The organism is Nostoc sp., from assembly GCF_036916735.1.
Lineage (GTDB): Bacteria > Cyanobacteriota > Cyanobacteriia > Cyanobacteriales > Nostocaceae > Nostoc.
The window spans coordinates 1-57,671 of record NZ_JBALFV010000108.1; the positions used below are offsets into that span (position 1 = coordinate 1).

The 57,671-nt window shown below is 40.4% G+C and carries 47 protein-coding genes, 1 tRNA gene and 4 pseudogenes; 24 read left to right on the plus strand and 28 right to left on the minus strand.

The annotated features are described in order from the left end of the window. Positions 1–84: 84 nt before the first annotated feature. The 5 genes from glyQ (at position 85) to V7L20_RS26325 (ending at position 6,982) form a co-directional block, all read left to right on the plus strand. Entirely contained in the window at positions 85–954 is an 870-nt protein-coding gene (gene glyQ / locus V7L20_RS26305; protein WP_334746904.1) for a glycine--tRNA ligase subunit alpha, read from the plus strand. Positions 955–2,101: 1,147 nt separating this feature from the next. Continuing rightward, entirely contained in the window at positions 2,102–2,206 is a 105-nt protein-coding gene (locus V7L20_RS26310; RefSeq protein ID WP_334747115.1) for an HNH endonuclease, read from the plus strand. Positions 2,207–2,555: 349 nt separating this feature from the next. Continuing rightward, positions 2,556–4,910 (plus strand): ComEC/Rec2 family competence protein, encoded by a 2,355-nt coding sequence (locus V7L20_RS26315; protein ID WP_334746905.1) that lies wholly within the window; start codon positions 2,556–2,558, stop codon positions 4,908–4,910. 695 nt (positions 4,911–5,605) lie between these two features. After that, positions 5,606–5,830, plus strand: a complete 225-nt coding sequence (locus V7L20_RS26320; RefSeq protein WP_334746906.1) for a hypothetical protein — start codon at positions 5,606–5,608, stop codon at positions 5,828–5,830. Positions 5,831–6,034: 204 nt separating this feature from the next. After that, on the plus strand, positions 6,035–6,982 hold the full coding sequence (locus tag V7L20_RS26325) for an aldo/keto reductase (protein ID WP_334746907.1): 948 nt from the start codon (positions 6,035–6,037) through the stop codon (positions 6,980–6,982). A gap of 29 nt (positions 6,983–7,011) precedes the next feature. On the opposite strand, the pseudogene V7L20_RS26330 reads toward V7L20_RS26325, so the two are convergent. From V7L20_RS26330 to rimO, 3 genes and pseudogenes are all read right to left on the minus strand, one after another. Then, positions 7,012–7,374 (minus strand): annotated as a pseudogene (locus V7L20_RS26330) (Uma2 family endonuclease); the annotation flags it as partial. A 254-nt stretch (positions 7,375–7,628) separates the two neighbouring features. Then, positions 7,629–9,155, minus strand: coding sequence for a DEAD/DEAH box helicase (locus V7L20_RS26335; protein WP_334746908.1), 1,527 nt, complete (start codon positions 9,153–9,155; stop codon positions 7,629–7,631). Between the two features lie 227 nt (positions 9,156–9,382). Further along, the gene (gene rimO, locus V7L20_RS26340) at positions 9,383–10,702 is read right to left on the minus strand and encodes a 30S ribosomal protein S12 methylthiotransferase RimO (protein WP_334746909.1); all 1,320 of its coding nucleotides are present in this window, start codon (positions 10,700–10,702) and stop codon (positions 9,383–9,385) included. Positions 10,703–11,375: 673 nt separating this feature from the next. Between rimO and btpA the strand changes: the two genes are divergently transcribed. The 4 genes from btpA (at position 11,376) to V7L20_RS26360 (ending at position 16,940) form a co-directional block, all read left to right on the plus strand. Further along, positions 11,376–12,224: a photosystem I biogenesis protein BtpA gene (gene btpA / locus V7L20_RS26345; protein ID WP_334746910.1), complete on the plus strand. Its 849-nt coding sequence runs from the start codon at positions 11,376–11,378 to the stop codon at positions 12,222–12,224. 162 nt (positions 12,225–12,386) lie between these two features. Beyond that, entirely contained in the window at positions 12,387–13,370 is a 984-nt protein-coding gene (locus V7L20_RS26350; protein ID WP_334746911.1) for a vitamin K epoxide reductase family protein, read from the plus strand. A 507-nt stretch (positions 13,371–13,877) separates the two neighbouring features. Continuing rightward, entirely contained in the window at positions 13,878–16,082 is a 2,205-nt protein-coding gene (locus V7L20_RS26355) for a CHASE2 domain-containing protein (RefSeq protein WP_442943644.1), read from the plus strand. Positions 16,083–16,790: 708 nt separating this feature from the next. After that, entirely contained in the window at positions 16,791–16,940 is a 150-nt protein-coding gene (locus V7L20_RS26360; RefSeq protein WP_334746912.1) for a hypothetical protein, read from the plus strand. A gap of 205 nt (positions 16,941–17,145) precedes the next feature. Here the strand turns inward: V7L20_RS26360 and nadB are convergent, their stop codons facing one another. The 3 genes from nadB to V7L20_RS26375 all read right to left on the minus strand — a co-directional run bounded on the left by nadB (position 17,146) and on the right by V7L20_RS26375 (position 20,711). After that, positions 17,146–18,822: an L-aspartate oxidase gene (gene nadB, locus V7L20_RS26365; RefSeq protein WP_334746913.1), complete on the minus strand. Its 1,677-nt coding sequence runs from the start codon at positions 18,820–18,822 to the stop codon at positions 17,146–17,148. 156 nt (positions 18,823–18,978) lie between these two features. After that, entirely contained in the window at positions 18,979–19,407 is a 429-nt protein-coding gene (psbU, locus tag V7L20_RS26370) for a photosystem II complex extrinsic protein PsbU (protein WP_334746914.1), read from the minus strand. Between the two features lie 524 nt (positions 19,408–19,931). After that, positions 19,932–20,711 carry a DUF3120 domain-containing protein gene (locus tag V7L20_RS26375; protein ID WP_334746915.1) on the minus strand — a complete coding sequence of 260 codons (780 nt, stop codon included), beginning with the start codon at positions 20,709–20,711 and terminating at the stop codon, positions 19,932–19,934. Between the two features lie 404 nt (positions 20,712–21,115). On the opposite strand from V7L20_RS26375, the gene V7L20_RS26380 reads away from it, so the two are divergent. From V7L20_RS26380 to V7L20_RS26410, 7 genes are all read left to right on the plus strand, one after another. After that, on the plus strand, positions 21,116–21,940 hold the full coding sequence (locus V7L20_RS26380) for an undecaprenyl-diphosphate phosphatase (protein ID WP_334746916.1): 825 nt from the start codon (positions 21,116–21,118) through the stop codon (positions 21,938–21,940). A gap of 161 nt (positions 21,941–22,101) precedes the next feature. After that, the gene (locus tag V7L20_RS26385) at positions 22,102–23,436 is read left to right on the plus strand and encodes a TIGR03279 family radical SAM protein (RefSeq protein WP_334747117.1); all 1,335 of its coding nucleotides are present in this window, start codon (positions 22,102–22,104) and stop codon (positions 23,434–23,436) included. Between the two features lie 103 nt (positions 23,437–23,539). Beyond that, complete coding sequence (locus V7L20_RS26390; RefSeq protein WP_334746917.1) at positions 23,540–26,347, plus strand: family 10 glycosylhydrolase; 2,808 nt, start codon at positions 23,540–23,542, stop codon at positions 26,345–26,347. A gap of 947 nt (positions 26,348–27,294) precedes the next feature. Then, entirely contained in the window at positions 27,295–27,783 is a 489-nt protein-coding gene (locus V7L20_RS26395) for a hypothetical protein (protein WP_334746918.1), read from the plus strand. Positions 27,784–27,865: 82 nt separating this feature from the next. Beyond that, positions 27,866–29,062, plus strand: a complete 1,197-nt coding sequence (locus V7L20_RS26400) for an EAL domain-containing response regulator (RefSeq protein WP_334746919.1) — start codon at positions 27,866–27,868, stop codon at positions 29,060–29,062. A 288-nt stretch (positions 29,063–29,350) separates the two neighbouring features. Continuing rightward, on the plus strand, positions 29,351–30,694 hold the full coding sequence (locus V7L20_RS26405) for a PQQ-dependent sugar dehydrogenase (RefSeq protein ID WP_334746920.1): 1,344 nt from the start codon (positions 29,351–29,353) through the stop codon (positions 30,692–30,694). Between the two features lie 174 nt (positions 30,695–30,868). Further along, positions 30,869–31,276 carry a phosphomannose isomerase type II C-terminal cupin domain gene (locus V7L20_RS26410; protein ID WP_334746921.1) on the plus strand — a complete coding sequence of 136 codons (408 nt, stop codon included), beginning with the start codon at positions 30,869–30,871 and terminating at the stop codon, positions 31,274–31,276. A 302-nt stretch (positions 31,277–31,578) separates the two neighbouring features. Here the strand turns inward: V7L20_RS26410 and V7L20_RS26415 are convergent, their stop codons facing one another. The 7 genes from V7L20_RS26415 to dndE form a co-directional block, all read right to left on the minus strand. After that, complete coding sequence (locus V7L20_RS26415) at positions 31,579–32,337, minus strand: HEAT repeat domain-containing protein (protein WP_334746922.1); 759 nt, start codon at positions 32,335–32,337, stop codon at positions 31,579–31,581. A 174-nt stretch (positions 32,338–32,511) separates the two neighbouring features. Beyond that, entirely contained in the window at positions 32,512–33,060 is a 549-nt protein-coding gene (locus V7L20_RS26420) for a GNAT family N-acetyltransferase (RefSeq protein WP_334746923.1), read from the minus strand. Positions 33,061–33,062: 2 nt separating this feature from the next. Continuing rightward, the gene (locus V7L20_RS26425; RefSeq protein WP_334746924.1) at positions 33,063–33,269 is read right to left on the minus strand and encodes a hypothetical protein; all 207 of its coding nucleotides are present in this window, start codon (positions 33,267–33,269) and stop codon (positions 33,063–33,065) included. 358 nt (positions 33,270–33,627) lie between these two features. After that, the gene (locus V7L20_RS26430; protein WP_334746925.1) at positions 33,628–34,035 is read right to left on the minus strand and encodes an ABC transporter permease; all 408 of its coding nucleotides are present in this window, start codon (positions 34,033–34,035) and stop codon (positions 33,628–33,630) included. Positions 34,036–34,046: 11 nt separating this feature from the next. Beyond that, positions 34,047–35,321 carry an AmpG family muropeptide MFS transporter gene (locus V7L20_RS26435; protein WP_334746926.1) on the minus strand — a complete coding sequence of 425 codons (1,275 nt, stop codon included), beginning with the start codon at positions 35,319–35,321 and terminating at the stop codon, positions 34,047–34,049. Positions 35,322–35,463: 142 nt separating this feature from the next. Beyond that, complete coding sequence (locus tag V7L20_RS26440) at positions 35,464–36,921, minus strand: DNA phosphorothioation-associated putative methyltransferase (protein WP_334746927.1); 1,458 nt, start codon at positions 36,919–36,921, stop codon at positions 35,464–35,466. A gap of 51 nt (positions 36,922–36,972) precedes the next feature. Then, entirely contained in the window at positions 36,973–37,359 is a 387-nt protein-coding gene (gene dndE / locus V7L20_RS26445) for a DNA sulfur modification protein DndE (RefSeq protein WP_334746928.1), read from the minus strand. A 74-nt stretch (positions 37,360–37,433) separates the two neighbouring features. Here dndE and V7L20_RS26450 point away from each other — a divergent pair, with 74 nt between their 5' ends. Then, positions 37,434–37,940 carry a pentapeptide repeat-containing protein gene (locus V7L20_RS26450; RefSeq protein ID WP_334746929.1) on the plus strand — a complete coding sequence of 169 codons (507 nt, stop codon included), beginning with the start codon at positions 37,434–37,436 and terminating at the stop codon, positions 37,938–37,940. 23 nt (positions 37,941–37,963) lie between these two features. Here the strand turns inward: V7L20_RS26450 and V7L20_RS26455 are convergent. The 3 genes and pseudogenes from V7L20_RS26455 to V7L20_RS26465 all read right to left on the minus strand — a co-directional run. Then, positions 37,964–38,053: pseudogene (locus tag V7L20_RS26455) on the minus strand (type II toxin-antitoxin system PemK/MazF family toxin); the annotation flags it as partial. 313 nt (positions 38,054–38,366) lie between these two features. After that, positions 38,367–40,355, minus strand: coding sequence for a DNA sulfur modification protein DndD (gene dndD / locus V7L20_RS26460; protein ID WP_334746930.1), 1,989 nt, complete (start codon positions 40,353–40,355; stop codon positions 38,367–38,369). A 112-nt stretch (positions 40,356–40,467) separates the two neighbouring features. Next, entirely contained in the window at positions 40,468–40,722 is a 255-nt protein-coding gene (locus V7L20_RS26465) for a hypothetical protein (protein ID WP_334746931.1), read from the minus strand. Positions 40,723–40,843: 121 nt separating this feature from the next. Here V7L20_RS26465 and V7L20_RS26470 point away from each other — a divergent pair, with 121 nt between their 5' ends. Then, positions 40,844–41,089, plus strand: coding sequence for a helix-turn-helix domain-containing protein (locus V7L20_RS26470; protein ID WP_334746932.1), 246 nt, complete (start codon positions 40,844–40,846; stop codon positions 41,087–41,089). Here V7L20_RS26470 and dndC read toward each other — a convergent pair. Beyond that, entirely contained in the window at positions 41,086–42,720 is a 1,635-nt protein-coding gene (gene dndC, locus V7L20_RS26475; protein WP_334746933.1) for a DNA phosphorothioation system sulfurtransferase DndC, read from the minus strand. The genes V7L20_RS26470 and dndC overlap by 4 nt on opposite strands. A 294-nt stretch (positions 42,721–43,014) precedes the next feature. Between dndC and V7L20_RS26480 the strand changes: the two genes are divergently transcribed. Continuing rightward, a complete protein-coding gene (locus V7L20_RS26480; protein WP_334746934.1) occupies positions 43,015–44,610 on the plus strand; it encodes a DGQHR domain-containing protein in 1,596 nt (531 codons plus the stop codon). A gap of 105 nt (positions 44,611–44,715) precedes the next feature. Continuing rightward, a complete protein-coding gene (locus V7L20_RS26485; protein ID WP_334746935.1) occupies positions 44,716–45,906 on the plus strand; it encodes a DNA sulfur modification protein DndB in 1,191 nt (396 codons plus the stop codon). Positions 45,907–45,934: 28 nt separating this feature from the next. Here the strand turns inward: V7L20_RS26485 and V7L20_RS26490 are convergent, their stop codons facing one another. The 7 genes and pseudogenes from V7L20_RS26490 to argF all read right to left on the minus strand — a co-directional run bounded on the left by V7L20_RS26490 (position 45,935) and on the right by argF (position 53,325). Then, positions 45,935–46,408 carry a DNA phosphorothioation-associated protein 4 gene (locus V7L20_RS26490; protein WP_334746936.1) on the minus strand — a complete coding sequence of 158 codons (474 nt, stop codon included), beginning with the start codon at positions 46,406–46,408 and terminating at the stop codon, positions 45,935–45,937. A gap of 96 nt (positions 46,409–46,504) precedes the next feature. Beyond that, positions 46,505–47,075: pseudogene (locus V7L20_RS26495) on the minus strand (Uma2 family endonuclease). Between the two features lie 322 nt (positions 47,076–47,397). Then, complete coding sequence (locus tag V7L20_RS26500) at positions 47,398–49,470, minus strand: AAA family ATPase (protein ID WP_334746937.1); 2,073 nt, start codon at positions 49,468–49,470, stop codon at positions 47,398–47,400. Next, positions 49,467–49,640 carry a hypothetical protein gene (locus V7L20_RS26505; protein ID WP_334746938.1) on the minus strand — a complete coding sequence of 58 codons (174 nt, stop codon included), beginning with the start codon at positions 49,638–49,640 and terminating at the stop codon, positions 49,467–49,469. The genes V7L20_RS26500 and V7L20_RS26505 overlap by 4 nt, the downstream gene beginning before the upstream one ends. A 326-nt stretch (positions 49,641–49,966) precedes the next feature. Then, positions 49,967–51,445 carry a DNA phosphorothioation system restriction enzyme gene (locus V7L20_RS26510; protein WP_334746939.1) on the minus strand — a complete coding sequence of 493 codons (1,479 nt, stop codon included), beginning with the start codon at positions 51,443–51,445 and terminating at the stop codon, positions 49,967–49,969. 118 nt (positions 51,446–51,563) lie between these two features. Continuing rightward, the gene (lexA, locus tag V7L20_RS26515) at positions 51,564–52,169 is read right to left on the minus strand and encodes a transcriptional repressor LexA (RefSeq protein ID WP_334746940.1); all 606 of its coding nucleotides are present in this window, start codon (positions 52,167–52,169) and stop codon (positions 51,564–51,566) included. 235 nt (positions 52,170–52,404) lie between these two features. Next, positions 52,405–53,325: an ornithine carbamoyltransferase gene (gene argF, locus V7L20_RS26520; protein ID WP_334746941.1), complete on the minus strand. Its 921-nt coding sequence runs from the start codon at positions 53,323–53,325 to the stop codon at positions 52,405–52,407. 417 nt (positions 53,326–53,742) lie between these two features. Between argF and V7L20_RS26525 the strand changes: the two genes are divergently transcribed. Further along, a tRNA-Thr gene (locus V7L20_RS26525) sits at positions 53,743–53,814 on the plus strand. Positions 53,815–54,298: 484 nt separating this feature from the next. Here the strand turns inward: V7L20_RS26525 and V7L20_RS26530 are convergent. Then, a complete protein-coding gene (locus V7L20_RS26530) occupies positions 54,299–54,487 on the minus strand; it encodes a hypothetical protein (protein ID WP_334746942.1) in 189 nt (62 codons plus the stop codon). A gap of 177 nt (positions 54,488–54,664) precedes the next feature. On the opposite strand from V7L20_RS26530, the gene V7L20_RS26535 reads away from it, so the two are divergent. The 3 genes from V7L20_RS26535 to V7L20_RS26545 all read left to right on the plus strand — a co-directional run bounded on the left by V7L20_RS26535 (position 54,665) and on the right by V7L20_RS26545 (position 55,560). After that, complete coding sequence (locus tag V7L20_RS26535) at positions 54,665–55,033, plus strand: hypothetical protein (protein ID WP_334746943.1); 369 nt, start codon at positions 54,665–54,667, stop codon at positions 55,031–55,033. A 144-nt stretch (positions 55,034–55,177) separates the two neighbouring features. Next, positions 55,178–55,351, plus strand: a complete 174-nt coding sequence (locus V7L20_RS26540; RefSeq protein WP_323231084.1) for a DUF6888 family protein — start codon at positions 55,178–55,180, stop codon at positions 55,349–55,351. Beyond that, positions 55,348–55,560, plus strand: a complete 213-nt coding sequence (locus tag V7L20_RS26545) for a DUF6887 family protein (RefSeq protein WP_334746944.1) — start codon at positions 55,348–55,350, stop codon at positions 55,558–55,560. Before V7L20_RS26540 ends, V7L20_RS26545 begins: the two co-directional genes overlap by 4 nt. Positions 55,561–55,625: 65 nt before the next feature. Here the strand turns inward: V7L20_RS26545 and V7L20_RS26550 are convergent, their stop codons facing one another. The 3 genes and pseudogenes from V7L20_RS26550 to V7L20_RS26560 form a co-directional block, all read right to left on the minus strand. Beyond that, positions 55,626–55,751 (minus strand): hypothetical protein, encoded by a 126-nt coding sequence (locus V7L20_RS26550; RefSeq protein WP_334746945.1) that lies wholly within the window; start codon positions 55,749–55,751, stop codon positions 55,626–55,628. After that, positions 55,748–56,572: pseudogene (locus V7L20_RS26555) on the minus strand (formylglycine-generating enzyme family protein); the annotation flags it as partial. The pseudogene V7L20_RS26555 and the gene V7L20_RS26550, both read right to left, overlap by 4 nt. A 403-nt stretch (positions 56,573–56,975) precedes the next feature. Continuing rightward, positions 56,976–57,371: a Pepco domain-containing protein gene (locus V7L20_RS26560; protein ID WP_334746946.1), complete on the minus strand. Its 396-nt coding sequence runs from the start codon at positions 57,369–57,371 to the stop codon at positions 56,976–56,978. Positions 57,372–57,671: the final 300 nt, after the last annotated feature.

The window sequence follows — 57,671 nt, forward strand, 5'->3', positions numbered from 1 at the left end:
TTTATGTCCTCATGAAACTCCCCACAGTGCCTGGTTCTAAGCAACAATGGTTTATGCACTGTGCCTACTAAGGATAGAAAAAGAGTGATTTTTCAATCTGTAATAGCTTTATTGCATCAGTTTTGGGGCGATCGCGGTTGTCTCATAGCCCAGCCTTACGATATTGAGAAGGGTGCTGGTACTAAAAATCCGCAGACATTTTTAAGAGCATTGGGACCGGAACCGTGGGCTGTTGCTTACGTTGAACCTTGTCGTCGCCCTACAGATGGGCGGTACGGCAAAAACCCTAACCGTTTCCAACAGTATTATCAGTACCAAGTTCTGATTAAGCCGTCGCCAGATAATATTCAGGAAATTTATCTTGATTCGTTAAGGGCTTTAGGTATTCGTCCTGAAGACCACGATATTCGGTTTGTGGAGGATAACTGGGAAGATGCAACGGTGGGAGCTTGGGGGACTGGGTGGGAAGTATGGTTAGATGGAATGGAAATTACTCAATTTACCTACTTCCAACAGTGTGGGGGTATTGATTGCCGTCCGGTGTCGATTGAGATTACATACGGGTTAGAGCGGCTGACAATGTATCTCCAGCAAGTAGAGGCAATTACTAAGATTCATTGGACGGACAACATTACTTATGGTGATGTTTATCTCCAAGGAGAGATTGAGCAGTGTACCTACAACTTTGAAGCGTCAAATCCTGAATTGCTACTGACACTATTTAATTTGTATGAGCAAGAAGCAACGCAATTGACGGAGCGAGGATTGGTCTTACCTAGCTTAGATTATGTAATGAAGTGTTCGCACACATTCAATCTGCTGGATGCTAGAGGTGTGATTTCGGTGACGGAGAGAACTCGCTATATTGCCAGGATTCGGCATTTGGCTAGGAAAATAGCTCATTTATATGTTGAGCAAAGGGAGAAGTTGGGTTTTCCGTTGCTCAAAAATTAAAAACTAGTCATACAGCCACCTGTTTTACAGCCAGTCTTAGTACAAGCTGTTTTAGAGTATACAGTTAAATCTCGTTATCAATATATTATTGATTGGCTGTTTTTAATTCCAATTATCTCTTATGTTCTTTGGGTAATACTTTCATTGTTTTGGTAGAAAAGTTTATGTATCAAACAATATAGACCATGTAAGTACTTGTTACCTAGTAAAATGATGTTTAAAAAGTATAATTTCTGACTAATTTGGGCGACTAGAAGTCGCGGCTACACAAACAAAACCTGCCTTCGCAGGTTAGCAAACTCTTGATTTTGCATTTTCTAAGCTAGGTATATCTTGATCATGTGGCTATTGCTAAAGATCGGAAATACCATTAAATCTTGAGCCTTGAACATTAAATTTACAAGGATAAGGCCCGCCTGTGCGGGCTTTGTTTGTATAAACTAGATGGTCAACACGTGCGATTCGTTGGGTAGAAACTAGCCTTGAAATAGGCAGAGGATTACCCGCAAGGTAACTGAACCTTGACAACTCAATCATCATGGTGGTGAGAAATTACGTTTTCAAGTCCACCCCTTCAGGTGCATGAAGTGACTGCACACAGAATACCTGACAAACAGGTATCCCCTACATGGGCGATTGGGAATCGGTTGTGTAAAGCGGGGGTGAAAGCCCAAGGGCAAGCGAGTCTATATGGATAGCGAAAGCGAAGTATGCGATAACCCGTCGTAACGTCGTTAGAGGTTAAATTCCTCAAGGAGAAGGAAACAAGGATAGGTGTTGATTCTTGTTATGCACTTCCAACTCTCCCGGCGGTTAGCAACATCCTAAACTAGACAAACAAATGATGATTGGGAACGAAGTAACCAACCTTTTTGCCTCCTATTGATTGGTCGAATTAATAGGTATGCTCCCAGCAAAATAGCAAATTGGTTGTAAGGATTGAGTCAAAAGCTAATGCCTGGAATAATCCCCAGGATATGCAGACGGACTCACGGTGATGTGTAATGTAGTAATTGATTAGCAATGTAAATGTCTAAAACACGGAATCGTCCGATGGTGGAATGGAAGAACGTCAACTGGAAATGGAAAGTGCGCTCGATGCGGCAGCAACCTAAAAGTTGGAGATTTAATTGAAACCGACCATAAAATCCCCCGTTCACAAGGGGGAAGAAACAAAAAGGATAATCTTCAACTATTACATAGGCATTGTCATGACAATAAAACAGCAGAAGATAAAAATGTCTTCAATTGAAGACAAAGAAATCATTATGCTGGAGTATCCATAACAAGGAACGCATTACTGAGGAGCGGAATGATGGGAAACCATCACGTTCCGTTCTGAAAGAGAGGTAGGGAAAGCTAACTTTCCCTATCGACTCTAACTTCTCCACAACTAAGCATCAAAATTTTTCAGTGTTGCTGATTATAGAAATGAAAAACTCACGCAGAGGCGCTCTAAGCGCAGATAATAAGAGTTTGGGATATTTTCTTTTTGAATTTCATAGCCAAATTCAGCAATGCCGATTTTGCTCTATTGCTGCCCTAGCTATTTTTAAGTCAGCTGCAAATTCGGGTTGTCAGGTGCTTTTACAAAAAGTCTTATGATTCAAACCAGTGGTGTAATTATTTGTCTTGGCTACATTTTTGGGTTGCTGTTTACAGCAGTTCCTTGGGGTGGTGTGTGGATTTTGGTTCTGGGGATAGTGGGAGCAATTTTTTTTAAAAGACGCACCACTTCACGGCAATTTGCTCAGAAACCAGAAAATACTGGAAGCAAAAATAAGGCACTGCCTAGCATTTGGCAAACTACTCCCCATCCTCGAATATGGCTAGCTGCTGGCTTGGTGGGATTATTAGCAACTCTATATTTTCAATGGCGAGTGCCGCAACCGGGTGCAAAAGATATTAGTCAGTTCGTCCCGCCTGGAAATAGCAGTAATCAAGAACAACTTGTAATTGTTCGTGGCGAAGTGGCGAGTAATCCGCGCTTAACTCGCAGTCAGCGAGGACAATTTTGGCTGAAAGCAACTCAGATAGATGAAGTCAAAAATGAAAAGGGTTCAGCAGGTGTGCCAAAAGGGGTTACGGGTAAATTGTATGTGACGGTGCCTATACTTCAAGCTACTGGGTTATACCCTAGTCAACAAATTGCTGTGACTGGGATTTTGTACAAACCAAAGGCGGCTTCCAATCCTGGTGGTTTCGATTTTCAGAAGTTTCTCAAGCAGGAAGGAACCTTTGCTGGTTTGATTGGAAGACAAATAAATGTTTTAGAGCAGCAACGTAAATGGGGATGGTGGCAAATTCGGGAGCGGATTGTGCGATCCCAAGTTCGTTGGTTGGGTATTCCTGAAGGACCTCTTGTCAGTGCAATGGTGTTGGGAAGCAAAGCTGTTGATTTACCCTACGATATCCGGGACTTATTTGTACAAGCTGGATTAGCTCATGCTTTAGCAGCTTCCGGGTTCCAAACTTCTTTGATTTTAAGTGTGATCTTACAGTTAACGAGGCGGGCAAGAAAAGGAACGCAATTTACCCTTGGCTTTTTGGCTTTAATCATTTTTCTGAGTTTAACAGGTTTTCAACCTGCGGTTCTCAGAGCCGTAATTATGGGTTTTGCGGCATTAGTTGGTTTGCTATTAAAAAGAAAAGTAAAACAGTTCGGCTCATTGCTATTAGCAGCAACTCTGTTATTAGTGTTTAATCCTCTATGGATTTGGGATTTAGGTTTTCAATTGAGTTTTTTAGCAACATTGGGATTAATCGTAACAGTACCTGCATTAGTCAATCGACTAGGATGGCTACCGCCTGCGATCGCTTCTTTAATTGCCGTTCCCTTAGCTGCCACTATTTGGACCTTACCTGTGCAACTTTTTGTCTTTGGAGTTGTACCATCTTATAGTCTGTTGTTGAATGTAGTTAGTACTCCTTTCATTTCGATTATTAGTATAGGTGGAATTATCAGTGCCTTAGTAGGTTTAATTTGGATTCAAGCTGGAAGTTTTTTAGCTGCGGTGTTGCATTACCCGACTGATTGGCTAATTAAATTAGTGGAATTTTTTAGCAAGCTGCCAGGAAATTCTGTTGCTGTAGGTAGTATATCTACTTTGCAAATTCTAGCGATTTATGCACTTATTATGTTGGTTTGGTTAGTGCCTTGGTGGCAAAAGCGGTGGTGGTTTGCTAATGTGATTGCCATTGGTTTAGTATTCATTCCTTTTTGGCATTCTACAAATACATTATTTAAGATAACTATATTAGAATCTGATACAGAACCAATTGTAGTTGTTCAAGATAGAGGTACTGTAACTGTAATTAATAGTGGCGATGAAGGGACAGGACGTTTCACAATTTTACCATTTTTACAACAACAGGGTATAAATCAAATTAATTGGGCAATCGCAACTGATTTCCAAGGCAATGAGAGTAATGCTTGGTTGGAATTACTGCAACGTTTACCTATCAAAAATTTTTATGAATATTCTCCCAAGCCAGAAAATTCCATTGCTACTCAGGCAATTCAACAAGAACTACAAAAGTACCAAGGATCTTACCAAGCATTAGCAGTTGGTCAAGCTGTGAAAACAAGTTCAATAGTGGCACAATTAATCAACGATCAATTACCCATCTTACAATTGCAAATTTTAGATCGTAATTGGTTATTAGTAGGGAATATTAAGTCTAAAGAGGTACAGCAATTAGTTAAGAGTGGGAGTTTACCTCGTCCCCAAGTGTTATGGTGTGCCCCTCAGTCATTAAAAGATTTAGTTATTGCTCTGCAACCACAAGTAGCGATCGCTTCTTCTGCTAACTTTGATACAAAAGCTTTATCTGAACTAAATCAAAACCAAACGAAACTATTTTTGACAGGACGAGATGGGGCTATTCAATGGACGCCTAACGGTGAGTTTGAGGCATTTATTGAAGCTACAGAAAATAAGTCTTCTGTCTTATAACAACTCCAAAAAAAAGTAAATTAAAAAGCACAATATGGTTATTCAGCTATTATAGAGCATTTATAGTAAAATACAAGTTTATTAAACTGCATAATTTAAAACTGCTAACATTACAAAATCTCTATCCAAGCCTTTTAATTAACTTGAGTTGATTACAAAAATTTTCAAGACTGGTAAAATTTTCTATTTTTAATCATATTAACTCCAAAAATATTAAACTTTGACTTATGAATATTCTCAAAAATGACGTAAGAAATCCTTAATACCTAATGCCCTATTTGCAATTTTGTCCATGACAACACACTATAAATAATCTTAATCAAAAACTAGCTAATAATAGTGAGCACACTTTAATAATTATAATTAAAGTATAAGTATTATTATAGGTCAGTTTGTACAGTTTGTTTATAGTAAAATCACTTATTAATGTTGGATTAGTAGTAAAAATGTAGGATTTAAATATAACTTGATACAAGCAGAAACAGCATTAAAAAAGCTTTTAAAGTAAATCTAATAGTAATATTATATTAGAATTATGCTCTTGTAACTTATTCGGACGCAATCAAGCCACATAAACATATCAATATTAAAATGTGGTTTTAACTACGTTATTTCATTGAGTTAGTAAGATAAACTTGCTGTATGTATGTCATCAAACTACTTAGCTACATCTAGTAATCAAACAGGCATAAGCAATGAGTAAAGAATCAACGAAAGTAATATTATGGGAAGAAAATCAAAAAGATTTTCTAAAAAAGTTCTACGATCTCCAATTTACTCCCAGAGTCGGAGAGGAAGTATACCTAAAAAAGGAGAAATGGAAAGTAACCAGAGTTGAGCATGATGTAGAAATTAGTGAGATTAATGTCTACATGGAATTAATCAAAAAAGCCAAGCAGGATAAATCATCTAATTTTTAAATACAAGTAAATACACTCAACTATTATCAAAGGGAGGTTATTAGCCTCCCTTAATTCTGAGAATGAATAGATTCTCAGGTGTAATTTGTTAATATTTATGCAAGCCATAATTGCACAACAACAGTTGCAGCCAAATGGTAGCGATCGCTATGTAACGATACACTATAAAAGTAAAGAAATGTAAATAAATTAAATTTTGCAACCGTGGAAAACATTACATTGGGGCAAAATGGCCCAGTTGTTACACCCTTGTGCATAGGCACTTGGGCTTGGGGTGATAAACTATTTTGGAATTATGGCAGTGCCTACGGTCCAGAACAGTTACAAGAAGCCTTTACCGCAGCCTTAGAAGCTGGTATTACCTTCTTTGATACTGCCGAAGTTTACGGAATGGGAAAGAGCGAGAAATTTTTGGGACAATTTCTGCAACATACACAACAACCTGTACAAATAGCCACAAAATTTGGTCCCCTACCGTGGCGATTTACAGCCCAATCCGTCTCTGATGCTTTAACAGCCAGCCTCAAACGGCTACAACTTGAGCGAATCGCCCTGTATCAAGTGCATTGGCCTTTTGCTTTCTTTTTAAGCCAAGAAACTTTGATGAATGCCCTAGCGGATGAAGTGAAGGAGGGTAGGATTGCCGCAGTCGGTGTTAGTAATTACTCAGCAGAGCAAATGCGAGATGTACATCAAATATTGGCGGCTCGTGGAGTGCCTTTGGCTGTGAACCAAGTACGCTATTCTTTACTAAGTCGTCAAGTTGAAAGCAAAGGTATTACAGCAACTGCCCGTGAGTTGGGTGTGACTATTTTGGCTTATAGTCCTCTAGCACAGGGATTACTTACAGGCAAGTACAGTATTGATAGTACTCAAACCCCCACTGGTGCGAGGAAAGTAGACCCGCGATTTAACAAAGAAGGACTGCAAAAAATTGCCCCAGTTATATCTTTGCTACACAACTTCGGGGAAAAATACGATCGCACTCCTGCTCAAGTTGCTCTTAACTGGTTAATTGCTCAGGAAAATGTTATTCCTATTGCTGGGGTGAAGACAGCTGAACAGGTACGGCAGAATGCTGGTGCTTTGGGCTGGAGATTGAGTGACGATGAAATTGGAGAGTTAGAACTAGTTAGTCGTCCTTGGCTGTAGTATTTTTGAATTACTAAATACAGTAGACAAATTTCTGACACTACTAGCTTCCAACCTGGTAATAAGTCTGGTAGTGTCAGTTTATTATTATCCTACAAAAATATTGGTTCTTGGTTAAGTTGAGAAACTGTCAGCGTCAATTTGTCAGAATCAATCAAGATACCAACTGTACATCCAAGTTGTAGGAATAACTGAATTTTTTCTACCATTGGTTTGATGCGGTCTGACTTAGATTTTATCTCTACCATCAAATCAGACACCAGTTGCACAAAGTCGCGCTTGCTTGTTTTTAATCTATCAGCACGAACAAAAGATACATTAGGAGCGCGAAAATTTCGTTTTTCGTTATCAGCTTCTTTCCTGTTTTCAATGTCTAATGTAGGCAAAATAAATTACCCAAAAAGCTAAAAAGTCAAGAGCCAAAGTCAAAATATTGACTCCTAACTCTCAACTCTGCCAATTTTAGATTTTGGTCGCACCTTTAGTGCGCTTCCAGCACAATTTAGATTTTGGTGAAGCAGCGCGGTCTTGGGGGTTCCCCCCATGAGCGACTGCTGTTAGCGCAGCGTTAGCGACGCAGGAGCGTCACCCGAAGGGATTGAAGAAAAAATCTAAAATCCAAAATTGATTAACTTCTAACTTTTGACTAAGAAGCTGATTCTCTCGTTGTAGGTGAACCTAGCTTTTTAGGAGATGCAGAGGACTCACGACTTGTCCGCAGTTTGGGCTTGGGAGAAGAATGTTTTTCTTCTTCACCATTGCTGCTATCTGATTTCCACGCAGAACGGGGGCGATCGCTAGAAGATTCACGACGCTTACTGAGTCTTGGTTTGGGAGTGGAGGATTCCTCTTGGGGAATTTCCACGTCTGAACTCAACCAAGCGGGACGAGTTTGATCGTAAGCAATTTGCAGTGCAGCTGCGGCGATCGCTTGAGCATCGTATTCTTCAATTAGTTCGCTAACAATCGGTAAGAATGAAGCCAAACGCTCACCTGTCAAAGCTTCCCGCACCTGTTCCTGTAATTTCAGAATGTGTCGTGCTTCAATCTGGGCGCGTGTAGGAATTGACAGCAATTGCCAACTTTGGCGGTTATGACGTTCAAATGTTTGCTGCTTGCGCCGCTCAAATGGTTGTACTAAAGAAATTGCTGTTCCTTCCTTACCAGCACGACCAGTACGACCAATGCGATGGACGTAAGTTTCTACACTATCGGGTAAGTCGTAGTTGATTACATGAGAGAGTTGATCGACATCTAAGCCTCGTGCTGCAATATCAGTTGCTACCACCCAGCGAACTTGACGGTTACGGAATCTGCTTAATAACCGTTCCCGCGCTTGTTGCGACAAGTCACCGTGGTATTCATCAACACTGTGACCAGCCCCTTGTAACTGACTGGTGAGTTCTGCGGCTGTGCGTCTAGTGCGGACAAAGATTAAAGCTGTTTCTGGATCTTCCATTTCCAGAATTGGTTGTAAAGCTTTAGCTTTTGTCCAGTGGCGGGGGATCAAGTAAGCTACTTGATTAATCTTGTTGGGAGCAGCTTTTGGCTGTTCAACGGTGACAGTTGCAGGCGATCGCAAGAACTTGTTCACCAACATCCGAATCGATGGTGGCATTGTTGCCGAGAATAAAGCTGTTTGGCGTTCTACGGGCGCTTGCGAGAGGATTTTTATCACATCGTCAATAAAGCCCATGCTCAACATTTCATCAGCTTCATCTAACACAAACCACTTGACTTGATCGAGCTTTAAACAGCCGCGATCGAGCAAATCGATTACCCGTCCAGGAGTGCCCACAACCATGTGCACGCCACGTTTGAGTTGTAACATTTGGCGGTCAATTGATTGACCACCATAGATTGCTAACACCCGCAATCCTTCATTGCCAATGAATTGCCCGATCGCATCGTGAACTTGCATCGCTAATTCACGAGTTGGTGTTAAAACTATGGCTTGCACGGCTTTTTGATTAACATCTAAGCGCTCTAAAATTGGCAGTGAAAATGCTGCCGTTTTTCCTGTTCCAGTTTGAGATTGACCTACTACATCACGACCGGCTAGTAATTGGGGAATTGCTTGCACTTGAATGTTAGTGGGTTCGGTAAAACCGATTTTTTCTAGTTGTTCAACACGTTCTTGAGAAATACCTAATTCTTGAAATGAAAGAGTCATTAATTCGTCCTAAATTTTACGTAAGGATATTGGATTAGTCATTAGTCATTAGTTATTGGCTATTAGTCAGCCAAGGACAGTAGCTAAGCCTCAACTCTTAGAGAGGCTACGCCAATAAATCCGCCAGCGTTTTAGGTAAACCCTCATGAAAACTGCCATTAATGCAGCATTGACCTTAGTATAAGGATGAATCTGTAAGGGTCATTTAACAAAAGACAAATGACAATTTAGTTATTAACTACTTGACCATAGAGGTCGTATGTATCAGCGTGGTGAATCGCTATTGGGACGATGGTTCCTAACTTTGCTTGGCCTTTGACATACACCAGACCATCAACCTCTGGGGAAAATCTACCTGAACGACCGATTAATTCACCACTTTCAGGATTTTCTTGCTCAATCAGAACATCGACGATTTTGCCTACTTCCTGTTGATTTTTATTTTGAGAAATCGGTTGCTGGATTTCCATAATTTGGTATCGGCGCTCGTCCATTACCAATTGGGGCAACTGATTTGGCAACTTGTAAGCTGGGGTTCCTTCCTCAGAGGAAAAGGTGAAGACACCAACATGGTCAAATTCATGCCGTTGAACAAACTCTAGTAGATGCTCAAAATGCTCGCTTGTTTCTCCTGGAAAACCAACAATAAATGTTGTCCGCAGTACGGCTGTTGGTAGCGCCGTTTTGATGCGATCTATAATCCCATCATTTACCCGTCCTTGCCAAGGGCGGTTCATGGCCCGGAGAATATCTGGATGAGAATGTTGCAAGGGCAAATCCAGATAAGGCAATACGTTGGGTGTTTCTTGGATCGCCGCTATCACATCTGGGGTCAGTCCCGTGGGATAAGCGTAGTGCATTCTAATCCACGGTATATCTACTTTCCCTAAAGCGCGAAGTAATTCGGCTAATTTTGGCTTACCGTAAATATCTAAACCGTAATTAGTGGTGATTTGGGAAATTAGAATAATTTCCTTTACCCCTTGACTAACTAACTGCTCGGCTTCGGCGACTATAGATTCAATAGTACGCGATCGCTGGTTGCCTCGAAGATGAGGAATGATACAAAATGCACAACGATAATCACATCCTTCTGCAACCCGCAGGTAAGCTACGCCCTCAGTTGTAGTGCGATAGCGCGGTGTAGTTTCATCAGCGATGTAGGTTGGTTCGATACTAACCTGTTTAACCCGTTCGCCTTGTTCTACACGCTCAATTACATTTACAATTTTGTGATAATCACCTGTACCAACCACCGCTACTGCTTCCGGCAACTCTTCCAAAAGTTGTTCTTGGAAATGTTGCGCCATACAGCCAGTGATTACGATTTTTTTGTTTGCCTCTGCCAGTTCTACCAAAGTTCTGACAGATTCTTGCCGGGCTGCTTCAATAAAACTACAAGTATTAACAATAACGTAATCTGCTAACTCTTCATTTGTATCTACACCGTAGCCTGCTTCTACGAGCATTCCCAGCATGTGTTCTGTATCAATTCGGTTTTTCTCGCAGCCCAGGTGAGAAATAGCAATTGTTGGCTTGTCACCCATATTTTGAAAAAATCTTCATTCTTTTCTTCTTGTAATCAAACATTCTGGCGCAAAATTCAGCTTTTTTGCTATTAGCATTCTCATGAAAATAGCGTAGTAGCAAATATCCACTGTCAGTAACTGTCCGTGGATTCATAACCCTATCAATAAAATAAAAATAGAGGTCATGTTATGATATTTCTATCAATCTGTTCCCCAGGGTAAATTGAAGTGTCTTTGGGTACATTTGACACTCATAATCTTTTTTAACAATTCGCTTATTGGTATTTTACATTACCACAGCGTGTGCGTTGTTAATTTACCCATCGGGAAGCCGCCCAAGGGGCTTGTTGTGAGAAGTCGCTACCCTCCGGGAAATCGACGAAAGCGACTACGCTTATAAAGCAGTAATGCTAGCCTTGCGATTGGCAAGTCCTACGACTGGGCGCGGACAATACGCTTAAACCACGGAAAGCTGCTTCGCGTCTAGTGAGTGGCAAACTCCTCTTGTAGCCAAGTTTTATCTTAACATATCTTATGAGAGGTTGGAGGCCATTTTCCATCTAAGGAAGGAGGTAATAAACCGACTATCATAAAACACATTTGACTAGTTAATCAAAAGTCAAAAGTCAAGGGTCATGTAGTCAATAGTCAAAAATTCTGGACTCTGGACTTTGCGAGGCGGATTAAAGACGTGGACTTATATCAATTATTTAAAACTCGCTCACCGATTATTGGCGTGGTTCACCTGCTACCACTGCCGACCTCACCTCGTTGGGGAGGTAGTTTAAAAGCGGTGATTGACCGCGCCGAACAAGAAGCTGCCGCCCTAGCAAGTGGAGGGATTGACGGGCTGATTGTGGAGAATTTTTTTGACGCGCCGTTTACCAAAAACCAAGTTGATCCTGTGGTTGTGAGTGCCATGACCATTGTGGTGCAACGGATACAAAATTTGGTGACTTTGCCTGTAGGCTTAAATGTTTTGCGAAACGACGCTAAAAGTGCAATAGCGATCGCTAGCTGTGTGCAGGCGCAATTCATCCGCGTCAACGTTCTCACAGGAGTGATGGCAACCGATCAAGGATTAATTGAGGGAGAAGCCCATCAATTACTCCGCTATCGACGGGAGTTAGGCTGTGATGTTAAAATCCTGGCCGATGTGTTGGTGAAACACGCCCGTCCTTTGAGTTCTCCAAATCTCACAGTTGCCGTAAAAGACACCATTGAAAGGGGTTTAGCAGACGGAGTGATTTTATCTGGTTGGGCTACTGGTAGTCCACCTAACTTAGAAGATTTGGAACTAGCTTGTGGTGCAGCAAGTGGCACACCAGTGTTCATCGGTAGTGGGGCGAATTGGGAAAATATTGATACATTAATGCAAGCAGCAGATGGTGTGATAGTTTCCAGTTCACTGAAACGTCACGGACGTATAGAGCAACCAATTGACCCAATTCGCGTCAGTCAATTTGTTGAAGCTGCGCGTCGCAATTGGAACTCCACAGGTGAAAACAAGCCCGCAGAACAAGTAAAGTTACATTCTTAGAAAGTAGGGAAAGAGAGTTAGGAGTAGAGACGCGATTAATCGCGTCTGTACAGGAGTTATAAGTTTTAAATTAATTGTTCCTAATTTCTGATTCTTAACTCATCACTCCTGACTCCTTACTCTTAACTCCTAACTTTTAACATTCCCCATCCCCCAATATTTATGATTCGCCGTCGTTCTACTCCTTGGATTCATAAATGGTCACGTCCATTGATTGCCGCGATCGCTGGATGTGGTGCGCTGATAACAGGTTATCTCGCCATAGAAAAGTTAACAGGAGGCAGTGCAGCTTGTATGGCACAAGCTGGTGTCAAGGGCTGTAATGATGTACTTTCTAGCCCTTGGGCAACGGTTTTTGGTCAGCCATTAGCTTTGTTTGGGTTTTTGGCATACATCAGTATGGTGATATTTGCTTTGGCTCCCTTGGCATTCAACTCAGGGGAAAAGAATAGTCGCAAGCAAGTGGAAAATTGGACGTGGTTGCTGCTGCTGGCAGGTGCGATCGCAATGTCTGTCTTTAGCGGCTACTTAATGTACGTGCTAGCATCTCAAATCAAAGCTATTTGTCCTTACTGTATCGGTTCAGCTTTGTTCTCCCTAAGTCTTTTGGTACTGACGATTATCGGTAGGACTTGGGAAGATATTGGACAAATCTTCTTTACCGCGATTATTGTAGGGATGGTGACGCTGATCGGCACTTTAGGCGTTTATGCTGGCGTGAATAAATCAGATGTTACACCTGGAACTCCAGGACAACCCACAAAAATTATCTTTAATTCCAAAGGAGACCCTAACCCAGCCTTCGGTTGGGAAGTTACTACTACTTCTGGTGAGGCAGAAAGAGCCTTAGCACGCCATCTGTCAAAGGTAGGTGCGAAGGAATATACGGCTTACTGGTGTCCTCACTGCCATGAACAAAAGCTGCTTTTTGGTAAAGAAGCCGAGGAAATAATCAATAAAAATATTAAGGTAGAGTGCGCTGCCGACGGACTCAACGCTCAAACAGAACTGTGTAAAGCCGCAAAAATTGAAGGCTTCCCTACTTGGATCATCAATGGTAAAAGCTATAGCGGAGTCCAAAACTTAAAAGAACTAGCGAAAGTTTCTGGTTACACTGGTCCTGATGACTTCAAGTATTTCAAGTAATCCACCTAGCGGTAAGGTTTAGTTCACACCCAGTCAACTGGATAAATACAGCAAAGTCTGTTTCCAGTTGGCTTTTTTGTTTTTGGTAATAGATAATAGGTGTTGTCCAATATCCATTAATGTCAACTTAAGCTAGAAATAGCTTAGGGACTTCAAATAAAAAAATATCCAACTATTTATTGTGGCGTGAGCGTCTCGCCCGCCCGGTAAGGAAAGGCGGGCAAGACTCCGGCGTGAGCGGTCAGTCGAACGCTGCCTACACCACAAATGAACTCACTTTCAACAATATTTATACTTAATTTGTGCTAATAGCCACAAAAGTCCCAGTTACTGTTTGACCAAATAATTGGCCTCAATATATGGTAATACATCACAAGTACCACAATATCTTGAACAACCTGATTGAATTGAAAACTCTTAGAAACTCTATTTAGCTCTTCCTTGAACTATGTTAATCCGATAGTTAATAGCTATAGAAAATAGAGAATATTTCTCCCCAGTAGTGTAATGGGAATAAATCAGCAGTTAAACACGCGTTTTGTGAAGTTAATCTTTAAACTGAAACAATCGCTTGGTCAAAGACACAGAGAATTGATTACTGCCGCCAGCGTTGCAGTATGCGTCCTGCTTTTATACTCCATTGGATTATTACAATTTTTGGAGTTGGCAGGTTTGGATCAATTTTTTTGCTTACGTCCAAATGAACCGCCAGAACAGCGCATTACTATCGTAGTGATTGATGAAGCCGATTTAAAGGAAGTAGGTTCGTGGCCGATTTCAGATGCGAAGATTGCCGAGTTGTTACAAAAATTGAACGTCCACAAACCCCGTGCTATTGGCTTAGATATCTACCGAAATTTGCCAGTAGAGCCTGGTCATCAAGAACTTCTTAATGCTTATAAGTTAATGCCCTATTTGATTGGTATTGAGCTACTGGCAAATGTCAAAAACCTTAATGTTTCACCTCCATTAGGGCTAAATCAGGATCAAGTGGGCTTTAATAACGTGCTGTACGATCTTGATGGTAAAGTGCGTCGCAGTTTGCTATATTGGCACGTTAATAATCAGGTACACGAAAGTTTTGCTCTGAAGTTGGCTTTATTGTATTTAAAGTCAGAAAATATTACTCCCATCAAAGCAAAAAGCAACCCTGAGTATTTGCAATTGGGTAAGGCAGTATTTACTCGTTTTGAGGCTAATGATGGTGCTTATGTCGGAGCTGATGCTAGAGGCTACCAAATTTTAAGCAATTTTCCCAAACCCAAATGTCAAAGTTCGTCTGGAGAACTTTGTAATTTTCGCCACGTATCGATGAGAGATGTACTGGCAGATAAAGTCGAAGCAAACTTAATCAAAGATCGGATTATACTTATTGGCTCCACTGCACCCAGTCTCCAAGATTTTATATTTATTCCCTACTCCAGCAGTGTAATGGGTCTAGCAAAGCCTGTACCTGGTATTCAATTGCAGGCTTATTTTATTAGTGAATTAATCTCTGCTGCTGTTGATGGAAGACCATTATTGAAAGTCTGGCCTGACTTGGTGGAATACTTGTGGGTTTTTGTTTGGTCTTATCTGGGAGCCGTGATGATATGGCGGATACGAAACGCAACTAGGAGTCTTCTCTGTATCCTAGTTTCTTGTTTTGTATTGACCGTGAGTGCATACCTTGCTTTCTTGTTTGGTTGGTGGATACCTCTGATTCCCTCACTGCTTTGCTTTGGCATTTCAGCTATTTGGATGACTAGTTATATTGCTCACATGCAGGAAGAGTGGAAACGTTCCAAAGAATTTTTGTATCACGTTATTAACACGATTCCCGATCCAATTTTTGTGAAAAATGAACGACACCAGTGGGTTGTTTTAAATGAGGCATATTGTCGATTTATCGGTTATCCAAATAAGTTATTAATTGAAAAGTCAGACTATAACTTTTTTCCAAAACATGAAGCTGATGTATTTCGAGAACAGGACGATCTTGTTTTTCTGACTCAGCAACCTCAAGAACATGAAGAAGAATTTACAAATGTACATGGTCAGACTTATAAAATTGCCACTAAGCGATCGCTCCATGAAGACTCAGCTGGCAATTTATTTTTAGTTGGTGTTATCCGAGATATTACTCAGCGCAAGGTCATGGAAGAACAGCTTAAGCTTAATGCTGCTGAACTATTGTGTTCTAACAATGAATTAAAACTCAAAGAAGACCAATTGCGTTATTTAGCGTATCACGACCCCCTCACTGGTTTATCCAATCGCAAATTTTTTGTTGAACAACTTTGTGAGTCGTTACATTGGGCACAACACAACAACTTGTTGCTAGGACTGCTGTTTATCGATCTAGATGGCTTTAAGCAAGTCAATGATACTTTGGGACACAAGATGGGCGATCGCTTGCTAATGACTATCGCCGAACAACTCAGCAACTCTTTACGCGCTAGTGATACAGTTTCTCGTTTGGGTGGCGATGAATTTACTGTGATTTTACGGGCAATTCCTAATGATCAAATAGCTGCTAAAATTGCCGCAAAAATTTTAACCAGTATTAGCAAGCCGGTTGTCTTGGATGGCTATGCGATTCGAGTCTCTGCCAGTATTGGCATTAGTATTTATCCATACAACAGTCAAGACAGTGAAACTTTAATGAAACAAGCAGATGCAGCAATGTACCGTGCCAAGCATCTGGGTAAAAATCGCTACGAATTTGCTTAATTAGTCAATAGTCAAGTCCCCAGGTTTTTTTCTTTCTAGTTACAATTTTTACCTTAAAATTAGGAATGACGAGTAAAGATACGTCCAAAGGACTATCTTAAAAAAGTATGGCGTAGTACCGCTACACAGAAGTCAAAAACATTTTTAATAGTAGAAAATATACTTATACTTACTGGATTGATTACGATGTTTCATAGTTCATAGTTTTGAAAATTATTATGATATATTAATTACGTTACTCTAACTTTATATATCTTTACTAGAATTAAACTTTAAATATACATTTAGCTAAGTATTATTGAGGTTTTACCGGAATTTTTTTAAAAAAACATAGTGTTTATACGTAGACAGATTAAGACATTATTAATATATACTTGTTTAGACAAAACGCTGACAGTAATTAATCAATATATCTAACTTTTGACTGATGTAAAAATAACATATTAAGAATATCACTTAAGTAGATAAAGCTCAATTTATAAAGTTATACCATAATTATTCGTACACCATGAATAAGATTGAATTAATCTAATAAAGTTGTTTTTTACAAAAGCTAGTAAATATACGGTAGGAAATAAAAAACGTTTTTTAAAGAGGAAAATAGTAAATTTACTGAAAGCCATGAAGACTCGCTTCCGAATCAAAAAGTTTATCATATTGTCTATAGGTACTTACATTCTAATACCAAAAATTGCAGCCTGTACAGGTATGTTAAGTACTGCAAGCGCTAATGCTTTTAGCGCTACTAGCAGTAACACCTTAATTGCCCGCAAAGTCAATTCTGAAAATTTAAAAGACATATATATCCCACCAAATTATGGTGGTCCCGATAGTCAGCATGGTAGTGGCACCCGCTAATAGGAAGTTTGGATTTTAGATTGACCCCTTGCTTGAAGGCATTGTTATTAAGTTATAAACTAAGAGCTACTGTCACTTAAGTGGACTGAAATTTCCTCTTTTACCGCTTAGTGATAGCGACCTAAGAGCGTCACCCGTCCTAAACGCTGCAAATACAGAAGAACGGATTAAAAGCATTTTCTGGAGTTTGTTCGGGAAACTTTAATCAAGATAATAGTGGAGATTTCCACCAATGATGTGTTTGTACAAGTGCGTGAACTTGCCAATTCGGGTCTGGCTGAGGATAATCTAAACGGTAGTGTCCACCTCGGCTTTCGGTTCTAAAAGCAGCACTTTTGAGAATTAAATCAGCGACATCTAATAAATTGCGGGTTTCTGCCCAAAGTCTCAATTGCCGTTCAACATCTGGTATGTTAAAACTAGCTGGTTCTGCGGGACGTAAAGCAAGCAAGAATTGACTTAAAGGCAGGATAGCGAAATCTTGCTGCCAAGATTCAATAGTAGCGATCGCACTTTCTAACTTTGATTGCTCCCGACAAATACCAGCACTTTCCCACACTAGACGTGGTAACTTCTCCCTGAGTGTTTCTAGCTGTGCTTGCTGGATATGCCACTCACTAGTATCAGCACTAAATTTCTGTAATGGTAGTACTGGTGTTTCTGACGGCAGCCCAATATTTTCTAACTCAATTTGGTCCATCTGGGCCCCAAATACAATACATTCCAGCAGGGAATTACTGGCAAGGCGATTTGCCCCATGCACCCCGGTACTAGCCGTTTCACCCACCGCGTACAAACCACGAATATTCGTGCGATTCATCAGATCCGCAACAATACCACCCATCCAGTAATGGGCAGCAGGGGCTACAGGAATTGGTTCATGGAAGACATCAATTCCCCAATGCTGACAAACTTTGATGATGTTAGGAAAGCGGTGACGAATTTTGTCGGCAGGTATGGGGCGCATATCCAACCACACATGAGCAGTAGCTAAATCAACGGCAGTACGTTGTAAATGGCTGAAAATTGCTCTACTGACCACATCTCTAGGTGCGAGTTCACCCGCAGGGTGGTAGTCAAAGGCAAAACGCCGCCCTTGGTTATCGACAAGGTGTGCGCCCTCGCCGCGTACAGCTTCGCTAATGAGAAAGCGATCAGCACCAGGTTTAGTCAGGGCTGTGGGGTGAAATTGCACAAATTCCAAATCGCGCAGGATCGCCCCAGCCCGATATGCGATCGCTACTCCATCACCCGTACTTACTGCCGGGTTAGTGGTTTGGGCAAATACTTGACCGCCACCGCCAGTTGCCAATACCACAGCACCAGCCCTTACCCATGTGATTACACCTTGATAAAACAAACTGATGCCCTGACAGCGACCACTTTCAGCTTCAATCCACAAACTCAAAGCCAAAGCTTGCTGAATGATTTGAATATTCTGGCGACGTAATACTTGGTTCGCTAGGGTAGTGGTAACTTCCCTCCCTGTGGTGTCTGCGGCGTGGAGAACACGGTTACGAGAATGGGCAGCTTCTAAAGTTAAAGCCAAAGCTTGACCATGACGGTCAAAAGCAACTCCCAAGTCAACTAGGGATTGAATGCAGTTAGGGGCAAGTTGGGCGAGAAATTCTACAGCAGTGCGATCGCACAAACCTGCACCTGCCCGGATCGTATCTTCAATGTGCAGCGTGGGAGAATCTTCCGGGGCAACTGCTGCGGCAATACCGCCTTGCGCCCAATCACTGGCGGATAAAGCAACAGTTTCTTTGGTAATCAAGCCGACTCGCAAGGAATCTGGTAGACACAGCGCTGTGTATAGTCCAGCAGCACCAGCGCCGACTACTAAGACATCAAATTGGCTAGGAATATCTATTTGAGACAAGGTAATAGGGTAGTTAGAAGTGAGGAGTTAGAAGTGAGGAGTTAGAAGCGAGGAGTTAAAAACTCCTAACTCATAACTCCTAACTCATAACTCATATAATGTCCCACTCTTTAGAATCAAGAGTGGGCTGCTATTTGCTACATTAGCAACGTGCAGTTATCTATAGATGCCGTTGTTAAAGCGATCATCTCCCTCGTTAAAGGCAGGTTCTAGGTCTGTCACGGTAAACTTCTCCAAGTTGGCTTGCAGGGTTTGTTTCTGGCGATCGCTCAATCCTGGAAGATCCAATACATCCTCTACCTTTTTGTAGGGAGCATTTGTGATGATTTTCTTAGCCAAGGTGGGATAAAGCCCTGGATACTGTTGAAAAGCTCGGACGTTGGTATTATTCAAATCAATTTTTTTACCAAATTCCGTTCTTAGCTTCGCATCTGCCCGATTCTGCCGCTCAATTGCCAGAATTGGGACTTGAGGAAATGCAAAACTGTTGAAACTAGCAGCTTGGGCTATCTGAGTTGTTCCCAGCCATCCCCAGCAACTTAGTAACAAGCTAAACACTGTTAATAAACGCGCCAATCCTTTCACAATTTTCTACCTCTTTCCATCAAATAGAAATAAAAGTTTTAAGCTAACAGCAGTCATTAGTCAATAGTCATTAGTCATTAGTCATTGGTCATTTGTAAAGGACAACTGACAACTGACAAGGGACAAAGGACAAAAGCTGATAGCTTAATCAACACAGCAGTCATCAGAAACTAATATACAGCGTATTAATATCCACAATATTTGCCGTTACTGGGTTTGACTGTACTTTTGCAAAAATTTTTATCATGGTAACAGTCTCTGCATAGCTGCAATACGGTTCCATGCATGATCCTGAGCATTCCCAAATAGACGAAATCTTTTCAGGGTGGCTGATTGTAGCTCCCAACCAGATATGAAATCGTTCGATACCTAATACCGAAAACCCTAGCAAGATAAGTTGATAGTGATGGACTGTTATGTAATATTTCTTAACCTATTAATCATCTACAGGATCATTTTTGATGTCCCGTAGACTGGGCTGGAAAAAGTTTCGGTTTTGATATTACACAATTTTTTAATATTTTCTAGGCTGCGATCGCAGCTAACAAAAATAGGCTATCTACCAAAATCGTGCTTAGAACTGCGCCACTAAAGGCATACCAGTGTTTTTGCTTTCCGACTAAAGCCAAAATTCCCACTGTCAACAGGACTGAGGCGATAAATATAGCCCAACTTTGCCCCCAAGGCGTTTGTACTTGCATGAGGGCATTTTGTAATATTTGCGGTGCTACATCTGCATCTACAATCATAATTTGCCGCCAATAGGGCATCAAATCTGCTATGTAGAAATATACGTCGGTTAAGACTGTACCTAGTAAAGAACCTAAATAAAACCAGTTACCCACCTTGCCCCAATTCTTTGCCAAACACCAGCAAGCAAAGGGTAATCCTATAGACTCTACTGGTAGATGCCATACGGGTTCCCAACGTAACCAACCCCAGTAAATCGCTCCTGCTAACCAACTCCAGCTAAACCCTAAGAGCAAATCTCCCCATATATAAGTTGCAGGACGTGACATTAAGGTAAAACTTAGCCACACCCAAAATGCTGTCAGCGCTAAACTTAGACTTGGTAGCGATCGCACTATTGGTGCTTCTAGAAATACTGGTACTGTTACCAAAAATACCGCCGCCGCAAACACTAACCAAGTTTGTCCCGCAGCAATAGATAAAGGAAGAGAGGGAGAAAAAGAGAGTGTAGATTCCAATTCCCTGATCCCCTTGTGCCCTGTAACAGTGAAATCTAACTCGGTATCAATAGAAGGGGTAGAAGCAGTGTAGGAAGACAGTGTATTATTAATCAAGGTTTTTAATATTTGTTACTAAACTTTATTTTATTTAATATATCACACTTTAAAATCCCCCCCTGGGGCATTGTAATTATACTAAAACTTCCTTGAACACTGGCGCGAACCAAACAAAACATTCTGCACCAGACTAATTCAGCCTTTTCTCTCCCTTGCCTTCGTCGGCAAATGTAACGGGTAAAAAGTTAATGGCCTCAGTCCGCTAAATATTAAAGTTTGATGAATTGCCAAAATTTCATTGACTTATCGAGGTGGGTGTAAGAACATGGTCAGCGTCTTAGATGGTGTTATTGATTTAGTAAAGTGGAATTTTCTACAATATCGGGTGCAGTTAAGAGTATTTAAAATAACATATCATCAGCTAAGTAATCATGTCTAGAACAGGAAAAGGGTATTAATTGATGGAGTTTATTCAAGCTTTTATTTTGGGTATTGTTCAGGGTATTACAGAGTTTTTGCCAATCAGCAGCACTGCACATCTTCTGATTGTGACAAAAGTATTTGGCTGGAAAGAACTAGGTTCTAAAGATTTTGTTGATGCAATTCAATTTGGCAGTGTTATAGCGATTGTGGGCTATTTTTGGTCGCTAATTTATAGTATTGTCAAAGGTGGAATTGAAGCACTAAAAAATAAAGACTGGGAACGTGAGGAGTGGAAAATTCTTGTCGGTATTATAGTAGGAACAATGCCTGCCTTAATTTTCGGTTTTATTTTGAAAGACGTGCTACCAGATAGCGCATTAATTATTGCCATCATGTCAATCATCATGGCACTTTTATTAGCTTTGGCAGAGAAAATTGGCACTCGCAAGCGAGATTTTAATTCATTGCAGATTCGGGATGGTATTTTAGTTGGATTGGGACAAACACTTGCTTTAATTCCGGGTGTTTCTCGTTCTGGCTCAACGTTGACGACTGCCTTATTTTTAGGATTAGAACGCGCTACAGCAGCGAAATTCTCGTTTTTGTTAGGGTTTCCAACTCTTACCATTGCAACGCTGTATAAAAGTCTGAAAATCTTCAAGTTATTTCAGGCCCACGAGTTGCCAGATAACATTGTTGGACTATTAATTGTAGGGATTATTTCAACCTTGATTTTTTCCTACCTATCAATTGCATTTTTGATTAAATACTTAGCAACCAAAAACACTTTAGTTTTTGTTTGGTATAGATTAGCATTCGGCAGCGCTATTTTAGCTGCGATCGCAGCAGGTTGGAAAGGATAATTACATAAGAGTCATTAGTCATTAGTCATTGGTCATTAGTTATTAGTCATCAGTTTAAAGCAAATGACTAATGCCCCATGCCTAATGCCCCATGCCCAATGCCCCATGCCCAATGCCCCATGCTCAATGCCCCATGCCCAATTCCAAATGCCCTATACCCAATGACTACCATTAATCCTGCCCGAATAACCAAGGTTCTTCCAGACTCAATAGCCGCAGAGATTGGTTTTGAGGCTGGGGATGCTATTGTCGCTATCAATGGTACATGTCCTCGTGATTTAATTGATTATCAGTTTTTGTGTGCTGATGAAGTTTTGGAATTAGAAGTTTTAGACGCAGCTGGTAAAACTCATAACCTGGAAATCGAAAAAGATTACGACCAAGACTTAGGGCTAGAATTTGAAACTGCTCTATTTGATGGCTTAATTCAATGCAACAATCGCTGTCCATTTTGCTTTATCGACCAACAACCACCAGGTAAGCGCACCAGCTTGTATTTAAAAGATGACGATTACCGTCTCAGCTTTTTGTATGGTTCTTATCTTACTCTAACTAATTTGCCAGAAAGAGAATGGCAACGGATTGAGCAAATGCGCTTGTCTCCGTTGTATGTTTCTGTTCATGCTACCGAGCCTGAACTAAGAATTAAACTGCTGAAAAATCCGCGTGCGGGACAAATCTTGCAACAACTCAAGTGGTTTCGAGAAAGGCGATTACAAATTCATGCTCAAGTAGTTGTTTGCCCTGGTATAAATGATGGCAAACATCTGGAACAAACTCTCAAAGATTTAGCGTCCTTTCATAGAGGTGAAGTGCCTGCGGTGGCATCGGTGGCAGTTGTGCCAGTTGGATTGACACGGTTTCGGCCTCCAGAAGACGAACTCATACCTGTAACTAGGGAAAAAGCAAAAGAAGTAATTTCCCAAGTGCAAATCCTCTCGTGGCAATTTCGTCAAAAACTCGATTCTAGCGTTGTTTGGTTAGCTGATGAGTGGTTTTTGATTGCAGGTGAGGAATTACCCAGCGAATCTGAATATGAAGAATATCCCCAAATTGATAACGGAGTTGGTTCGATTCAATTATTTATCAAGCAATTTGCCACCGTTGCAGCAGAATTACTACCGCCAAAAGTATATCCTCAAAAAAAGTTCACTTGGATAGTAGGCAACGCCGTAGAAAAAGCATTTCAAACCATTTTGAAACGCTTAAATTCTGTTGAAGGTTTAGAAGTTAATATGCGTGCTTTATGTAGTGATTATTGGGGACAAACTATCAGTGTAACCGGATTACTAACTGGTCATGATTTGCTTTTAAATTTAGAAGGGCAAGATTTAGGTGATGGTATTTTGCTACCAAATGTCATGTTAAAAAATGGTGAATTAGTGTTTTTAGATGATATGAGTATCGAAGAATTAGCTGGCAAACTAAATACAAAAGTTTTTCCAGTAGCAGGAGCTGAAGATTTAATCAAAACATGCATTCTCAATGTTGCTTAAGTTGAGTTGTCAAAAATCAGTTGTTTTTCGGAGGTAATTTATGATTATGCTGGATGATAAATAAGAAGTAATACCTCATAACTAATTCGCTCAGGAGTCAGTAGTGAAGAATCGGGAAAAATATCATAAAAAGGCGAACTCACAAAGAAAAAAAGCCGGATTCTTCATTTTAAGTTTTAACTTTTTAATTTTAAATAGTTTTAGTATTTTGCCAGTAAAAGCGGCGACTGAAGAACCTGTATTGAGCGTAGTCTATGGCCAAGAAAATGCAAATCAATGGAGAGGGATAACTGACCGCTTACAGACAATAGGGGTGAAATATTGTGTAATTCCCCTAGCTGATGTCAAGAGTGGGGCTGATTGGGGCGATCGCCGGGTATTATTTTTGCCAAATGTTGAAACATTAACGCCAACCCAAGCGATCGCTCTGGAAGAATGGATGAGTAAGGGAGGGCGTTTGATTGCCAGTGGTCCTGTAGGTAGCCTGTCAGCGCCGGGAGTACGTCAGTTATTGCGATCGCTTTTGGGAGGTTATTGGGGATTCAGTCTCAGTGAGACAGAACAGATCAAACCTACAAAAACCAATATTTCAGAATGGGCAAATCAAACTGAACTTTTTGGCAAAGTGCGCGGCGGCGTTGTGATTCCTAATGATATGGGCAGTGAATCTCCTGCTGTTTGGAATTCCAAAGATAATTCTGCCGCAGTATTAACAACTGAGCGTTCCACCCTTTTAGGCTGGCGCTGGGGAACAGACACAGCTTCAGCTGCCGGGTTAGATAATGCCTGGTTAAAAGCTGCTCTCAATCACTATTTGACAGCGCTACCGCCATCAAATCGGATGAAAAAAGTAGCAGGAGGTTCCCCAAACTGCTCGACAACAGTGAGGGTTGCGTCGAGGGTGCAGGGGGCAGAGGGGCACAGGAGCACAGGGGCACAGGAGCACAGGGGCAGTTCATCTCCCTCATCTTCTCCTCCTAAAATTGTCACTGCTCCCATACCTAAACCGCTTCCTATAGTCAAACCCCCAAGTTCTCAAGAGGCTATTGACCAATTAGAACAAGCGGTGCGTCTGGATGTTGCACCCAACTCCAATGAGCCGATTGACAACAATCAAGCGATCGCTCTCCAGCAAGAGCTAGAAAATCTGATCGGTCGGGTGGAAAGCGCTAATTTAGCAGTGCTAGCCGATGCGGCTAATGTTGGTAAAGTAACATCTGAAAGTAAGCAGTCCTCTACGCACCTAGACACCTACACCCCCCAATCTCTCAAAGAGCAACCCACGCAATTAGCCTCAACTAAACTGGGGGCGCTAGGCATGAATAAAGAGCAAGCCTTGGCACAGGTAAGAGTAATTGCCAAAAACTTCCCCCTATTGATTGCCCAGAAAAACTATGCTCTGGCTCGTCAGCAGTGGCTGACCGCTAAAACGACTTTGTGGCACCAGTTTCCTATTGATCAAAGACTAGCTCAACCAGAAATTCGGGCAATTTGGTTAGATCGGGGGACGATTGTTCGTGCTGGTAGCAAGGCGGGACTAGCCCAGATTTTTGATCGCCTAGCTCAAGCTGGGATTAATACTGTCTTTTTTGAAACTATTAATGCTGGCTACACTATTTTTCCGAGCCAAGTGGCAAAAGAGCAAAACCCATTAATTCGTGGGTGGAATCCACTGGCAGATGCGGTGAAATTAGCCCATGAGCGAGACATGGAATTACATGCTTGGGTTTGGACTTTTGCTGCTGGTAACCAACGTCACAATGAAATTCTCAACCTTAATCCTGATTATCCAGGGCCAGTGCTAGCAGCTCATCCCGATTGGGCAAATTACGATAATCTTGGCAACATGATTCCTGTTGGTCAAACTAAGCCATTCTTCGATCCAGCTAACCCCGAAGTGCGGGAGTATTTACTCAAACTGTATGAGGAAATTGTCACTAAATATAACGTCGATGGCTTACAGCTAGACTACATTCGCTACCCTTTTCAAGACCCATCAGCAGGTCGAACCTACGGCTATGGCAAAGCTGCAAGAGCGCAATTTCAGCAACTTACTGGTGTAGATCCAGTAAATATTTCCCCTAGTCAACCAGACTTATGGCAAAAGTGGACGACATTTCGCACTGAGAAAATTGATAGCTTTGTCGCCCAATTATCACAGCAGTTGCGACAAAAGCGACCGAATTTGATTTTGTCGGTTGCAGTATTTCCTTTACCAGAACTAGAGCGGATTCAGAAAATTCAACAAGACTGGGAAAATTGGGCAAGGCGGGGGGATGTAGATTTAATTGTTCCCATGACTTATGCTCTGGATACTTCTCGCTTTCAACGACTGGCCCAACCCTGGATCGCCTCTAAACAATTGGGATCTACCTTGTTGATACCGGGAATTCGCTTACTTTCTTTGCCAACAATTGGTGCATTTGATCAACTTCAGTTGGTAAGGGACTTGCCAGTTAGTGGTTATGCACTCTTTGCCGCAGAGAATTTTAACAACGATCTACAAAAACTCTTTAGTAGCACCCAAGGTAGAATTCAATCAACAACAAGTGAACCCATTCCTCATCGCCAGCCTTTTCAAACTGCTGCCATCCGTTACACCGCGCTGCAACGGGAATGGAAATTTGTTTTCCAAAATGACCAACCACAAAAACCGACTCAGACAATATCAGATTTTAACAACCAGGCAGAAGTTCTACGCAGTGCTTTAAATCAGCTTGCCGCTTCCCCTTCTGCTAGCAACTTACTAGTGGCGAAAGCCTCTCTAACTCGGTTCCAGTCTCAATTTCGGGTATTAATGAGCCAAGAGCTTAAGTCAAATTCCTATCAAGTCAAAGTTTGGGAAAATCGGCTTGTAACTATAGAAAGGCTGTTACGTTATGGCGAACGGCGGTTGCAGTTGCGTCCTTAGTGGGGAGGCAGGGGAGGATGAGGGAGATGAGGGAAAAATTAATTTAAAATTCAAAATGACGCTCGGTGACTCGTTCATAGCGTTGCTATATCGTTAGCACAGCGTCTTGTTCGCGTTAGCGTCTTTGAAAGAGAAGAGAAGGCTTTATACCGCGCTAACAAAATTCAAAATTAAACAACTTCTGTCTCCTAGCTCCTGCCTCCTCTTTCCCAATAATCAATTTTCAACTAGCTAGATATCAGATGCTTTGTAATTCTTAACACACTTTTTGTAGTGTTTTTAAACCAAATATTACTACTTGTTTGGTGTCAAAATCTTGGAAATTACTCGATTAAGAAGCTTTGGATAACTATTTTTTAATGATACCTATCATTAAAATTTATGTAGGTGTTACCTCAGCTTCTAAGACTACAAAGCTTAAAGTCAATATTGATCCTTCGCTGCGGATGCTTGTGCCGTAAATAGCACTATTTAGATGCAATGTCTACGACGGGCTACGCCTACGCACGGATAAAAGCAGGAAGCAAGAATGTCTTATTTTCTTCATCTTCGCAGGTAGCAGAGTGCTTTACAAAGCCTGATATGGTAGTGCTTGTAGCTTCAAAAGCTAGCTTGAAAACAGCCAATATTTTTGAAGTTATGCATAACTTTGCCATAAATTAAATGTTATATTTATTACTTTAAATGTGAGGTTATTACTACTGTGTCAGGAGTTGAATCTATTGCCAGTTGCAGATAACCAAGGTTACATTGTTATTTTCATCATGCTTGAAAGTTTCTGTTAAGCAATTGCAGAAGAAACTAGAGGTAACACTATTATTGGTTCCTTTGAGGTAGAATATTAGATTTTCATTGAGATCCAACTAGTCAAGTACAAATGGTTACTAGTAAGCGTTATAGTACTTAAAGATACGACAGGCGAACCTGCTCGCCTTATTGTAGTTTCTGTGGATATTACCTACTGTGTACAGATAGAAATATTATTTCGTAAGAATGAAAGACAATTTTGCACCATCTTCAAAAGTTTCTTCCAATTTATCGGGTTGCTGATAACAAAGAATATGGTGCTAGAAGTTAACCAAACAGCACTCCACTTGGGAGAACTACAGCCACAAAATGCAGTTGAGCGTCCATTTTGGAAAATATGGTGGACGCTACTTGTCAAGCAAGAACATCTGCTATATTTACTCTCTCCCACCCCAGCAGTAATTTACACCTGCAAGAGTTATGCAGATTTTGGTAGTACATTTATTAGGGAAAATGTTGTCGCTATCAGGAGCTATCAAGTGTGGGAAATACTCAAAGGGCATAGCTTTTGGGCTAGTGAAATCCATTCGTTGCTAAAATCATTTTCTTGCACCGTTAATATTGACAATATACTAGGAATTGGATTAAAAATGAAGATTAAAAAAATGGATATATGCCTATCAAGGTAAAATGTTTGTGATAAATATATTGAAAAATGTATAATTTATTGTAATTTTTGCATAACAAAGAAAATATAAATTTAGGTAATTTATGCCAAAAGTTTTAATAATAGAAGATGAAGAAGCAGTTCGTGAAAATATTTTGGATTTGTTAGAAGCTGAAAATTTTGAAACTATTGCTGCGGCCAATGGCAAAATCGGAGTAAATTTGGCTATTTCCGAAATTCCCGATTTAATTCTCTGTGATATGATCATGCCACAACTTGACGGCTATGGAGTACTAACAGCGTTACGTCAACATCCATCAACGGTAACAATTCCTTTCATTTTCCTCACTGCAAAATCTGCAAAATCTGACTTCCGCCAAGGTATGAATATGGGTGCAGATGACTATATAACTAAGCCTTTCACTCGAACTGAATTATTAAGTGCTATCATGAACAGATTGGAAAAGCACGCTACTTTAAAAAGGTATTTATCTCCTCAAGTTATAATTAAAAACTTGTCTCCCAAGATGCAGTTATTAGAAATTAGCTTACACCGGGCTATCAAACAATATAATTTTGAAGAGTTTGAAGTTTATTATCAACCAATAGTCGATATTGCTTCTGGAAAAATAGTAGCGGCTGAAAGCTTATTGCGCTGGCAAAGTCCGGAATTGGGGCTGATTTTCCCGACAGATTTTATCCCGTTAGCAGAGTCTACAGGTTTAATTGTTCCACTTGGGAAATGGGTGTTAAAAAGGGTCTGTCAACAAATAAAAATATGGCGTAAATTTGGGATTTATCCCCTAATTATTGCTGTCAATTTGTCAGTAATTGAATTCAATCAGCCAGGTTTTATTGCTCAAGTAGTCAACTTTATTGATAGTAATGGCTTGGAACCACATTACTTAGAGCTAGAACTCACTGAAAGTATGATTATGCATGATGTAAATAGTGCGATCACTACTATGAAAAAATTGCAATCTTTGGGTATAAAAATTGCGATTGATGATTTTGGTACGGGTTACTCTTCTCTAATTTATCTGAAAAACTTACCACTTAACACATTAAAAATAGACCGATATTTTATCCATAATGTTGCAACTGATCCACAGAAATCAGCCATTACTAAAGCATTAATTCAAATGGCTCACAATCTCAATCTAGATGTAGTTGCTGAAGGTGTCGAAACGGAAGCAGAACTAGGTTTTTTACGCCAACACAACTGTAATTCTATGCAAGGCTTTCTATTTAGTCGTCCATTGCCAGCAGCAGAATTTGAAAAAATTTTATTGACTAATTAATGCTGATATATATGAAGATTGGAGATTAGGTATCCCTTCGGCTTACCTCGGCTTACTTCGACTACGCCCTTCTCTTTCAGAGACGCTAGCGCGAACGACTACCAAGAGGACAAGCTCAGTACAAGTCACTCGGTACAAGTCGGCACAAGTCGCTTAGGGCAAGTGGGGATTAGGAATGGGGAAGTAAATTAATCGGGTGACTAACTTAGAAAAATTGGACTTTAGACTGGCGACAATTATTCAGTCTCAAGTCTAAAGTAAAAAAATCGTGTCATAGTGTCTACTGCCATGAAAGTCTTTGCGCGTTTCTTGCTGCCAGTTTTTTTACTGACCCTGGTAGCAGGCTGTAACCAGACTCGCGCTTCCTCAGATAATCCCACACCACAAACATCTTTACCTTCTGCTCAACTGACACAAAATCCTACACAGTCAAAAAATATTGTTCGGACTGAAGCATTTTCACCTACGCGCATCCGGGTGAATCTAAAGAATTTACCAGCACCCTTCGCAACAGAAAGTGCCTCTAAGCAACCTGAGGTTGTGCCCATTCCGCAAAATCCGGTGTTGCGCGTACCACCAGGCTTTAGAGTTAACGTCTTTGCACAAGGTTTAGATGCCCCACGTTGGCTAGCTTTAACCCCTAGCGGTGATGTATTGGTGACTGAAACCAGGCAAAACCGCATTCGTCTTTTACGTGACAGCAACGGTGATGGTGTAGCCGACGTTCGAGAAACCTTTGCTAGTAGGGACAACGGACTCAATAGACCCTTTGGTATGGCTTTTGCTGGTAATTCCTTTTTTCTGGGGAATACAGATGCTGTACTACGTTTTGCCTATAAAAAAGGTCAAAAGAATATTACAGACAAGGGAGAAAAAATCGCCGACTTGCCTTCTCAAGGTTATAACAACCATTGGACGCGCAATGTTGTTGTTTCGCCCGATGGCAATAAATTATATGTTTCTGTTGGTTCAGGAACCAATGTCGATGAAGAACGTCTACCACGGGCTTCAATACAGGTAATGAATTTGGATGGTTCTCAGCAGCAAACTTTTGCTTCTGGCTTACGTAATCCGGTTGGTTTAGACTTTCATCCTGTAACTAAGGAACTTTACGCCACTGTCAACGAACGTGATGGAATCGGTGATGATTTGGTTCCAGATTATCTTACACACGTTAAGCAGGGGGCATTTTACGGCTGGCCTTATGCTTATCTGACACCAAACAACCTAGATCCGCGCCAAAAGACGGATGGCAAAAGTAAACGCCCAGACTTAGCAGCCCGTACCCAAACGCCAGATGTGCTGTTCCAGGCGCACTCAGCAGCATTGGGTTTGCAGTTTTATGATGGTAAAACATTTCCAGAAAAATACCATAACGGTGCTTTTGCTGCTTTTCGTGGTTCTTGGAATCGCGATCGCGGTACTGGTTATAAAATTGTGTTTGTTCCCTTCGATGCTAAAGGGCGATCGCTTGGTTATTACGAAGACTTTCTCACAGGATTTTTGCTAAATCCTTCTGTACCAACCACTTGGGGACGACCTGTAGGTTTACTCGTGTTACCAGATGGTAGTCTACTCTTAACAGAAGAAGCCAATAATCGAATTTATCGGATTCAGTATACGGGAGGTTAAGCAATTGGTGCATTCAGATATTTAAAAATTCACGGATAGGATCTGTTGTCTGGAGTAAAGTTAGAGCAGTTGTCATCAATAGAAATGTTGTGTCTGCATCTCCCTACCCAGGTTTATCCTGTTTTGGATAAATTACTGAAAAATACTAATACTCTTTTAGTTGAGAAATTAATTATGACTACTAATGAAAATAATACTCAGTCAAATATCAACGAATTGTCTTCACATTCAGGTACACGATACTGGGGTGAAGTAGAGGTGATTGAAGAGGGAGAAACTTATAGAATTAGTCGTCTTGAAATTAAGCCCAGACATGGAATTAAACCACAAATCCATTATCATCGCAATGAACATTGGGTTGTAGTCTCTGGTGTAGCAAAGGTGACTTGTGGAGAAAAAGAAATATTACTTAATCGAAACGAATCAACTTATGTTCCCGCAGCAACTCTACATAAGGTAGAAAATCCTGGACAGATTCCGTTAGTTCTTCTGGAAATTCAAAATGGTGAATATTTAGGCGAAGATGATACTGAGCGTCCTTATGACTTAAATCTGGTCAAACCTATAACTGAAGGTCAGTAAGCTGATGCGCGTCTAGATTGTACATTGCAATTTTGCAATTGTTAAGACTCTCATGCAGTCAATGGTCATCTGTCCTTTTAAATACAAATGACAAATGACTAATGACAACCTCTCCTGAAAAAGACGCTGCGCGTAGCAAGATCCCCAGAGGAGTACATGAGTAAATATACAATTTAAATTAAAAATTTAAATGCATAACAGCTTAAGTAGGGGAGGAAGAATTTTAGATTTTGGATTTTGGATTAAATTTCAATCTCAAATCCAAAATCTCAAATCCAAAATTGAATTGCCCAATACCTAAATTAAAACCGTCCTTCTTGTTCCAGGGTTTCAATCAGCTGTAAACCACGGGGATCACCCACTCCTAATAGTGAGGCTTTGGCGTCTGCCCGGACTCCTAAATCTTGGTCTTCGGCAAAGGCTTGAATTAAAGCGTCGATCGCTGTGGCATAAACTACATTAGAAGGCAGTTCACGACACAGTTGACCAATTGCCCAAGCACTGTTACTCCGCACTGCTGCCACGGGATCTTTGACTAAGGCTTCAATTAATGGTGGTATTGCCCCTATAACTGCTTCATAACCCACTTCTGCCATTTGTGCTAAGGCGCTAGCAGCCCACAAACGCACTGCGGAAATGTCAGTTCTGAGGGCATCTGCTAGGGGCGGTAAAGAACGGCGATCGCGACAGTTTCCTAAAGCCCAAACAACGCCTTTACGCACGTAGCCATTCCAATCACTGTTCAGTTGAGCAATTAACGGACTCACTGCCTCTGAACTGGGATTGCGTCCGAGTCCATAAGCTGCACTCACCCGAACTAAGGGACAGGTATCGCTTAACAGGCGAATCAGATAGGGGGTAGCACGCGCATCTTCTATATCACAAAAAGCACGCGCTGCTAACATTCTTTGCTGGGGCTGGGGACTTTCCAGCAGGGCTAGCATCACTTCTGGATCTGGTTTTGCCACAACTGATTCGGCAGTTAGCGGCTCTATTTTATCTAGGGGGCTTTCTAGCTCCTCCTCAATATCGAGTAGGCTTAGATCGTCTTCGTCATACATAATTTCATTTCAATCCCTTTTCGGGATTAACACATAATCCCCCGCGCCAATAAGTTAAAGCTTTATAAGTATTAGTTGAGTAATTATACACTTTCCTTTCATCCTCGTTAAGTTTTATCTAAACGAGAAACGCCATAACTCAGACGCTTAAGTATGTTACTCCTATCCTATAGTCTATTTTTCTGCACTCAGGAATTTTACCATCCACAGGGATTGGGTTTGATAACCTAACTGATTGTAAAGATTTAGTGCGGGTTGGTTGGATTGAAAAACTTGTAATCCAATCTGGCGATCGCCTCTTTGAATAGCCCAATTTTCCACATATCGCATCAAAGCTCTACCAATACCCCGTCGTCGATGTTCTGGTACAACGTAGAGGATAAAAATGTGAGCATGACGGTTTCCCTGCACTTGATCTATAGCATTGCCCACCCAGAGGCAGGCGATGGGGCATTGAAAAGAGGCAGAGGGGCGGGGTGCTCTTAGCAGAGAGGAAAATTCTCCCTTGCTCCCTTGCTTCCTCTCCTCCCCCTGCTCCCCTTCTTCTACCCACCATAAGGGTGTATCACTAGAAAAGTATTGCTTAACTGTTTGTTCTAGGTGAGAGAAATCCTCATTGGGAAAAAGATCCTGGTAAGTTTGCTGCATGAACTTGAGCAGCAGCGAGCGATCTAATGTGGAACCACGACGAATAATATAACCAGATAGTAGTTGCTCAGACACTTCTAACGTTGATTAACTGAGCTAGCTGAGTTTTGTGCTGCTGGTGGCAAATTAGCAGAAGTGGGTTGATAACTTATCCCCACTTCTTCAATTGGTGCGGGTGCTGCCATATCGGATGGTAAAAAGATCCGGGCGCTAACTGCCACGAGGGCAAAGACAAATACCAAAACGACAAGCAAGGGGGCGATGTACTGACGAAAAATAGCCATATTTTAATTGCAGGGAGAGCTATGAACTTTTATGAGAGCCTAGCTAAAGATTTGTGAAGTATTCTTGATTGATTTTAGCGATTTTCTGTGTATTGATAATGGAGAATGGGGCACAAAGCTTGAAGCAGATGGGAAAGAGCTAATTTTTTATCGTAAATTAAAGGGTTTAAGACCCCTAAGTCTACACTTAGCGCAAAGTCGGAGCCACTTTGCCTTTTGGCATTTTCAGTCGGGGTTTAAATCCCCGTCTGAAAATATCTTAAATTTTGAATTTTGAATTTTGAATACTTCGGCTACGCTCAGTACAAGTTTTGAATTTTGAATTGTTAATCTGCCCCCTACTCCCCCTGCTTCAGCACTATTGGCGATCGCGCTCTAAGTCATCAAGGACTCTCTCACAATACCAATTTTCCGGCATCCCAGGATAAGTCTCCTTTGCTTGTTCAATTAACCGTTCGGCAGCAGCAGTGTCACCGGATAATTTAGCGATTAACCTGTTTTTGAGATAACTATCAGATACACCATCGTCTACCTGATTTCGCATCCCTTCATTTATAGTTGATGGTCGGGACTGATCTCTCCGCAACTGCCAAAATAAAACGTAATAAAGTGTACCAAAAATTAAAATTAGGCTAAGTGTTCCGAAAAAAGTTAGGAGGTTAAATGCTAGAAATCCTAGAACTAACTGCGACAGAACATACCCAAGTAATAAACCAGTGAGTAAGAGAATAAATGTGCCGACAGCAATAACTACTTGATTCCCCATATATCCTCTTTTTAGTCGTCTAATCCTGGTCTGGATAATACTACCACTGGCTTTGGATTCCAAGGGGCAAAGAATGGCAATAATACTAATCCCGGCAAAGCAGCTATTGCTGTGAATAGAAAGAATGTAGACCAGCCGATGGTTTGTGCCCATGTACCTGCTGGAGCGGTGAGAATATCTCTACTAAAAGCTTGCAAACTCGAAAGTAAGGCGTACTGTGTAGCTGAAAAGCTTTGGTTACAAAGACTCATCAAAAATGCAACAAAAGCAGCTGTTTCTAAACCGGCACAGAATTGTTCTATATTAACGGCAGCTAACATTAGATAAAAGTTTTTACCTACTACTGCTAACGCAAAGAAAGCCAAGTTGCCGACAGCTTGCATAATGGCGAATATCCAAAGCGAGCGATTAACGCCAATTTTGGTCATGACTGCTCCTGCTGCCAAGGTGCCAACAATAGTGGCGAAAATTCCCAATGCACCAGGAAATGCGATATCGGTTTGAGTGAAATGTAACCCTTTATCTAACAAAAATGGGGTGGACACATTCTTCAGTAAAGAATCCCCCAACTTGTAGATTACAATGAATATCAGGATTAAAAGTCCTTGTAGCCAGCCATAACGCTGGAAAAATTCAAGAAAGGGTAATTTGACTGCGGCAGATAAAGTCTGAGGCGGGCGATCGCGTAAAACTGGTTCTGGTGCAAAAATAGAAGTTACCAGTCCTACGAGCATCAACAGCGACATCAATAAGTAAACAGCTTGCCAAGGAATTCTGTCTGCCAAAAATAAGGTGACATAACCGGTTACTAGAATGGCAATGCGATAACCCAATAAATAAATAGATGCTCCAGCACCTCTTTCTTCTACTTCCACTACATCAGTACGGTAAGCATCAACTAAAATGTCTTGGCTAGCGCTCAAAAAGGCAACGGTAACAGCAGCAATTATTAAAGGTTGTAACCCTTGGGATGGGTGTTGTAGAGCCATTGCAGCTATACTTAACAGTAATGCTACTTGTGTAATTACCAGCCAACCTCGACGCCGCCCCAAAAAAGGCGGTACAAATCTATCTAGTAAAGGCGACCAGAGAAATTTTAAAGAATAGGGCAGCTTTACTAAACTAAAAGCGGCGATCGCTGCCAAGCTAATTCCTTCTTTGGTCAACCAGGCTTGTAATGTCTGACTGGTTAAATACAACGGCAATCCTGATGAAAAGCCAAGAAATAACAAAGCTCCCATCTTCGGGCTGCCAAAAATTCGTAGCAGCGATTTATTTACTTGCACAATCTTGAAGATTCCTTTTTATTTAATTGAATTGCAGTTATCTTGCCATAACTGCTGTCAATTTGGTGTAAGCACACAAACCTGCTAAGATTTACTTTATTTAAGATACATATCAGCAATACTCTAACAGTGTGATTATTCCTTAATTTTCCTTAATGGAATAAACCTGATGTCCCCTTATTTCTACCCCGTGTTCAGCAAGGCATTTTTCCCAACCTTCACGCGTACCAATGTCGCTTTTTTGGTTCAGCAGCCCTAATTCCTGTTCTTGTTGGGTGAGTTTAGCAAATTCTTCGTAACCAGGGTAGTTGTTGGTAACAAATGTTTCCTTACGGTGCAAAATCGGCGGATTTGCTCTAGTTTTGTAGTCTCGATGAGTGACGAAGAGAGTTTTTAAATCAATACCGATACTGGCTTTTAACGCCGGATGGGGATCAGTGTCGAATTCGGGGTAAGACAGATAGGATATTTGCGGTTTATCAGTGTGATATTTGATTAATGTGGCTTCATCGACACGCCCAATGGTACGACTAGCGCAACCTTCACAAATTCGGAGTATAGGGTCAAGTGCAGCAAGTGCCGAAACATGGACGTAAAGCGCACCGCGTGTATGTTTACCAATTTTGCTTTTTTCGCAGGCAGTTTGAATTACCCCAGGTTTACCTAAGCTGAAAAGTTTTTGGTCGGCTACTTGACAAGCTTCCTCATAGCTACTAAAAAAGGCTTTGATATCGTGACGTATTTCTGGGGCTAGTTTTTGCCATGCAGGGCGTCGATCAAAGTGGGTGAGGGCGAGATAAACTTGGATATCGAGAGAACGACGGTAAGCGATCGCATCCCATTCTGCTTCGTCGGTAGCTTGTAAAACTACCCCAAAGGCGCGGCGAAAGTTACCAAATTCGCTTAATAACTCCTGTTCATTTTCCAATTCGCCTTTTACAGGCAGTCTACCGCGCTTGGTAAAAAAAGCCATGAGAGGTTGCAGTTGTTCTTGATAGTCTTCAAACCGCTTAACGGGGATGTGGACTCGCGGTGTAGAAGTGGTAGAAAAAAAGCGGATAGCTTTGTAACTTTCTTTTTCAGTTTCATCTCGAAAAACAAAGTAGACACCTAAAGCGATCGGTACTGCATCGACATTTAAGACTTCATCGATATAAGTTTTAAGTTCTTCTTGTTCGTAATATTTCTGAAAAGTATTGCGGCGTGTCACAATGCCATCATTGTAAGCAAGTTGGGTTTTGCTGGGAGCGTTAATTAAAATTTGAGCCGCGACAATTAAAACTTTCCCAGTAAGTTCCCAAGCTTGGATTAGGCTTTGACGACGTTCCTCTGAGTCTTCAATGACATTGAGGACATAACCCAAGTTAACCACATCGGCTGCGGTGCGTGGTACATCGGGATGGTAGTAAGGGTCCCAGCCTGCACTGGTGTAGCCTAAGTTTTTTACTCGCCAGACATCACCACCGTAGCCGCAACCGTAGTCAAAAAAAGTGGTGTCTTGATGTAGGATTGCCCATTCTATTGCCAATCGCACGGGGCGAGATAAATCAGTGCGAGCGATCGCAGCTCTATGACGCTCAATTTCTAGCGCTTCAGGCATAATATTAGTTGTCAGTTAACAGTGAACAGTTAACAATCAACTAATATCCTTTCAATTTTTAACCGCTAGTTCAATTAAATCTTCAATTTTCTTGATATTTGGATCGCCTGCTAAGTAACCAATACCGCGATGTAAGTGCAGACGGAATTGGGTGGCGAGGGTTTCTTTGTCGGTGGGATAGCCGTCATTGTGACAGCGTTGCTTGAGGACGAGGAGGAGTATATCGGACATTTCGCCGCCAAAGACGCGCCAAGTCATTTCGACGTTGCTATCCTGGGGAATTGGGACGGGGGAGGGTGCGGTTACTTCTGCTAGGGAACGACAAAATGCCCAACGACATAGGATATTCCATTGGTCAATTTTTGTGCTGCGTTTAAGTTTGGTAAGTTGGTCTTTGGCTGTTTGGGATAGGCGAATACGTTCGATTGGTGATTCCATAATCTTCCTAAAAATTGAAGTAGTTTTTGTTTATAAACCCAAATATATATGTCAGTTGATCCAAGAGGTAAATTATGGAAGATGAAAGAAAGTTTATTGAACGGCGAAAGTTGCTTAAGAGATATGCGGCTGGCGAGAGAGACTTTGCTGGGATTAGAATCAGTTCGTCCGGGTTGGATGGAGAAGATTTGCGAGAAATTGACTTGAGCGGAGCCGATTTGATAGGTGTTGATTTGAGTGGCTCCAACTTGAGCCATGCCAACTTGAGTGGAGCTAAAATGCTTTGTGTTAACCTCACTAATGCCAATCTCAGTTATGCGAATTTGCAAGGAGTTGACTTGAGTGGTGCTGATTGCATTGAGACTGACTTCTCCAATGCCAATCTCAACGATGCTATCTTGACTGCTGCTATATTTGATGGGGCTAACCTCTACAGGGCAGCGATTAGTGGTACTGCAAAATTCATCAAAACTGACTTCAGGGGAGCCAAAAATTTCCCTTTTGTCGGAGAAGGCGTTTTGGTATTTAAAACTTTTTGGGAGGACGGAAGTTTCTTCAAAGGACCTGATTGGATTGAGTGAAGTGGAAACCAAACGTCTATAGATAATACTAAAACTGGTCTTGTTCCTGCCTGTTCTCGACCCAGCACTGGATTAAGATTAACAAAATAAATTTGTCCTCTCTCGATGCTCACAGTTTTTCTAAACTATCCATTTCTGTAACACCAAATTCATTATTGATAGAGGTAATTTCTGTTTTGATATCTAAATCACTAGCTATTGCAGCTAATTGTTCATTCATATATTTCACATTAGTAAATTTATCTATAATTTGCTTCTTTTATTGCACTTTTATTGTGATAATTTTTAATATCCATTCTAATTATTCTAATGATAAAGTACGTAGGTCACGCTTTATTTTTAGTAAATGCGGTGATTTCATGATTACTTATCTACTTTTCAATGGTTGTTAAACATATTGTAAATATCTTTTTTAGACGATATCTACTACCAAAAATATTGATTTTTTATGACTGTTGTTTGACGGCTGGAGGAGTCGTATTTGAGTAGGTATTCACGAGCGATCGCTTCATTTTCTCTCAGTGTTTCAACTTCTTTCTTTCCTATCTCAGTATCCGTAGATAACAAAATTACTTGGTGACTGGCAGATGGAAAGTAACGTTCAACTAAGTTACTGCGGTGAGAGGAGTCTAGTCTACCTAGTGGCGTATCGATTGCTACTGGTAAGCGGTGTCCAGAGATTTTGGCTAAACCCCAGAGGAAGGCGATCGCTAGTAGTTGTTTTTCGCCAGCCGAGAGGCGATGTTTAGGGACTGGTTTACCATTGAAATCATACAAGTAAAGTCCAAAAGTATTGCTATCAATGGCAATGCGATGTACTAAATCTGATTTGTGGAGGAGATAAAGGAAGCAATTTTTAACTTCTTCCTCTAATTTATTGAGCTTTCTTAAGGTTAGTTTTTCCCGGAAAATCTTAAGCGTTTCTTGAACTTTAGCTGCTGAGGTAATAATATGATCTTTATTTTTACGCTCAAGATTTTCTACAGTATATTCTTGTAATTCTTTTTTGGTCTTTTCAAGGGCAGTTGCTAACTCAGCTAACTTCTGGCGAGTTATTTCATAATTTACTTTAGCTTCAGAAACTTGATTTTGTGCTTCTTCCACAGCTTCGCGCAGCTTTTTATAGGCTTCTGGTTCTGCTGCTGTTTGCACTTGTCTTGCTAAATTGATAATTTCTTCTTCTAAATTTTTGAGAATATTTAATTTTTCTTTTGCAGTATTTAAAGCATTTTGCAAATAATATCTGACATTATCCAATTGACTCAAGCTTTCCTCATCAGCTAATAACCAAGGTGATTCAGATTGAGAGTTGGCTGTATATAAACTATCAATATCTTTAGCTAAAAAAGAGTTAATTTTATCAATTTTTTCAGATGCGATCGCTAATTCACTTAGCCAGTTTAGTAAGCGTTTGTCTCGTTCAAGTAAAACATCTCTAGCTAACTGTACCTGTTGATAGCGAAATTCATTTGCTCCCTGTGCTTGTACTTGATTCAGTAAATTATAAATTAGCTTCAAAGGTAATACATCAGCTGCTAATTCACACATTGACTGCCGAATGTTTTCTGCTGCGGCAGTTTTCTCTTTTTGTTGTTGTTCTAGTTGATTGCGTTCAGCAGCGATTTTACCTCCTTCCGAAACGTATTTATCTAAAACTTCTCGCTGTATGGTTTCTAATTCTTCAAGTTGATTTTTAAAATGGGCTAATTTTTCTTCTTTAACTAGGTAATCTTCTTGCTGCTGCGTTAACCTTTTTTCAATTTCTTCTATATTAGCTAAATCTTTAGTATCAGCCATTTCTTTACGTTTGCGGTTAACTAAAATCTCCAAATCAACTGCTAAACGATCAGATAATTCTAGCCCTAAAAGTCCGCGAATAGCTTCAATTACAATTAGTGGTGGTGATTCCTGTTCTGCAAGGTTTCTTACTTGTTCACCATCAAAGAGAAATAAATTAGAAATTCCTAATGGTAATAGATTTTCTATATAGTCATCCCAGGTATTCACCAAAGATTCAACAGGCCAAGTATCATCATCGCCTAAAATTCCCAAATAATCTTTACCATCTTTAGGATTTTTTTCCCAAGTTCTGACAATCCGATATTTTACTGGTTTATCATCTTCAATGTGTTCAAAAACTAATTCAATCCGGGTTTTTTCGGCAGGGTTAGCTTTACTATTAACACATTGGTTCAAAAAATCGTTATAACTCAAATTCCCACGGGTAGAACATTGAGCGCGATGACCATAAAGAGCTAGGCGAATAGCATCCATCAGCGTAGTTTTTCCCCCGCCATTCATCCCACCTAAAAGGATAATTGGGCGCGGATTTTCATCTTTTCTTGGGTCAAGATTGATTACTTGTCTTCCAGAGTAAGGGCCAAAGTTTTGTAGTACAAGTTCAAGAAATATCATTGATATTTAAGAATAAAATATATGGCCAATGGAATTCATTCAACATTGTCCCGTTATTTTTATAGGGTGTGCATTGCCCACCCTACCATATTTTTTACTAGTCGAATTACAATCACGTTGTCATAATGTGCCTAGTTAAAATACTCATCACTTCTCCAGGGTTGGGACTAGGTAATAAAGGACTCCATTCATTAACTTGAGCAAAACCCAGCTTGTAAAGGGTGAAAATTGTGTTACTAACACCTGTTTTAAAACCATAAATTACTACTTTTACAGACTCTCTCCTTGGTGTTGTTTCTTGAGATTCGTTGGCACAAACAAGCGGCGAGGTGGTTGAAAAGGTATCTGCCAAAAAGCTTTTAGTCATTGGAACTCACATATTTTGCTAGAGATATTTATGTCCCGTATACGGGACATAAATATCTTACACCTTTTGTCGCTTATACGGGACATTTACTTGGTTAAAAGCCTTTGACACAATCAGAAGCATGGGAAAAGCAGGAAAAGCTCTGAAACAGGTATTAGAGACACATGGCATTAGCCAAAATAAGTTAGCAGTGACAATGGGAACTGGACGCTCAAATGTTAATCGCTGGGTAAATGAGATAATGGACCCTGTAGCTGAGGGGGTGCTAGAAATTCGGGATGCACTGAAGAAAATTAATCCAGCCGCAGCAGAAGAGTTTATCAGACTGTACTTGGCAGATGCTGACAAAGATGAACAGCAAACTTAAAGCTTCGTCTCTCTATTTTTAAATTTTATATTTGCCCAAGTGTTAGCATCATCAGCAGATTGTGTAGTATTGGTTACGTCAGCTTGTGCATTTGTGACGACAAAATCTGCTAAAGTTAGCTGCTTAACCTTTTCAATATCACCTTGTTCAACTGCTGTTTTCAAATCCCGTTTCAAATGAGCATTTTTCACTGCTTCATCTTTAGAACGCGAACTAGTAGTAAAACATTTTTCTAGTGTGTCATAGATTCCCACGCGCCGCGACATTTTACGAAATTGGCGTTCTGTATCTAACAATTTCGCCATGAGTTCCAAGTGCATTGCGTCACCTTCACAGATTTCTTCTAATACAGCCCATTCATCGCTACCTAATAAGCTAAGGTCAGCACCAGGACGGGGGTCTTGAAATTCTTCGCCAGTTACTTCTTGATAAATGCGGGGTAAGCTATCATCAAATTCGTGTCTTTCTTCTAGCCAAATGCGGCGAATTTCGCTCATCTCTTCTAAAGTAATTAGGGTGATATCGCGCATATTTTCTGGCGCTATTTGACGAATTTGTTTTTCAACTGTAAGCAATTTTCTTAACCAATCTTCCCGCGCTTCTTTAATAAATGGGCCAGGAATAGGTTCAATAGATGTCCCATCTTCTAAGTTACGTTCATAAAGTTGGACACCACCATTTCTACGTCTGAAATCTCTTTTATCACGGGTTTCTTCAGCATCCAATTCTTTACGGAAATCAAGTAAAGGTTGCATCCACTCTTTCTCTTCATCATTTTGAATCATCGCCGCCAGCGATTTATCTTGACTAACCAGTGTGCAAACCCAGCAACCAAAACGAGAGCTACCACAACTAGGGGTAGATGTATCGACAACTAAAGGACATTCATTATCAGCAGAAGCACCTCGATACATGGTAAATAAATCTTTATTGCTGTACCCCCAAGGGTTATCCCACTGCATAAGATAAATCCAGACTTCATCATTTTGCCAGTCTTCAATAGGGCTATAAACCAAAGAATTTGGCAAATTCATATTAGGACTGAGGCGATCGCGTACCCGTTGGGCTTCCAATTTTTTCATTCGGCTAGCACGTTTTGTGCTTTCAGCTTTGCGAGTCCCCAACACAACGATTGCTTCTCCGCTCGCTCGAATCACATCACGAATAAAGCGGTTAGAGGGATTAATTTTCAGGCGTTCTGTACACCAACGAAATTTTCCTCGCGGTGCTGGATAACCTTTACCAATCAAACCTACCCAAAATGTCTCTTTAAAATCTGGCTGTAGCAAATGGGGTGCAAATGGTAATCCTTGTGTTTCAGCTTCAGATTTCATCTGTTTTAGAGAATTGCGTACCCAAGCAGCAACGATTGGATTTTCTACCAGTGTGTCTGTGGTGATAACGTATATTGTTTTAGTCCGCTTTTCGGGTGGTAGTGCTGCGATCGCATTCCAGACTATTTGTAGTACGCATGAACTATCTTTACCCCCTGAGTAACCCACAACCCAAGGTATCTCATCTAAACAGTACAATTCTTGAATTTCAGTGGTAAGAACTTTGATATCTTCCACTAAATCTGCTACAGTACGCGTTTCCTGAACTTTATTTTCTGGTTGTTGTGCTGTAGCCATTTCTCTCCTCCCTATCTGAACAAGCATTTTCTTTAATTCTTTTATATGGGCGACCGATAAACGCCCTTCCCACCAAAATTTACTGGCACACAAACAAAGTCCGCCTACGCGGACTTTGTTTAGATTTTATCTGTATTATATATAACCGCTATAACTGAAAGTTGCAGTTATTTGTTGTTTGATGATCATCTTTTGAAAATAGCATTTTTTAATAATTTTTAAAAAGTAAACATTCGTATTTAATACTTTAGACAATGTAAACTGCTTTATATTCTTTAGTTTTTAAAAATTAACATGAAAGACTCTGATCCAACTGCTGATATCGCTAGAGAGTACCTGGAACGAGAAAACAAGGAAAAACAAGTACTAGCTTTACTCCTAGAGAAGTTTTTAGGGAAAAAAGATCAGATTCTCGTTCAAAAAACCGAGATGGGTGGTACTGAGGCTTATGTTAGCTCTGTTACACTGGAATGGTTTGCAGGTCGGGTTCACTTCGCCTCTGGCTTACCTCTGTTTCAGAAAAAGTACAATCCTGAGACTGAGAATGTTGAGATTGACGCAGATACTATTGATGAAATTCAGCAGCGTCCCCTTGATTGGTCACGTCAAGCGCCGTTAGTGCAGTATTTAGCAGCTCGACAAAATCACAAATTTCCGCCGGTATTGGTAGTAATTAATCAACCGTGGGTGGATAATCCCAAAGCTGCTGAATGGGATAGTGAAGGGCGCGCCACAAAGTCTACTACTGATTTTATACCTTTAGATAAAGACAGTAAAATAGGTCTGCTAAATATTTCTGAGGATGATGTAACTATTTATGCACTAGATGGTCAACACCGATTAATGGGGGTGCAGGGATTAATGGAGTTAATTAAAACTCGCAAACTCCAGCGCTATAAAAAAGATAAAGCTGCTGATGACAGTTTTATTACAGTCAATGATTTGATAGAAAAGTACCAAGTAGACCTTGCTTACTTGCAAAATTTACCCAAGGAAAAAATTGGTATTGAATTCATCTATGCGGTAGCGGCTGGGGAAACTCGCACTGAAGCGAGGCGGAGAGTGAGATCGATTTTTGTTCATGTTAATCTGATGGCTGCACCCTTGACTAAAGGTCAGCTAACACAGTTGAATGAAGATGATGGTTTTGCGATCGTTGCTAGAAAAATTGCAGTTACACATCCACTATTAAAACAACGACAAGAGCGCAATCCTCGTGTTAATTGGAATAGTGCAACAGTGGCTTCCAATTCTACAGTTTTAACAACTTTGCAAGCTCTGCAAGATATGTCTGAGCGATATTTGGGTCAAAAGTTTCCTCACTGGAAACCCTTGGAGAAAGGTTTAATTCCCATGCGTCCAGAGGATGAAGAACTTGAGCAGGGAATTGAGGAATTCAAAAAGCTATTTGATTCTTTAGCTGGTCTTCCCAGTTATAAGATTTTAGAACACGAGGATACACCAGCTTTACGGCGCTTCAGCTTTGAGAAAGATGGAGGTGAAGGAAATATGCTTTTTCGTCCAGTTGCTCAAGTTGCATTAGCGCAAGCTATCGGAATTTTGGTATTTAAAAAAGGTTTCTCTCTGTTCGATATTTTTAAGAAGCTGAGGAAGTTTGACCAGCAAAGTGGTTTTAGTGGTATGGAATATCCGCAATCTATTTGGTATGGGGTTTTGTATGACCCAAATAAAAAGCGAGTGCAGGTTGCTGGACGAGATTTAGCGGCAAAGTTACTGGTTTATATTCTGGGTGGAATTCAAGATCAGATGGAACGTGCTGAACTTCGTAAAGCTTTGGCAGATGCCAGAACTATGGAAGATAAAACTATAGGTTTTGATGGCAAGTTTGTTGAACCAAAAGCTGTAGGACTTCCACATATCCTGAACTAGCAGAGTTGGGTAGAGATTTTGCACTGTGGTTTTTACCGATGCTATAGTTCATAAGGGTTGCATATCATGTTTGCTAACATCTACTAATTTTTATTAGGTATTTATATGGCTCAACCAAATGAGGATGGTAGTAATAGCATTTCCCCTCAGATAAAAGCTCAGTTTAGCTCCTTTATTGAGCCATTCTTCTCACAATATCATCGCGATCGCTGCTATCCAGGACTTATTTTTAGGCAAGGAAAGCGCACAATGCTGCAAATTAATGTACCTGCGAGTGACTTTTCTGGTCTTCTGCAAGCCAAACCATCCACTGGGAATGATCCTGATTCTGGTAAAAATCGCCCAGAGGTTAAAGGTCATGCTGATGAAATTCAAAAATATATTGTTGAACGTTCCCGAAAAGGAAAACCTTGGATTGTCGGAACTCTGACTGCTAATGTAGCTCCAAAAGACATAACAATTCTTGAACTGGGTAGGGGCATTTGTCTGGTTGTTATTCGTCGTGGAGTCAAGTTAGATATAACGGATGGACAACATCGTAAACGTGCAATTCACGAATTAATAGAAAGTACTGAAAGCCACTTAATCAGTGATGATGATTTTGCAATTACTCTAGTTTTAGAGGGTGACTTTCAACAGTGTCAGGCAGATTTCAGAGACATGGCTCAAACCAAACAACTAGATAAATCATTGTTATTATCATTTGGTGAGTTCTCTGGTCGAGTTGGCATTACTAAAGAATTAATAAAACGAGTGCCAATGTTTCAGGGTAAGACAGAAAAGATTAAATCAAGTCCTGCAACAAAACAAAAGCTGATTTACACAACTAATTTTATAGCTAGGTTTGTAAGTTGCGTTTTTACTAATGATCCAAGTAATCAACTTCGAGATTATGATGTTTATCAAGCATCTGATGCTTTGGTTATTTGTCTTAATCGATTTTTTTCAGAATGCAGTAACACTGAGTATATTGCTGATACAAGTGTTGAAGAACTAACAACAGATGAAATAGCTGCATTTAAAGAAGACTGTATTTTAGGTGTAAGTGTGGGACTGGAAGTTTTAGGGCGTTTATTGCACTATATACACGAATCAGAAAACAATTCTTTTAATGAAGAAAAAGTTTTACAACTAGCACAACTAGATTGGTCAAGAGAAAACGAACTTTGGAAGGATAACGTAGTTAGAATAGATCCTAAACCTAAAAACCCAGATAAACCTTATAAGTTATCTACTGCTGCAAATGCTGTAACGGATGCAGTCAAGATAGCAAAAATCCGACTGGAATGGATATAAATCATTACTGATAAACAGCACTTAAAAATTAAGAGAGGAACTTGGTAAGATCAAATTCCTCGTCCTGTTGCTCTGTATTAGTTCGTTCATAATTGAGAAATAATAAAATTCGCTCTGAGTAATCTACTGAGCCACGCAATTCATTTTGTAATATCTCTAGTCCACCGTTAGCATATTCTTCAAAAATACTGTTGCGTTGTCTTTCATATTCTTCTTCATTGAGAGTTAGGGTTTTGATATCTTTAGTTTCATTAATTGCTAATAATTTTATTAAAATATCATTTCCTATTGAGGCAAAATACTCTATCCTGATTGGCGACGGTTCTCTTTTAGAAATCTCTCCCAAAGCCACCCGCTTTTTATGCTTTGCACCCAAAGCTGCTGCAAACACAATTACATCAGCAAAAGTATTAAAAGGCCCTGTTCCACCATCTGAAGATGTTAAATCCTTCACCAACTCAGCCTTATCTTTAGCAACCCTGATTCTGCCAGTTTCAGCCATTGTTTTAATATCTACATTGTTACTATTTTAACCAAAATCTCAAAGCGATCACACTTATAACGCATTAATTTATACTAGTATGTGGGCGATCGCTATTTAAATAGGAAACTGAACATTTTCATACATCAAAGATATCGGAAAGCGGAAAATCAACGCTGGTTAAATCAACCTCATCCCCTGCTTCATAAGGGTGTAACTTCCAGAGTCCTCTATCATTTAAGCGGAAGCAATCTAAACCAATTTTTTCAGCATCGATGAGGACGTATTCTTGCAAAGTCTGAATGCGACGATACCGCGTAAATTTTTTACCTCGGTCGTAAGCTTCCGTACTTGGGGACAGAACTTCAACAATTAAACAAGGATATTGGAGAAATTGAATAGCTTGTTTATCCCGTTCATTGCAACTCACCACAACATCGGGATAATGAAAAGACCCGTTTTCAGATACACCTACTTTCCCATCCGCCATATTCACACGACATCCACTTCCTCGCAGGTGACTTTTTAACACTGAAGCTAAGTTTAAAGCAATATCATTATGGGGAAGAGTACCCCCAGTCATGGCGAAAACTTAACCATCAATATATTCATATTTAATTTCTTGGCCTTGTTCCCATTCCAAATATTCGTAGGGAGACATATAATTTCTGTCTGGACTCGCAACCATAACCTGATTCCTTCTCAAAAATCACTTTTCTCAACTTTAACTAAATGGAAAATCGTAGACGCAAAGCGGTGAAGCCGCGCGGTCTTGGGGGTTTCCCCCATGAGCGACTGCTGAACCCGGAGGGCTTCCCGTTCGCGTAGCGTCTCTGAAGGAGAAGGATACCACAGAGGGACAGAGAACACGGAGGAATAAGAGTTTGAGAGGGATTTTACATCAGTTCTGTAAAAAACCTTTGCGCCTACTCTATGAGAATGCCTAACAGCGAATGCGCGAAATCATCAGATTCCTTGCAAAAGTCTTTCTCTGCGCCCGTGCGTAATAATTACCTATCCTGTTCAACTGCGATAATTTCAGTATATTCAAACTCGTTCGGACTTTGTTTCACTAAAGGATATCTTTCTCCACCCAACTCAATATAATCTTGTTCGCAATCTGGTTTAGATGAGTAATACGTAAGCACATATTCTCTACCAATTCTATTTGTCATTTCTGCTTCTACTTCACCCCGCCACTGAGTCTTAGTAACTAAAACTATCAACTGATTCGCTAATTGGGGAATTGTTTTGGCAATGTGTCGCCGCGAATTTTCATCCAAACTACCAAACGGTGAATCCATCACAATTGGGAAAGTGCTACTATCGGGAATCATCATCATTTTTCGTTTCTCACTCCATTCCCGTACTTTGTCTATGATGCTGGCAATAAAGGATAAACTGAGAATTTGATTCTCACCCGTGGATGCTGCAACTGGTGCTTCTATCCCTGTAGTATTTTCTACTAACGTCAGTTCATATTTTTCACTAATTTTAGGAATGTATGGAGTAACAGAAATCTCCATGAATATTTCTTGTACTCGCTTTTCTAGTTGCAGGCGAAATTGTTGTTCTTGACGATTTCTAACTTCCGTTAACCGTTCGATTGAATCTTGAGTGGCATTAATTCGTCTCTGTGCTAAAGTCTGCTTATCTTCATTCAGCTTTTGTTTAGCGATTTGCTTGTTTAAACCTTCAATTTCAGTTTTGAGTTGAGCAATTTGCTGCTGATTTGCACCTTGTTCTCGATTTAATTCATCAATTTTACTTTCAATTTCATCTAAACGTTTTTGTAAACTGCTAATTTCTTCATTAGCATCTTTTCGTAACCGTTCTTGAATATTGTCTAAATCTCCTTCAATTTGAGATATGCTTTGCCTTAACTGATTAATCCTAGTTTGTTCTCTATCAACTTCTTCCCAAAATCGTATCGCTTGCTTATCAATTTCATCTACTTGTGCGCTCATCCGAATTGCAGTTTCTTCCACCGCCGAAGAACTTGCTTTGTTTAACCACGTACTCACATGAGTATGAGAATGATTACCCTCGTGTAATTCTGCGCCACAAATACAGCGTTGAGAATTTAGTAAATCATTCACAAATTCTCTTGAAATTCCTGATGTTAACTCGCCGCGTTGCTTAAAATCATTGATAATTTCTCGGAACTGTGCTGTAGTTTCTGAGAGTAAAACTGTATAACCCCGTGCAGAAATAACTTTTTTGAGCGCGTCTTTCGTTTTTTTATATTCTTCTTGATTCGCTATTTTCTGCGATTCTAAATCCTGCCATCTTTCTTGCAATTCTTTAGCAGCACTCAGTTCTCGTAAACGGTTACTTGTCTCTTTTTTAAAAGTTTGTTGATATTCTAACTCTTCTTTTATTTCAGTTTGTCGTTTGGTAATGCGTTCGCGCTCACGTTCTATCTTTTCTTGCTGTCGTAATAGTTGTTTGATTTGCGAGTTACCAATAGCCTGTAACTCATTTTCTAAAGTTTTTTTAGCATCTCCCAAATGTCTGATAGAACGGTTGATTACTTCCACACCCAAGAAAATTTTTGTAGCTTCAGCAATTTCAGCTTTTTTATCAGAACGGACTATTTCTTCAATTCGTTCGCCGTCAAAGAAAAAATATTGATGTAAAGTAGCGGGTAAAATTTGATTAATTATATCGTCCGGTTGCTGAATTGGTATATTCCATTTACCATCGTCGCCACCAACCCACATGGTTAATTGAGTTTTACCAGTGTCAAAATCACCTTCGTTTTTATAACCCCGACAGGCGCGTTTAACTCGATAGCGTTTACCTTCATGTTCCCAGCCAATCTCTACCCAACATTCTACAGCTTGACCTTTTTGAGCTTCTGCGATCGCCCGCTTATTTACCAACTGCTCTATCGATGCAAAGGCTGCACTAAATTTCTCATATAATACCCAAGTAAAGGCATTCAGTAAACTAGTTTTTCCAGAGCCATTATTGCCATGAATAATCGTTGTGTTATGAACATCTCCACCTGCTAAAAGCATCTCTGGTGTCGTACCATAAAAGGAGCGAAAGTTGCATAGCTTGATTGAAGTCAGCTTCATCGCACCTCTTCCTTAATTATGTCCAAAATATTATCATTTATATGGCTGTTAATCTTTTTATCTAGCCTGCCTTTTTCTAGCTTCCATACCCGCTCAATAATTCGCCGTACTTCTGGCGGAGCCTTGGTTATTGGTTCCTGCACATCATCGATATTCGCCTCTTGTGACATCTTCAGTTTGGAAATATAGTTTTTCTATATTTTAACTTCCTTTAGTAGTGCATTTACCTCCGTAAAGCCACTGTTAGCGTTATCTTTTATTTTGCAAAAACTATTTTTTCACATTTATAATTTTCTTGAAAAAAGACTTTATTATTGAATTGTCTTCTGGTATTATTAATATTAACAATATAGATCATAATGGGATGTAAGTAAAATTTTTAAATGCATTTAAATCCGATTATAATAAAACTCATAATTTTATTATCTCATATTTAATACTTATTTTTTAAAAACTTGAAAAATTTTACAAAATAATACAACTATATAGTTGATCATCAAATATCTAATAAACCATATCGCTTTTGTAAATCAAGTAACTTCATTCTTGCTTCCCCTGCGTTATCAGCTAAATCAGCGAACTCTACAAAGCGACGCAATTCCTTTTTCAAAAGATTACGCTCAACTTCTATAGTTTCTCTATCTAAATCTGGTGGTAAAACAATCATGTCAAATATTGTTGCGCGTTCTTTAGCCGGATGAGGACGTAAAACTCGCCCCCGTCGCTGAATAAATTGGCGGGGATTACCAGAACTTGATAAAATCACTGCCGTTTGAATTGCCGGAATATCGACACCTTCATCTAAACAACGAATTGCCACCAAACCTTGCAATTCCCCACTTTCAAATTGATGCCGTAAAATTTCCCTTTCTTGTAAAGTTGTTTGTGCTGTATAGGTACTTACCTTATACCCTAAATCCACTCCGAGAATTTTAGCAACAGCTTTAAGTTGGCGTAACGATGAACGTTGTCCCGCGTCTTGGGAACCATCACCACAATAAAAAAGTGTGTGAGTAGTTTCGCGGCGATCACTCATTAAATCTTGCAAAGCGGTTAGTTTATTTTCCGCCGCACCAATTAACCTTGCTCTTTGCATCAATAATGGCTTTAAATCTTCATTGTTTTCAAATCCTGCTTGTCCATTTTCTCGTTCTCTATATAGTAGCGATCGCCCAATTCTTTTAGTTAGCTTCAAATAAGCAATACTTTCTGCCTCGGTTAATTCCACTAACACCGGATAATAGAGATAATGTACCAAAGCACCTTGAGCGATCGCATCCCTCAAAGTAAATTCTGGTTGGAGAACTGGACCAAAATAATCAAATAAAGATTGCGTACCAAAATCATCAAAATACCTCTCCGGTGTGGCAGATAAAGCCAGTCTCAACCCAACACTGCGCGGCAAACTTTCTTCTAACTTGGGTGCGCCTAAATTATGCGCCTCATCCCCAATAATTAAAGTTTTGGCGGGAAAATATTTGAGTTGAGACCCAAACCCATCTCCAATTAAAGTAGAGTTGGTAGTAATCACAGTGACAAACTGTTGAGAACCAGAACGCAGATTATAAATTTGGGTGGAAAGTTGACTTTGCCAAGTGCGTAAATTCTCAAAAGCTAAAATAGGTTGCAAATTAAATTTTTCACATTCTCGCGCCCATTGAGTAACGAGATGACGATAAGGACACACTACCAGCAGAACTTGTAAATTAATCTGTTGGTAGAGTTCACAGGTGATCGCTAGTGCGGTAATAGTTTTACCGCTACCAGTAGCCATTTTCAGCGTCCCTCTGCCATTGTTGGTAAACCAGCTAGCGATCGCTTGGCGCTGATATTGCCGCAATTGCAGAGATATAGGCATTCTTGGGCATCCTGGTAATGGTTGCAAAGTGTAATAACTGCCCTTACTTTCCCTTGCAATTGGTAATTTCAACCGGAAAGTGGGCAGTTGCTGCACTGGATTTTTCGTCAGGTACATAGTGAAAGTTAGGAGTTAAGAGTTAGGAGTTAGGAGTTAGGAGTTAGGAGTTGGGAGTTAGGAGTTAGTAATTTAAAACTCATCACTGATCACTCATAACTCATCACTTTCTTACTACTCAGTTGTAACCGCGCCAAACACCAATGAGAGAACCTTGCACCTGCACTTGTTGAGCCATGACTTCAATGGGATTGTATTTAGGATTTGCTGGTTTGAGGGTAACGCGATCGCCTTGGCGATAAAAACGTTTTAATGTTGTACCAAATCCATCGACTCTGGCGGCGACGATAGTACCATTTTTTAAATGATTTGGTTCAGCTACTGGACGCAGAAATACCACATCGCCATCAGTAATTAAATCTTCAATCATGCTATCGCCAGCTACCCGCAAAGCGTAAGTTTGGGCAGGTAAATCGAAATTAGAAAAGTCTAAATGATCTACAGCATCAGTAAACGGTTCTATTAAACCACCAGCAGCGATCGTGCCCAAAATTGGTACACCTTGCTTCACAGGACGCAAAATCCGAATCGTTCGCGCTTGGCCTTCAGTCCATTCTATATATCCTTTAGTCCGTAAATGTTCTAAACGACTTTGAATTGGTGCTGGTGACTTCAAGTTCATCGCTTGCATCATTTGCCGAATAGAAGGCGAATGCTGGTGCGATCGGATGTATTCTGCCAACCATTCGTAAAGTTCTTGTTGAGCTTCTGTTAGACGTTCCATAAACAAAACGGGAAGTAATTATAAATGTCTCTAGAACATTAGTACTACAAAAAACTCCCCATAACAAGAGAAAAGTAAAAATATGAAAGGTAAAAGTAAGAATATTCTTTTTTCTTTTATCCTTTTATTTTGGATTTTTTATCAGCAAGTAGTCAGGAGCCAATCGCACACTCGCTATTTTGACTCCTGTACAGACGCGATTAATCGCGTCTGTACTTTTAACTGCTAACTCTTTTCATTTTGCCCCTAAGACACTAGCAAGTAAAGCTTTTTGGGCATGCAAGCGATTTTCTGCCTGTTCCCAAACTCGTGATTGAGAACCTTCAATAACAGCTTCGGTAATTTCTTCACCACGATGGGCAGGTAAGCAATGTAAAACAATTGCCTGTGGATCGGCAAGACTTAATAGCTGCTCTGAAATTTGATAAGGCTGGAAAATTGGCATTCGGTTATCTGCTTCTGCTTCTTGTCCCATACTCGCCCAAACATCAGTATAAAGTACAGCAGAACCCTTAGCTGCTAATTTTGGATCGTGAGTGACGAGAACTTCCGTTTGGTTATTCGCAATCGCTCTTGCTTGTTCTACAATTCTAGAATTTGGTTCATAGCCGCTAGGTGTAGCAATTCTAACATTCATTCCCACCAAAGCACAGCCCAACATCAGAGAATTAGCCATATTATTCCCATCACCTACGTAGGTCAAAGTTAACCCAGCAAGGCTGTTAAAGCTTTCTTGAATCGTCAATAAATCAGCTAATACCTGACAAGGATGTTCTGTATCGGTAAGCGCATTAATTACCGGAATCTTAGCGTAGTGAGCAAAAGTTTCTAAATCTTCCTGTGCAAAAGTGCGGATTGCCAAAATATCCAGATATCGGTCTAACACCCGCGCCGTATCTTCTAAAGGTTCACCGCGACTAACTTGAGTAACATTAGGGTTGAGATCGATTACCTGTCCACCCAATTGGTACATCGCCACAGTAAAACTTACCCGTGTACGAGTTGAAGCTTTGGAGAACAACAACCCCAAAACTTTATTACACTGCAACTGCAACTGTTGTGATTTAAGTTGAGTTGCCAATTGCAGGAGTTCTTGAAGTTCCATAGAACTGATGTCCGCTAGACTTAATAAATCTCGTCCGAGCAATGCTGCCATGCTTGTAATCTGTAAAAAATAATTATATATTTCTGTCCCTTTATTCAGCTGTGTTAAAAAAATACAGTTTTAGCTATAACCGACAGAAGACACACATCTCACCGCGTTCGCGTTAGCGTTCCGAAAGAAAGCAAGAGTGTGGGATGAATGGAGAGGTGATGACGAATTGACCGACAACCAAATCAATCCGCTATTCCTTGGATACTAATTTATCAACTTTATCAGCGATCGGAATCACTACAATTGCAACGCCAACTCAACCATCTAAACATACAAAAGCAGCGATATTGCCATCTCTCGTCTTCTAGGCTTATTTCTGAAGAGGGAGATATTTTTTAGCAATTACAGCTAGACAAATAGATTATTTATGGTAAAATAATAAATTGTGGTTACTACTTGAGAGTAATCAGCAAAATTGCCAGCATAGCACAGTGGTAGTGCATCCGACTTGTAATCGGAAGGTCGCGAGTTCAAATCCCGCTGCTGGCTTTGATTGAAAAATCATACTTTCTTCAGCTAAAGTGAGTTTTAGTTTTTTATTTGTTGCGAATATTTTGATTTAGGACATTTAATATTATGGCAAATTACCTAAAATTGTACTGAATTGCAAAACAAAATAGTCTAAGTTTAGTTCGGGTGTTGTAAATAAAATGGACGGTCGAAGCTGTTAACAAAAGACTCAAGGCTGGCAAAACAGGCGATCGCAAATAAACTAAGGATGTTGTCAAACTCCAAATGAGACTTAATTGTAGGTTGGGTTGAGAAACGAAACCCAATATCTACTTTGGTTTGTTAAGTTTCCCTTCGCTGATCTCTCAACTCATATCTCAACAGAAATAAATTGACAGCTTTCTGGCTATCCCAAGAGTATTGGGATAAAACTGGTGACTTATGTGTACACCGTAGCCTTTTAGGGGAGAGGTCAAAATTGTACCTTACTGGGTCGAAAACCGCTATATCACGTCTTTGTGAATTAGATGAAAGGCTTTGCAACTTCAAAACTAGCTTTTGCGACTTCAAAACTAGCTTTTGCAACTTCAAAACCTGCTTTTGCGACTTCAAAACCTGCTTTTGCGACTTCAAAACCTGCTTTTGCGACTTCAAAACTAGCTTTTGTGACTTCAAAACTAGCTTTTGCGACTTCAAAACCTACTTTTCTCAATGAATTTCAGCAAATATACGTGCATTTATCTAGTTGGCTAATGCCATCCAATGCTTTTATAATTCTGTAACTTCACTGTGGCTGGTGCATCGGCTTATTGCGTATTTTGATGATATATAAATAACTCAGTGTATAAAATTAGGGTTATTTATAAATTAATCCAAACAGGAAAACTATATGACGCAACGGAAACGAAACTCCATATCACTGACCAAAGCTGAACGACGGATTGAAGGAATGCAGACAATTAACCCTGGGTTAGACTTTAGTAATGGGTTTTCAATTGCTACTTACAACACTAAAGTAATTGAATTACGAGAAAAGCTAGCCGCTTATAATCAAGCACAAACAATAGTAGATAAGACACACAATGCATTAATAGAAGCAGAACGTGAGTTGAATACTTATTCTGAGCAAATGCTGTTAAATGTTGCATCTCACTATGGCAAAAGTAGTGATGAATATGAAATGGCTGGTGGAACGCGCAGGTCAGACCGCAAAAAAGCACGTCCAGTAGTAAACCAAACAGTGACATCTGTGAGCTGATTGTTTGGACTCGCCGTTTCTTTAAATAATGGTGCGTTGACCTTTGTGACAACGCACCATTAAAACAATTCGCAATTCGCAATTCGCAATTCGCAATTCGCAATTCGCAATTACGTTGCTATGCGGTTATGAGGTATACAAATCTTGCCAACTGCTGAACAAGGCATCAGGTGTGTCATACTATGTCAATCTTTGACCAATACATTCACTCCTATTTACATTGTCCGCCTCGATGAACAAACAGGTAATGTGTTTATTTTGGCAGGAGATAACATAGAGGTAGAAATATATCGCAATGGTTTTTGGAGGTTCTTGTGATTGAACCAGACTTTAGCAGCATGAGCAAAAACGAGTTAAGAGCCTTCGTCATTGCTCACCCCGACAACAAAGCAGCGTTTCGTGCTTTTGTTGACCGCTTTACATCTGAAGCGTCTCCAGAGACTTTTGACATCCCAAAATCGAATGCTGAGATTGAAGAAGTTGAAATTTTGATTAAACAAAAATTAGAACAATTAAAAATGAGCTAAATTTTAGAAGTTTCTTTTAAATGTCGCATAATTAATTGAGTCGAACAACTGTTCGGTTTTGCAACCTACCAAGCTATCCGACTCGGTTTGATATTCGGAGGTTGTCGCCTTCCTCGCTGGTTCAATTCTGGACTCCCTGATGTACGCTCGATAAATTCCCACTTACCAACTCTGACATGGGGAATACTCACGCCACAGCCACTGCCACCACGCGAAAACCAACATCATTGTTACGACCCGTTCGCTGATTACCATTGCGAGGGGCAGAACGGCAATACCTAGAGTTGTAGTCCCAACTCCCGCCACGCAGCAATTTCATGTTATTACTTTTACCAGTTAGCCACGCACTACCATCTTTTGGCGCACTCTGGTAATTGTTATTATATACATCTTGACACCATTCAAATACATTACCATGCATATCGTATAAACCGAAAGAGTTAGGCAAAAATTTTCCTACATCTGTTGTTTGTTGACGATATTCCCCTTTTGGTGCAGAGCCGTAAGGAGAGTCACCCTTGTAGTTAACTAAATCTATGGTAATTGTTTCACCAAAATAAAATGGGGTCTTGGTTCCAGCACGACAAGCATATTCCCATTCGGCTTCACTAGGTAGTCGATAGGTTTTTCCTGTCTTTTGGCTCAATTTTTGACAAAATTCTACTGCATCATCCCAACTGACATTTTCTACAGGTCGTTTCTCACCTTTGAAGTTGGAAGGATTATTACCCATAATTGCTTGATATTGCGCCTGGGTAATTTCATATTTACCCATGAAGAACCCCTCAACTGTTACTTGATGCTGTGGACTTTCATCTGACTCTCGTTGCGCTTCCCCTGGTGGTGAACCCATCGTAAACTTTCCCCCCGGTATCTGCACCATTTCCAGGGTGACACCATTCCCTAAGTCTTCTTCAAAATATTTCGCTTCCTCTTTACGGCGGTTGGTGATATTTCCCTGTGCATTGACAGTCACCGTTTCAAATGGAAAGGTTTTTAAGCTATTGGAGGAAACGCCAAACGGGTTCGGGTTACTAAAAAGTTTTGTTATTTCTGGTGTAGTTGGTGGTGTAAATGCTGGTATAGATGCTGGTGTAGTTTCTCCTGCAGACCGCCAGATGCGAGGTACTACAATTGCCAAACCCAACCCAGCACTCGCAAACCCAACAGTTTGAATCATCCTTCGCCGTGACCAGTTAGGTAATATTGGGTTTTTTGATGGGGTTGAAGGTGTTGAAATTGTAGATGTTGCAGCAATATCAGGGGAGTCATCAGAGAAGAAGAATATCCGCTCAAATCCGGCTTCATTGGCCAGAAACTCTTGCATTAACAGTGCATCCCGCTTGGCATAGTTTAGCGGTTGCAGATAATCATACTGGTTAATTCCGATCGCGATCGCCCAATTTTTTGCCATCTCACTGTGATTCTTGGCGCTTGAACTTCAGTTTAATTGCTCCTTTACTTCCAGCTTTAGCACCATTGCCAATTAATTTAACTTCTCCTTCGGCACTAATTTCCACCGATAGCTCAATTTCATCTAGCTGCATTCTGGAGTTGACTTTCGCTTGCTGTTGGGCTTGACTAAACAAACTTCCCACTAGTTTGAGAAAATGAGTCATATTTTGCTCTAATTTTTGAGCGCTAACCTTAACGGCATCTCCTACCCCTTTGCTACCAGTGCTTTCCCTGATAGTTTCGTCTCCCCAACTCGGTGTATTAGTACTCCCGCCTTTAGCACCATCAGGAATTGATATTTGCGGCGTTTCATCGGTAACAATCCAAATGCCGTCATCTTGAGGTGTTTCTGACATATTACTTTAAATATTTACATGAAATTTCCCATAAATACAGATACAACGATAGAAATAGCGATTCCGATTACTAAGAAATTTCACTGAGCATTTTAGACATCTCCTTTGCAAACCTCTGCGCTTCCCTTTGCGCCCCTCTGCGTTAAAAAGTTTTCTCTACTCAGGAATTGCGTAGGCAAACTCCGCACTTCGACATGGTTCGACTGCGGCTCCATCGAGCGAAGCCGAGATGCTCACCAGCCGCTCAGTGACCATCGTAAAAATCGTACTCAAATTATCTCAGATTGGGTGCGATCGCTT

What these genes read in the sequence shown, in the direction of transcription:
- V7L20_RS26315 (WP_334746905.1), top strand. Translation starts at nt 2,556, where the DNA reads ATGATTCAAACCAGTGGTGTAATTATTTGTCTTGGCTACATTTTTGGG.
- V7L20_RS26320 (WP_334746906.1), top strand. Translation starts at nt 5,606, where the DNA reads ATGAGTAAAGAATCAACGAAAGTAATATTATGGGAAGAAAATCAAAAA.
- V7L20_RS26335 (WP_334746908.1), bottom strand. Translation starts at nt 9,155, where the DNA reads ATGACTCTTTCATTTCAAGAATTAGGTATTTCTCAAGAACGTGTTGAA.
- rimO (WP_334746909.1), bottom strand. Translation starts at nt 10,702, where the DNA reads ATGGGTGACAAGCCAACAATTGCTATTTCTCACCTGGGCTGCGAGAAA.
- V7L20_RS26350 (WP_334746911.1), top strand. Translation starts at nt 12,387, where the DNA reads ATGATTCGCCGTCGTTCTACTCCTTGGATTCATAAATGGTCACGTCCA.
- V7L20_RS26355 (WP_442943644.1), top strand. Translation starts at nt 13,878, where the DNA reads ATGGGAATAAATCAGCAGTTAAACACGCGTTTTGTGAAGTTAATCTTT.
- V7L20_RS26360 (WP_334746912.1), top strand. Translation starts at nt 16,791, where the DNA reads ATGTTAAGTACTGCAAGCGCTAATGCTTTTAGCGCTACTAGCAGTAAC.
- V7L20_RS26380 (WP_334746916.1), top strand. Translation starts at nt 21,116, where the DNA reads ATGGAGTTTATTCAAGCTTTTATTTTGGGTATTGTTCAGGGTATTACA.
- V7L20_RS26385 (WP_334747117.1), top strand. Translation starts at nt 22,102, where the DNA reads ATGACTACCATTAATCCTGCCCGAATAACCAAGGTTCTTCCAGACTCA.
- V7L20_RS26400 (WP_334746919.1), top strand. Translation starts at nt 27,866, where the DNA reads ATGCCAAAAGTTTTAATAATAGAAGATGAAGAAGCAGTTCGTGAAAAT.
- V7L20_RS26405 (WP_334746920.1), top strand. Translation starts at nt 29,351, where the DNA reads ATGAAAGTCTTTGCGCGTTTCTTGCTGCCAGTTTTTTTACTGACCCTG.
- V7L20_RS26410 (WP_334746921.1), top strand. Translation starts at nt 30,869, where the DNA reads ATGACTACTAATGAAAATAATACTCAGTCAAATATCAACGAATTGTCT.
- V7L20_RS26415 (WP_334746922.1), bottom strand. Translation starts at nt 32,337, where the DNA reads ATGTATGACGAAGACGATCTAAGCCTACTCGATATTGAGGAGGAGCTA.
- V7L20_RS26425 (WP_334746924.1), bottom strand. Translation starts at nt 33,269, where the DNA reads ATGGCTATTTTTCGTCAGTACATCGCCCCCTTGCTTGTCGTTTTGGTA.
- V7L20_RS26430 (WP_334746925.1), bottom strand. Translation starts at nt 34,035, where the DNA reads ATGGGGAATCAAGTAGTTATTGCTGTCGGCACATTTATTCTCTTACTC.
- V7L20_RS26440 (WP_334746927.1), bottom strand. Translation starts at nt 36,921, where the DNA reads ATGCCTGAAGCGCTAGAAATTGAGCGTCATAGAGCTGCGATCGCTCGC.
- dndE (WP_334746928.1), bottom strand. Translation starts at nt 37,359, where the DNA reads ATGGAATCACCAATCGAACGTATTCGCCTATCCCAAACAGCCAAAGAC.
- V7L20_RS26450 (WP_334746929.1), top strand. Translation starts at nt 37,434, where the DNA reads ATGGAAGATGAAAGAAAGTTTATTGAACGGCGAAAGTTGCTTAAGAGA.
- dndD (WP_334746930.1), bottom strand. Translation starts at nt 40,355, where the DNA reads ATGATATTTCTTGAACTTGTACTACAAAACTTTGGCCCTTACTCTGGA.
- V7L20_RS26465 (WP_334746931.1), bottom strand. Translation starts at nt 40,722, where the DNA reads ATGACTAAAAGCTTTTTGGCAGATACCTTTTCAACCACCTCGCCGCTT.
- V7L20_RS26470 (WP_334746932.1), top strand. Translation starts at nt 40,844, where the DNA reads ATGGGAAAAGCAGGAAAAGCTCTGAAACAGGTATTAGAGACACATGGC.
- dndC (WP_334746933.1), bottom strand. Translation starts at nt 42,720, where the DNA reads ATGGCTACAGCACAACAACCAGAAAATAAAGTTCAGGAAACGCGTACT.
- V7L20_RS26480 (WP_334746934.1), top strand. Translation starts at nt 43,015, where the DNA reads ATGAAAGACTCTGATCCAACTGCTGATATCGCTAGAGAGTACCTGGAA.
- V7L20_RS26485 (WP_334746935.1), top strand. Translation starts at nt 44,716, where the DNA reads ATGGCTCAACCAAATGAGGATGGTAGTAATAGCATTTCCCCTCAGATA.
- V7L20_RS26490 (WP_334746936.1), bottom strand. Translation starts at nt 46,408, where the DNA reads ATGGCTGAAACTGGCAGAATCAGGGTTGCTAAAGATAAGGCTGAGTTG.
- V7L20_RS26500 (WP_334746937.1), bottom strand. Translation starts at nt 49,470, where the DNA reads ATGAAGCTGACTTCAATCAAGCTATGCAACTTTCGCTCCTTTTATGGT.
- V7L20_RS26505 (WP_334746938.1), bottom strand. Translation starts at nt 49,640, where the DNA reads ATGTCACAAGAGGCGAATATCGATGATGTGCAGGAACCAATAACCAAG.
- V7L20_RS26510 (WP_334746939.1), bottom strand. Translation starts at nt 51,445, where the DNA reads ATGTACCTGACGAAAAATCCAGTGCAGCAACTGCCCACTTTCCGGTTG.
- lexA (WP_334746940.1), bottom strand. Translation starts at nt 52,169, where the DNA reads ATGGAACGTCTAACAGAAGCTCAACAAGAACTTTACGAATGGTTGGCA.
- argF (WP_334746941.1), bottom strand. Translation starts at nt 53,325, where the DNA reads ATGGCAGCATTGCTCGGACGAGATTTATTAAGTCTAGCGGACATCAGT.
- V7L20_RS26535 (WP_334746943.1), top strand. Translation starts at nt 54,665, where the DNA reads ATGACGCAACGGAAACGAAACTCCATATCACTGACCAAAGCTGAACGA.
- V7L20_RS26560 (WP_334746946.1), bottom strand. Translation starts at nt 57,371, where the DNA reads ATGTCAGAAACACCTCAAGATGACGGCATTTGGATTGTTACCGATGAA.